Raw genomic sequence first — 57,671 nt, forward strand, 5'->3', positions numbered from 1 at the left:
GATTGCCTACAATTGAATCAAGTAATGTTTCATATGAGAATTTTTTCTTTGGCAAATACCATTGAATTTTATCTTGTTCAGCAGCATCAATTCCCTGATAAACATGTTTTGCATATAAAATGTACATGGAACTCAATAAAAGTTCAGTATCAGAATCTGAAATTTTTGATTTTGATGCTGATTCTTCGTTAAAAACTTCGTCAAGTTTCTTTTTATAAGGAATTTCAATCTGAACGCCTTCTTCGTAAGTTGAATTTAATTTATGATATAAAAGATATCCAAATTCGTTTATATCATTTCCTTCAAACCAAATCGGTTTATAGGCTTTATTTTTATACAAAGCTGCAACATCTGTTTGGTAGGCTTTTAAATCAGAATATTTTTTAAAAAATGTACCTATTGAAGCAGTAGTAATTTCTGGAGAATAGGCAGAAAAAATAATTGTTTTAGAAGCTTCAGGAAGATGAAGATCATTTTTTGAAAAAACATTTGAGGAGCTAAAAAAAGTCCCCAGTAAAAGAATTACGGCAAAAGTAAAGTTTTTCATTTTTTTTGATTTTACGTTATAAATCCTCTTATAAAATATTGGAAACAAGCAGTAAGTTGTAAAAAAAATGATTTGGGGAAATCAGTATTTCTACTCAAATTTATAAAAAATATCTTAATATTTTGAGGTTTATATTTTAAGAAAATGTTCAAAAAAAAATATAACTGTTATAACTGAAAATTACTGTCAGACGATGAATGAAAGTGCAGGATAGTTTTTCAAATTATCCTGCCTTTATTTGTTAAAGAAATTATTTTTTGAAAAAAAATGAAGTAAAAGTTTTTTTCTTCAGTAGCAATCTTATATTTTTACGCAACCGATTGCAATTGTTGTTTTATTTCGAATAATGTATTTTTTGAATTAAAATTTTATCAAATATTTTTATACGGACGAAAAACACTGATTCATTCAAATTTGAAATTTTAAAGAATAAATTAAAAACCAAAATGACTTCATTAAGATTTGTTTTCCTTTTTCTTCTGATTTCCTTTTCCACTTCGGCACAAAAGGATTATAAATTGTGGCTTCAATATAATGCAGTTGCCAATTCATCAATAGTTTCAGAATATAAAAACAATCTTAAAGGAATTGTTGTTTTAGGAAATTCCGAAACGATTAAAATTGCTGAGAAAGAACTTAAAACCGGATTTTTGGATATGTTGGGAAATGTTCCCGGAATAAAATCGGAAATAAAAGAAGAAAATAACCTGATCGTAGGCGCTGAGTCTATATTAAATCCTGAAATAAAAAAGACAGTTAGTTCTGATCTTGATAAAATAAATAATGAAGGTTTTATCATCAAATCGGTTTCCATTCAAAATAAAAAACAAATCATTATTACCGGAAAAAATGACGTTGCTGTTTTATACGGAGTTTTTAATTTCCTGAGAATATTGCAAACTAATAAATCGGTTAAAAATTTAAACATTGCCGATTCTCCAAAAACAAATATCAGAATTCTGAATCATTGGGATAATTTAGACAGAACAGTGGAAAGAGGTTACGCCGGATTTTCACTTTGGAACTGGCAAAAATTACCTGATTTTATTGATCAGCGTTATATTGATTACGCCAGAGCGAATGCTTCAATTGGAATTAACGGAACGGTTTTGACTAATGTTAATGCCAATGCCCTAATTCTGACACCCCAATATTTAGAGAAAGTTGAAGCTTTAGCCAATGTTTTTAGACCGTACGGAATAAAAGTATATTTAACCGCAAGATTTTCGGCACCAATTGAAATAGGAAACTTAAAAACTGCCGATCCAAAAGATCCTGAAGTGATCAATTGGTGGAAAAACAAGTCAGCTGAAATCTATAAACGAATTCCAGATTTTGGCGGATTTTTGGTAAAAGCCAATTCTGAAGGTCAACCAGGACCGCAAAATTACGGTAGAGATCACGTTGACGGAGCGAATATGCTTGCCGATGCTGTTGCGCCTTTTGGTGGCGTAATTATGTGGAGAGCGTTTGTGTATTCAGAGCATGATGCAAATGATCGCGCTAAACAAGCTTTCGCTGAATTTCAGCCGTATGATGGAAAATTCAAAGAAAATGTAATTGTTCAGGTAAAAAACGGAGCAATCGATTTTCAGCCGAGAGAACCTTTTCATCCGTTATTTGGAGCGATGCCGAAAACGCCATTAATGATGGAATTTCAAATCACACAGGAATATTTAGGTTTTAGCACGCATTTGGTTTTTCTGCCAAAATTGTTTCAGGAAGTTTTGGAATCAGATACGTATCAAAAAGGTAAAGGCTCAACGGTTGCCAAAGTCGTTGACGGCAGTTTGTATCAAAATAAACTAACCGGAATTGCCGGCGTAGCTAATATTGGGAACGATTTAAACTGGACCGGACATCCTTTTGCACAAGCCAATTGGTATGGTTTCGGAAGATTGGCATGGAATCCTTATTTAGATTCTGAAACGATAGCTGATGAATGGTTGAGGTGTACTTTTTCCAATGATGAAAATTTCATAAAACCGGTTAAAGAAATAATGATAGAATCACGTGAAGCAGTTGTCAATTATATGACGCCTCTCGGATTGCATCACATTATGGATACCGGACATCATTATGGGCCAGGACCTTGGGTTTCGAATTTGTCAAGACCAGAATGGAATCCGACGTATTATCATAAAGCTGACAAAAACGGAATTGGTTTCGACAGATCAAAAACGGGAACCAATGCGACTGCACAATATGCACCTGAAGTTGCAAAACTTTTTGATAATTTAGAAACTTGTCCAGAGAAAGATCTTTTATGGTTTCATCATGTTTCATGGGATTATAAACTGAAAAACGGTCAGACGCTTTGGAATGGTTTGGCGCTAAAATATCAAGAAGGCGTAAATCAGGTAAAAGAGATGCAGAATGTCTGGAATAAAACGGAAAAATATATCGACAGTGACCGTTTTAATGAAGTTCGAATGTTGTTAGAAATTCAGAATAAAGAAGCAAAATGGTGGCGCGATGCCTGTTTGTTGTATTTTCAGCAATATTCTGGTAAAGAACTTCCGGTAGGAGTAGAAAAACCAACACAAACATTAGATTATTTTAAATCATTAAAATTTCCTTTTGCACCGGGAAATGGATAATAAATTGAATAATTATAACGCGGATAAAACGGATTCGCTATCGCGAAGACACGGAAAAAAACAGATTTTTGAATAAAAATATTAATAAAAAAATCCGTGTAAATCAGCGTTTTCGCGATAGCGAATCCGTTTCATCAGCGTCTAAAGATAGATATTAAAAAATTATGAGTAAAAAATTAGCAATTGTAACCGGAGGAAATTCGGGTTTAGGATTTGCAACAGCAAAAAAACTTTGTGATAACGGAATCACAACTTACATAATAGGAAGATCAAAAGAAAAAACAGAAGATGCTTGCAAGGAAATTGGCGAAAATGCTATTCCGGTAATCTTCGATTTGAATGATTTGGCCGGAATTCCTGCCATGATTGAAAGCATCACAAAGGATAATCCGATTGATATTTTGGTAAACAATGCGGGAATCAATCTGAAAAAAGAATTTTTAGACGTTACCGATGAAGATTTCCTATCGATAATTCACACGAATCTTTTGAGTGTTTTTGCAGTAAGCAAAGCAGTTGTAAAAAACATGAAAGAAAACGGCGCAGGAAGTATTGTAAACATCAGCTCGATGGCATCGCAATATGGAATTCCGAAAGTAATTGCTTATTCAGCAAGCAAAGGTGCGATCGAATCGATGACGCGTGCTATGGCAGTAGAACTAGCGCCATTCGGAATTCGCGTAAATTGTGTTGCTCCTGGTTTTATCAAAACGAAGATGTCGGCTAAAGCTTTGGACAGTGATCCAGAAAGAAAAAATAAAGTATTAGGAAGAACACCAATGGGCTTTTTGGGAGAACCTTCGGATATTGCAGATGCGGTTTATTATTTCGCTTTAAGCGAATCAAAATACACAACCGGAACTATTTTGCCTGTTGATGGCGGGAATAGTATCGGTTTTTAATTTTTAAATATTTTAAACACATAGAAACATAGATTTATATTTAATTCAAAAAAGATTAAAGAAAGAAACTAGTTTCTCACACATAGCTATGTGTATTAATGCAAGTGAAACGCCTTTTTTAGACAAAGAAAAACTATGTTTCTATGTGTTTATAAAAAACAGTCAGTATGACAAAAATGCAACAAACAATGCGTTGGTTTGGACCTCAGGACAACGTTACTTTATTAGATATCAAACAAGCTGGAGCAACCGGAATTGTAACCGCTTTGCATCATATTCCAGTTGGAGAAATCTGGACAATTGACGAGATTAAAGAAAGACAGCAAATCATTAAAAATGCTGGATTGGAATGGTCGGTTGTAGAAAGTCTTCCGGTTCATGAAGAAATAAAACGTGCTTCTGGAAATTATCTTCAGTACATTGAAAATTATAAAATCAGTTTAAAGAATCTGGCAGATTGTGGAATCAAAATCATTACTTATAATTTCATGCCGATTCTGGATTGGGTGAGAACGAATCACAATTTTATAAACGTTGATGAAAGTAAAGCTTTACTGTATAATCAGGATGCATTTACCTATTTTGATGTTTTTCTTTTGAAAAGACCGAATTCGGAAAATGATTATTCAGATGCTGAAAAAGAAAAAGCGTTGCAATTTGGAAATCAATTATCTGAAGATGAAAAAGCATTATTGTTTAAAAATGTTTTATTAGGATTGCCAGGAAGTAAAATCAATTTTACAGCCGAACAAATTTTGGCGCTTTTAGAAAATTATGCCGATATCGACAATCAAAAACTAAGTGAAAACCTGATTTATTTTTTATCAGAAGTAACTCCGATTGCTGAGGTAAACGGACAAAAATTAGCGATTCATCCTGATGATCCGCCGTTTTCGGTTTTAGGTCTTCCGAGAATTGTTTCTACAGAAGCTGATTTAAAGGCGATTTTTGATGAGGTTCCTTCAAAAGCAAATGGATTATGTTATTGCACAGGTTCATTAAGCGCTGATCCAAAAAATAATCTGGAAAAAATAATTGATGATTACGGTGACCGAATTCACTTTTTGCATCTGAGAAATACCATCCGCGAAAGTGAAACTATTTTCAGAGAATCAGAGCATTTGTATGGCGATGCGAATATGCCTGTTATCGTCGAAAAACTTTTGTTGTTGATGAATAAAACAAAAGTGAGTCTCCCAATGCGTCCAGATCACGGTTTTTTGCATAGAGTTGATGAAACTACGGAGACTTATCCAGGTTATTCATTGACAGGACGATTAAAAGGTTTGGCGGAATTAAGAGGTTTGGAAATGGGAATTGCTTATAAATTGAATTTGTAAATATTTTTCGTGTTAGACCGACAGGTTTTAAAAACCTGTCAGGTCTTCGATGAGAAAATAAGCGTTTTGTTTGTCATTCCGAGGAACGAGGAATCTCCACAAGAAGCTCGACAAAGCTTGACGACGCTCTATGCGGAATTACTAGTGTGATTTCTCCCTTCGGTCGAAATGACAAAGCAAATGCAAAAAAAAGAAAATATGATTCTATGTGCTTAAAAATTAAAACTTCATACATAATTCTACTGCTTTTCCTAATCGGATTAAGCGCAAATTCGTATGCCATAAATCCTGAGAAATATGTAGTAAATCAAGCTTCTGCAGAAAATTTTCCTTTGGTTTCAAAAGGAAAAATTGCTTCGATTTTGGTTGACGATAAAGATTATGCAGGAGTTTTAAAAGTCACAGGACATTTAGAAAATGATATTTTCAAAGTTTCAGATTTGCATCCAAAACAGATTAAAACTATTTCTGAAGCCGAAGATTTTGTTGTCATAATTGGGACTTTAGGAAAAAGCGAAATCATTGATCAATTAGCCAAAGAAGGAAAAATTGATGCGAATCAGCTTCAGGGGAAATGGGAAAAATTTACGACCCAAATTGTTGAAAATCCGTTTAAAGGAATAAAAAAAGCCTTGGTAATTGCAGGTTCAGATAAACGAGGAACGATTTACGGAATTTATGATTTGTCTAGTCAAATTGGAATTTCGCCATGGTATTTTTGGGCGGATGTTCCAATTAAAAAACAATCAGAATTGCATGTTTTGCCCGGAATTCATTCACAAGGAGAACCAAAAGTAAAATATCGCGGTATTTTTATAAATGATGAAGCACCAGCATTAACAGGCTGGGCTTTCGAAAAATTCGGCGGATTCAATTCGAAGTTTTATGACAACGTTTTTGAATTAATTCTGCGAATGAAAGGCAATTATTTGTGGCCGGCAATGTGGGGAAGAATGTTTTATGTGGATGATCCGCAGAATGCTGTTTTGGCTGATGAATATGGAATTGTGATGGGGACTTCGCATCACGAACCCTTAACAAGAGCGCATGCGGAATGGGGAAAAGAAAAAGGGAAATGGGATTTTAATACCAATTCAGAAACCTTGATTAATTTCTGGAAAGACGGAATTAAACGAATGGGAAATAAAGAAACCATTGTGACCATTGGAATGCGAGGCGACGGTGACGAACCTATGACGCAAGGAACTGCAATTGGGCTTTTGGAAAATATCGTAAAAACACAGCGAAATATTATTCAGGAAGTTACTAAAAAACCAATTGAAGAAACGCCTCAAATGTGGGCGCTTTATAAAGAAGTTCAGGATTATTACGACAAAGGAATGACCGTGCCCGATGATGTAACGCTTTTATTGTGCGATGATAATTGGGGAAATATTAGAAAACTGCCAGAATTAAATGCTAAGCCAAGAAAAGGCGGTTACGGAATTTATTATCATTATGATTACGTAGGTGGACCGCGAAATTATAAATGGATCAACACCAATCAAATTGAGCGTACGTGGGAACAAATGGACTTGGCGTATCAACACGGCGTTGATAAAATTTGGATCGTAAATGTGGGCGATATAAAACCAATGGAATTTCCGATTGAGTTTTTCCTTGATATGGCTTGGAATCCTGAAAACTTCAACGCTGGAAATTTGCAAGATTATTATGTGAATTGGGCAAAAGAGAATTTTGGAAATCAATTTACAGGAGAAATTGCGGAGATTTTAAAATTGTATACCAAATATAATGCGCGCAGAAAACCTGAATTATTAGATGCTAAAACTTATAGTATTACCAATTATAATGAAGCAGAAAGCGTTTTAGCAGATTATCAGAAATTGGTTGAAAAAGTAAATTATATTAACGAAAAATTGAAGCCAGAATATAAAGATGCTTATTATCAGTTGGTTTTGTTTCCGGTTTTGGCAAGTGCCAATTTAAATGAATTGTATGTTGCAACGGCCAAAAATCATTTATACGCAGAGCAGGGAAGAGCTTCGGCAAATGATTATGCTGAAAAAGTAAAAATGTTATTCGAAAAAGATAGTCTGTTGACGAACTATTATCATACTAAAGTCGCGAACGGTAAATGGAATTATATGATGTCGCAGACGCATATTGGCTATACAAATTGGCAACAGCCGGATAAAAATGTAATTCCGAAAACGAAAACAGTTGAGGTTTCAAATAAAACCGAAGCAAAAATTTCTGCGAAAGCTGAAACATCCAATAATAAAAATAGAAATCTAGATCATGTTCGTGGTTTTGTTGAGGATAACGGTTACATTTCGATAGAAAGTAAAAATTATTCTAAAGCAATAAATGCCGATGGTGCAAAATGGACGACAATTCCAAATCTTGGAAAAACAGATTCTGGAGTGACGTTAAAACCTTCGAACATCAAGCCAATTGAAATTTCGGAACAATCGCCAAGACTAGAATATGATGTTCATTTTTTCAGCAAAGGAAATGTGAAAGTAAAGGCCTATTTTTCGCCGACAATTAATTTTAAAATCGGAGACGGATTGAAATATGGAATTGCTTTTGATTCGGAAAAACCACAAATCATGAACCTCAATGCAGATTCTTCAGAAAAAGCTTGGGCAGAATCGGTTGCGAATAATATTAAAATAATAACATCGGAACATCAAATTGAAAAATCTGGAAATCATATCCTTAAATTTTACGGAATTGATCCGGCTTTAGTACTTCAAAAAATTGTAATTGAAACAGAAGAAGGAAAAGTTTTGGAGTCATATTTAGGACCGCCGGAGAGTTTTAGGAAGGAATAAAATAAAGGAGATAATCCGTGCTGTTTGTCATTCCGAGGAACGAGGAATCTCCGCAAGAGACTCTACAAAGTTGATCCAGCACGCGGAGCTACTTACGGAGATTCCTCGTTCCTCGGAATGACAAGATTAAGGATGATTTCCAAGAGATAAAAAAAAACGATTAACTATTAAAACCACAAAATATGAAATTTATTAACCCTTATGTGTTTGCCGTCGCAACTTTAGTGATGGTAAGCTGTTCTTCTAAAAAAGAAGTTCTGACATTAAAAGATGCTTACAAAGACGATTTCTACATTGGAACGGCGTTAAGCGCAGATCAAATTCAAGAAAAGAATACAAAAGAAGACTCGTTGATTCGTAAAGAATTTAATGCCATTACAGCAGAAAATATCATGAAATCAATGTTCACACATCCGGAAAAGGATAAGTACGATTTTACATTAGCGGACAAATTTGTGGCATACGGCGAAAAAAACAAAATGTTTATTCATGGACATACTTTGATTTGGCACAGCCAATTAGCGCCTTGGATGGAAAAAATAAAAGATAGTACCGAGATGAAAGCGTTTATGCAAGATCATATCACGACAATTGTTTCTAAATACAAAGGAAGAGTGAAGTCGTGGGACGTTGTTAATGAAGCTTTAAACGATGATGGAACTTTAAGAAAATCGGTTTTTTTGAATACACTTGGAGAACAATATTTAGTTGACGCTTTCAAACAGGCAGCAAAAGCAGATCCAAAAGCTGATTTGTATTACAACGATTATAATATTGAAGAACCAGCAAAAAGAGCCGGTGCGATCGCTTTAATCAAAAAAATAAAAGCTGCGGGCGGAAAAGTTGATGGCGTTGGTATTCAAGGACATTGGCGTTTAGCAAGTCCGTCGATAGAAGAAATCGAAAAAAGTATTTTGGAATATTCGGCTTTAGGAATAAAAGTGGCTTTTACAGAATTGGATATTACGGTTTTACCAAATCCGTGGGATTTAAAAGGAGCCGATGTGAATCAGAAATTTGAAGGAAACGACAAAATGAATCCGTATCCAAAAGCATTGCCAGATTCTATTCAGAATAAATTGGCAGAACGTTATGCTTCTATTTTCAAGTTGTTTTTAAAGCATAAAGACAAAATAAGCAGAGTTACTTTTTGGGGCGTTCACGATGGACAATCATGGTTAAATGACTGGCCTATAAAAGGAAGAACAAATTATCCGTTGCCTTTTGATGCTCACTTAAAACACAAAAAAGTGTACGATAGTATTCTGCAGCTTAAAGAGAAAAAAGAATAGAAAAGAGTGCGAATTCTATTTATTGAGAATGCCCATAAACTGTTTTTGTGAAAATTATGCAATAAAGCAAAGTAAATTTGCATGGTATATTTTTTTTACTAAATTTACACAACCGATTGCTTAAGCAGAAACCTTTTGAAATCAGTGCAAGAGCTAACTAAAAGAATCAAGATTTTGTAAGTATTGATTTTAAAACTAACCAAAAATAACCACGAACCAATAATGAATTTTAACTCCCAAAAATTATCCATAAAAGAAAAAATTGGATACAGCTTAGGTGATCTTGCCGCAAATTTGGTCTTTCAGACTCTTATGACTTATCTGGCGTATTTTTATACTGATATTTACGGATTATCGCCAGCACATTCGTCAATAATAATGTTGGTTGTCGGTTTAATTGCGGCGTTTATTTTTAATCCAATTATTGGTGTTTTGGCCGACAGAACAACTAGTAAATGGGGAAAATTCAGACCTTGGATTTTATGGACCGCTGTACCGCTTGGCGTAATCGCATTGTTGGCTTTTACCACACCCAATTTCTCGTACCAAGGAAAAGTAATTTATGCAGTTGTAACGTATAGTTTATTGTTGCTTTTGTATGCAGGAAATAATTTGCCATATTCTGCCTTAAGCGGTGTAATTACGGGTGATATGGGCGAGCGAAACAGTATGTCTTCGTACCGTTTTGTAGCTGTTATGTTTGCGCAGTTTTTTGTTCAGGTTTTTATGCTTGGCATTATAAAAAGTGCTGGAAATGGAGATAAAGCTGTTGGTATTGAAAAAGTGATGACCGTTTTAGCAATTGTTGGAACCATTATGCTTTTGATTACTTTTTTCACTACAAAAGAACGCATTGTTCCAAAACCAGAACAAAAATCAAGTGTAAAAGAAGATTTAAGCGATTTGGTAAAAAACCGACCATGGGTAATCATGCTTTCGCTTACGACTTTGGTTTTTGTTACCTTGGCAATGAAAGGCGGATCGTATGTATATTATTTTGAAAATTATGTTGATAAGGAGCAATTAGCCATTTTTATTCAGCCTATTTTAGATACTTTGTCGAAAATCGGATTGAATCATTTTGGGAATGATCCTGTTTCAGCCGGATTCGGATTGTTTAATGCCGGCGGTATTATCTTTATGATCGTCGGAATTACGCTTTCGAAAAGCCTTGCAGATAAATACGGAAAGCGAAATGTGTTTGGTTTGTTTTTATTCATTTCGACACTTTTCATCATCGCTTTTTATTTCTTTCCGTCAACCTCAATTGGCTTTATATTTTTCTCCCAAATTCTGCACGGATTTTTCTACGGAATCACAATCCCAATTCTTTGGGCCATGATCGCCGATGTTGCCGATTATTCAGAATGGTTGAATAACCGCCGTGCAACTGCTATTATTTTCTCGGCAATGATGGTTGGTTTAAAAGCTGGTTTGAGTATTGGAGGCGCTTTAACCACTTCATTATTAGGATATTTTAATTATGTGCCAAATGCAGGACAACAAACAGATATAGCTATAAACGGAATAAAATTGCTTGTGAGTATTTTTCCGGCAATACCTTTCCTGATTGGTGTTGGATTATTGTTTTTCTACAAAATTGACAAGAAAATGGAAGTGCAGATTGAATCTGATTTAAAAGAAAGAAGAGTTTAATGTATTAAAAAAATTAAAAAAAGAGAATATGCCAGAAGATAGTATTGAAAACATTGACTTTGCAGCGTTAGATAGGCGCGCGATTTCAAATCCATTAGTAAATCATATTTATACTGCCGATCCATCAGCACACGTTTTTAACGGCAAAATTTATATCTATCCATCGCACGACATCGACGCAGGGATTCCGTTTAATGACAATGGAGACCACTTTGGGATGGAGGATTATCACGTTATTTCAATGGATAATATCAATGCAGAAGCTGTAGATCATGGAGTGGCTTTGCACGTAGATGATGTCCCTTGGGCCGTAAGACAAATGTGGGCGCCAGATGCTACATGTAAAAACGGTAAATATTATTTGTATTTTCCAGCAAAGAATGAAGACGGAATTTTTCAGATTGGTGTTGCGATAAGTGATTCTCCAACTGGTCCTTTTAAGCCTGAAGAAAAAGCGATTAAAGGCAGTTATAGTATTGATCCAGCTGTTTTTGAAGATAATGACGGCAAACACTATATTTATTTTGGAGGAATTTGGGGAGGCCAGCTTCAAAAATATAGAAATAATATATATGATAAAGGAAATGAAGAACCATCAGCAAATGAAAAAGCATTAGGCCCAATTGTGGCTAGGCTTACTGATGATATGCTGGAATTTGCAGAAGCTCCAAAAGAGATCAAGATTCTCGATGAAAACGGAAATATGCTTCTTGCAGGTGATAACGATCGCCGCTTTTTTGAAGCTTCATGGGTTCATAAATACAACGGAAAATATTATTTCTCGTATTCAACAGGCGATACACATTTCATTTGTTACGCCACTGGTGATAGTCCGTATGGGCCTTTTACATATCAGGGAAGAATTTTAAATCCTGTTGTAGGTTGGACTTCGCATCATTCGATTTGCGAAATTGAAAATGAGTGGTATTTGTTTTACCACGATTCGAGTTTGTCAAAAGGGGTAACGCATTTGCGATCTATAAAAGTGACTAAAATCAAATATAATGAAGATGGGTCAATTGTAACAATAGATCCTTATAAAGAAGATTAAACAGACGATTTTCAAAATTAATTCTGAAGATGATTGACTTAAGAACAGCTAGTTTAAAAATTACAGTATTAACCTTTTCTATGGTTAGTGTAATGGCATGTAAAAAAATTTTCCTGAAACCACAACCGGTTGTTCAAGGAAATACTGCTGTTTTTGACTGGTTTAATTATCAAGGAAAAGATGATGTGTATGCAAATATTTCCAAATCAGAAGGAGAGTATCTGAATCCGATTTTAGCGGGATTTTATCCGGATCCTACGATTTGTAGTGCAAACGGAAAATTTTATCTTGTTAATTCATCTTTTTGCTATTTTCCTGGGCTTCCTATTTTTGAAAGCGCTGATTTAGTAAACTGGAAACAAATTGGAAATATCATCAACCGTCGCGAACAGGCTGATTTTGGAAATTCGCGTTTGTCAGGCGGCATGTATGCACCAACGATTCAATACAATAAAGGCTTTTTTTATGTGATTTGTACCAATGTTAGCGGAGTCGGTAATTTTATTGTTACGACTAAAAATCCGTCTGGGCCATGGTCAAATCCGATTGCGCTTCCAGAAGTTAACGGAATTGATCCGGATATTTTCTTTGATGAAGACGGAAAAGTGTATATCACACATAATGGACCTCCACCAAATAATATTTCGCTTCATGATGGACATCGTGCCATTTATATGTTGGAATATGATTTGGAAAAACAGAAAATCATAACAGAACCGAAATTAGTTATTAACGGAGGAACCGACATGGCTAAAAAGCCAGTTTGGATCGAAGGTCCGCACGTACTTAAAAAAGACGGATTTTATTATATGATTTGCGCGCAAGGCGGAACAGGTTTTAATCATTCTGAAGTAGTTTTTAGAAGTAAAAGTGTTTACGATCCTTATGAAAGTTATGCCCATAATCCGATTTTGACGCAGAGACATTTAGATCCGAATCGTAAAAATTTAGTTTCTACTACAGGTCATGTTGATTTTGTGCAATTGCCAAATGGTGACTGGTGGTCCGTATTTTTGGGTTGTCGTCCTTATGAAGGCGATTTATACAATACAGGAAGAGAAACTTTTATGATGCCTGTAGAATGGAAAAACGGCTGGCCGGAAATTATTGGCGGTAACGAAGCAATTCCGATGAAAAATAAACGTCCGAATCTGCCTCTTTCAAAACAAAAAGTAGAACCAAATAATGGAAATTTTGTTTGGAAAGATGATTTTGATTCGAATGAATTGAACTTAAAATGGAATTTTATCAGAACGCCTTCTGAAAAATGGTACGAACTGATTAACGGAAAACTATTAATCAAACCAAGAAAAGAGTCAATTCATACTGAAACTAATTTTTCTTTTATTGGAAGAAGACAACAGCATTTAAAATTTGAAGCTTCGGTAAAGTTTGAGTTTGCACCAAAAAATAATTTACAAGTTGCGGGATTGACTGCTTTTCAGAATGAAAAACATTATTTGTTGATTGGAAAGCGATTGAATTCAGAAGGAAAGGAAGAAGTTTTTGTTGAAAGAACGGCTGGTAAAATCAATAATGGAAAATCAGAGATAATTGCTAAAAAAGAGCTTGTGAATGCTGATAAAGCATTGTTTGTAAAGATTGAAGGAAACGGAAGATTATATAGTTTTTACTTTAAAACGAAAGATAAAGAAAAGTGGGATTTGTTAATTAAAGATGTTGACGGATCAATTTTAAGTACAAAAGAAGCAGGCGGATTTGTAGGGACGTATTTGGGGATGTATGCGTCGAGTGAGCATTTTGAGCAATAGTTTTTCAGAAGTCCCAGAGGGACGGAATATTTATAGAATTTTTAGAACGCCCAATGGTAAAAAGCCCCAGCGGGGTAATATATTGTTTTGCGATAAATGTGTCGCTCCGCTGGAGCTTTTAATCTGCGTGGATATGAATTTTCTATAAATATTGCGCTCTTCCAGAGCTATACAGAGATTATAAATATTGTGGATGAATCTTTTGCGAACCTTGCGTAATCCTTTGCGGACTTTGCGGTTAAATGATTTTCAAGAAGTAAAAAAAAATAACATAATTAACATAAATAATAATTTTTTATAAAAGTTTTTTAGCTACTTTAGCATAACAGAACGGAACAGAACGGTATGCTAAAAGAAGAAGAAAAATTTGAGTTTATAATAAATCATGAAAGTGATATTCCGAAGTATCAGCAGTTGGTGGATGGAATTACAAATTCGATTGCGGAGAATATTTTGCAAAAGGGAGATTTGCTTCCATCGGTGAATGTGATCTGTAAAACGTATCAGCTTTCAAGAGATACGGTTTTTAAGGCGTATTCGATTCTGAAAGATCAAAAAGTGATTGATTCTGTGCCGAATAAAGGCTATTATGTAGCTGGGGAAACTCGAAAAGTGCTTTTGGTTTTAGATACCTTTAAGGCTTATAAAGAGGTTTTGTATCATTCGGTTGTGAATAATCTGCCAGATAATGTGATTATTGATGTGCAGTTTCACCATTATAATATTGATGTTTTTAAAACGATCATTAATAACGGGATCGGGAAGTATTATAAATATGTGGTGATGAATTTTGACCACAAAGATATTGCGCCGGCATTGTCGGCAATTGCAGGCGATAAACTGCTTTTGATTGACTGGAATATTCAGGCAGATAAAGCCCAGAATTATGTATTTCAGGATTTCGGAAAAGCATTTTATGAGTCTTTGACAGAAGCGGTGGATTTGTTTAAAAAATATAAAAAGATACAATTTGTATATCCTGATTTTACGAATCACCCGTGGGAAACGGTGGAGTTTTTTAAGAAATTCTGTGCCGATTTTGGTTTTGAATATGAAGTGATTACAGATCCAAAGAAGTTCAATATCGAAAAAGGAATTGCCTATATCAGTGTAAGCGACAGGATTTTAGGGCACTTTTTGGAGCAGTGCAAAGAGAAAGATTACGAACCGGGAAAAGATGTTGGCTTTTTGTCATACAACGAAACCCCGATGAAGAAATTTATATACAAAGGAATTTCGGTTGTTTCAACTGATTTTAAAGAAATAGGAACCAAAGCAGCGGCATTTATTACGCATGACGAAGAAACGAAGTGTTATGTGCCGACAAAATTAATAATAAGAGAATCATTGTAAGTATGTATTATATTGGATATGATATTGGAAGTTCTTCTGTGAAAGCAGCAATTGTTGAAGCAGAAACGGGTAAAAAAGTGATCGTTTTGAATGAACCTCAGAACGAAATGGAAATCCTTTCGATTCACCCAGACTGGGCGGAACAAGATCCTGAAATGTGGTGGCAGTACATTTGTACGGCGACAAAAAGAGCGATTAAAGAAGCTAATATTGACGCATCTAAAATTCAAGGAATTGGTATTTCGTACCAAATGCATGGATTGGTGATTGTAGATCAAGAAGGCGCTCCGTTACGAAATTCAATTATCTGGTGTGACAGCCGTGCGGTCGAAATTGGAAATAAGGCTTTCGCCGAAATTGGAGAAGAGAAATGCATGTCGCATTTATTGAATTCGCCAGGAAATTTTACGGCTTCGAAATTAAAATGGGTGAAAGAAAACGAGCCTGAAGTTTATAAAAAAATCTCAAAATACATGCTTCCGGGTGATTACATCGCTTTGAAATTGACAGGCGAAGTAACGACAACTAAAAACGGTTTGTCTGAAGGAATGCTTTGGGATTATAAAGAAAATAAAGTAGCCGACTGGCTTTTAGAATATTATGGAATTGATACAGTATTAACTCCAAAAATTGTAGAGAATTTTACGAATCAAGGTGTTGTTACCGAAAAAGCTTCACAAGAATCTGGTCTTCCTGCAGGAATTCCGATTGTGTATAGAGCAGGAGATCAGCCTAATAATGCTTTGTCATTAAATGTGCTTCGTCCAGGAGAAGTTGCAGCAACAGGTGGTACGTCGGGCGTTTTTTATGCTGTTACAGAAACAAACTCAGGAAAAAGTACTCGTGTAAACAACTTTGTTCATGTAAATTATACAGAATCAAATCCGAGAGTTGGAAAATTGCTGAATATAAACGGAGCGGGAATTCAATACCGATGGATGCGAAACAATATCGGAAATGAGTCGTATGAAGAAATGAACGAAAAAGCATCTCAGATAAATGTAGGCTCACAAGGATTGGTTGTAATTCCGTTTGGAAATGGAGCTGAAAGAATGTTCAATAACAAAAACATTGGGTCTCATATTTTAAACCTGAATTTTAATATTCATACCAACGCACATTTATTCAGAGCATCTTTGGAAGCTATCGCATTTTCTTTTGTTTACGGAATGGAATGCCTGAAAGATGATAATGCAACGATTAATGTGATTAGAGCTGGAAATGATAATTTATTCCGTTCCGAAATTTTTTCTAATACAGTTGCCACATTAATTGGACATGAAATAGAAATTTACAATACAACCGGAGCAGTAGGAGCAGCAAGAGCAGTAGGCTTGACAGATGGTGACTTTGAAAAATTTGGTTCAGGAATTACAACGAACGATCACGTAATGACCTTTTTGCCTCTAAAAAATAAAGAGGAATACGAAACGGCTTATCAGAAATGGAAAAAAGAATTAGAATTAATATTAACAACTAAATAAAAAGATAAAATGATAGTTTTAGGGGATAAAGAATACTACAAAGGTATTGGCCAAATTAAGTTTGAAGGAAAAGAATCTGATAATCCTTTGGCGTTTAAATATTACAATCCAGACCAAGTTGTAGCTGGAAAAACAATGCGTGAGCACTTTAAATTTGCTATCGCTTACTGGCATACTTTCTGCGGACAAGGTAGCGATCCATTCGGGCCAGGAACACAGCAATTTGCTTGGGATGCTTCATCAGATCCATATCAAGCTGCAAAAGATAAGGCAGATGCTGCTTTTGAATTTATCAGCAAAATGGGATTCGATTATTTCTGTTTCCACGATTACGATTTGATTGCTGAAGGAGCAACTTTCGCAGAATCAGAAAAGCGTTTGGCTTTCATTACAGAATATTTAAAAGGGAAAAAAGCGGAGTCTGGAATTAAATTGCTTTGGGGAACTTCAAACTGTTTCTCAAATCCAAGATTCATGAACGGAGCGGCTACAAATCCAGATTTTAATGTAGTAGCAAGAGCGGGTGGACAAGTAAAATTAGCTTTAGACGCAACAATCGCTTTAGGCGGAGAAAACTATGTATTCTGGGGAGGTAGAGAAGGTTATATGTCTTTACTAAACACAGATATGGGAAGAGAATTAGACCACATGGCGCAATTCTTAACAATGTCTAGAGATTATGCAAGAGCACAAGGTTTCAAAGGAACTTTCTTCATCGAGCCAAAACCAATGGAACCATCAAAACACCAATACGATTTTGACTCGGCTACAGCAATTGGATTCTTGAAAAATTATGGTTTAGATAAAGATTTCAAAATCAATATCGAGGTTAACCACGCTACATTGGCACAGCACACTTTCCAACACGAATTAGAAGTAGCTGCAAAAGCTGGAATGTTAGGAAGTATTGATGCTAATAGAGGTGATTACCAAAATGGATGGGATACTGACCAGTTCCCAAATAACATTCAAGAAACAACTGAAGCGATGTTGGTTTTCTTAAAAGCTGGCGGATTACAAGGCGGTGGAGTTAACTTTGATGCTAAAATCAGAAGAAATTCTACAGATTTAGAAGATGTTTTCTTAGCACACATTGGTGGAGCTGATACTTTCGCAAGAGCTTTATTGACAGCAGATAAAATCATTTCTTCTTCTCCATACGAAAAATTAAGAAAAGAAAGATACAGTTCTTTCGATTCTGGAAAAGGAAAAGATTTTGCTGAAGGAAAATTAAGCTTGAAAGATCTTTATACTATCGCTCACGAAAATGGAGAATTAAATCTTCAAAGCGGTAAACAAGAATTGTTTGAAAACATTATCAATCAATATATTTAATTGATTAACAAACTGTAAACGCAGTTTTAGCATAAAATAATTTCCGTTTTTGTCAAAATTAGAAAATCGGAATCAAGATTGTTTTTTGTAGTTTTTCTTCTCTGGTGCATATTTAAAGGTTAGTTGATGTGCCAGAGAAAAATTTATTAATTAGTAATTATGGCCGTTGGATGATTGAAGCGCCGGCGGTCATATTTAGTTTCGCATTCAAAAAGATAGTTTTCTGCTATCTTTTCAAAGCAATTTCTTTTGCTTTTTATTTCAAATTAAAACATAAAATCATTTCGTCTGTATTGAGATTCATTTCATTATGAATTGAAAATATAGCATTTCTTAATGTACTCTATTAACATAAAAACCAAAAACCAATGAAATTTTTTATTGACACAGCAAATTTAAATGATATTAAAGAAGCGCAGGCATTAGGCGTTTTAGATGGCGTAACAACGAATCCGTCATTGATGGCGAAAGAAGGAATTACAGGAAAAGCTAGTATTTTAAAACACTATCTGGATATCTGCAATATTGTAGACGGAGATGTTTCGGCAGAAGTTATTTCGACAGATTTTGACGGAATGATCAGAGAAGGTGAAGAACTTGCCGCTTTGCATCCGCAGATTGTGGTAAAATTGCCAATGATTGCTGACGGAATTAAAGCTTGTAAATATTTTTCAGATAAAGGAATTAGAACGAATGTAACTTTGGTATTCTCGGCTGGACAGGCGCTTCTCGCTGCAAAAGCGGGCGCAACTTATGTGTCTCCATTTTTAGGAAGATTAGATGATGTTTCGACTGACGGAATGCATCTTATTGCTGAAATCAGAGAAATTTATGATAATTACGCTTTCAATACTCAAATTCTTTCGGCTTCTGTGCGTCATACAATGCACATAATTAATTGTGCCAAAGTAGGTTCTGATGTTATGACTGGACCATTATCAGCAATTAAAGGATTGTTGAAACATCCTCTTACAGATATTGGTTTGAACCAATTTATAGAAGATGCGAAAAAGATGAATTTATAAGATTTTAAAATCTGAGTTGGCAACCAAAATGGAAAAATTAGAGGTAGTTACGATTAAAAATAAATCGGCATTGGAAATGACGATTTCTAACTTCGGTGCAACAGTTATTGCGTTGAAAGTTAAAAATGCAAAAGGTGAAATCTACAATGTTGCTGCGGGTTTGAAAAATGCTTCTGATTATCTTGAAGCGCCTTATTCAGATGTAAAGCTCTTTTTGGGTTCAAGTATTGGAAGATATGCAGGAAGAATTTCTGGTGGAGAATTTGAGATTGATGATATTGTTTATAAAATCGAAAATGAAGACGGAGTTCATTTGCATGGAGGCAGAAACGGATTTTTTAAAAAGTTTTGGTCGGTAAAAGAAGTGGCGGAAGATCGTGTTGTGCTTTCATACGTAAGTAAAAATCTGGAAGAAGGTTATCCCGGAAATTTAAATGTTGAAGCTATTTTTTATTTAACGCCCGAAAATGAAGTAAAAATTACTTACAAAGCAATTACAGATCAGGCGACTCCTGTAAATTTGACAAGCCATGTTTATTTTAATTTGAACGGAAAAGGTTCTGTTTTAGATCATGAATTTCAAATCAACAGTGATTTTCATTTAGATGTTGACTCGCAATTGCTTCCAACAGGAAAATTGAATAAATCTAAAGGAACTGCTTTTGACAGAAATGAAAAGGCTAAAATCAAAAGAGAAGATTTCAAAGGTTTTGATGATACTTTTGTGTTTAATGAAAAACAGCTAAAAGCATCTTTGTCTTCTGCCGAAAGCGGTATTAGTATGAATATTTTTTCGAATCAGCCGGCAATGGTCATTTATACGCCAAAGGAATTTCCGGTTTTGCCATTTTCAAATAATAATCAATATGAAAAGTTTCCAGCAATTTGCTTTGAGCCTCAAAATTTTCCAGATGCTCCAAATAAAAAACATTTCCCAAATTCAATTTTAAGGACAAATGAAACCTATTTAAATGAAATGACTTTTGCATTCAATTTTAAGTAAATAGTTTCAGTTTAGATTTTAAAGCTTCTTTTGAAAAAAAGAGGCTTTTTTTATTTTTTTATGCAAGCGATTGTGTATAAAAAGATTCTTTTTTCGGACAAAATGAAAACTTGAGCTTGGGGATTATGATAATCGGTGCAATTCTATCCGAGGCTTTTAAATTACGGTTCGTAAGTGTTTTAAATACACTTGTTTTTGTTTTGTTTTTGGAAGCTTAAAATGCTGTTTTTCTGCTATTTTATTAGGTTTTAGAGAATTGTTAGCTATTGTTTAAAAACAATAAACAAAGTCTTGATTGTTTTGCTGAAAAAGGATTTTCGTTGCGGATCATTTAATTATTTAGCTTTAAAATTATTTAGTATTTAATTTAAAAGGTAATTTTTTTTGGTATAAATAAAAAAATAATACACAACCGGTTGTGTGGTTTGAATTTTTATTTATATTTGTTAAAGAAATGCAAAAGGAGTTTTTTCTGTCTTATAAAAACAGCTGATTTTGCTTCCATATTTTCAACTAACTCAAACCATATATTAATTATCTAAATCAATTTTTATGACTGACTTTTTTACAATGAAAAGCAAAAAAAAGCTCCTGAAATGTCTGGGGTTTTTATCCCTTATGCTTCTGTTTTCTGTGAGTGCCACGGCTCAGACTACAGTTACAGGGATTGTGTCTGATGCAAATGGGCCAATTCCAGGAGCAAATGTGACGCTGAAAGGCACGAAAAATACTGCGGTTACAGGCTTTGACGGAAATTATTCTATAACTAACGTTCCTTCAAATGGAGTTTTGGTATTTAGTTTTTTAGGTTTAAAAGATAAAGAGATCCCTGTTGCGGGAAAAAATAAAATTAATGCAGTTTTGGAAGAAAACCAGAATAACCTGCAGGAAGTTGTAGTTATAGGTTATGGTACGCAACGAAAGGAAGCGGTTACGGGATCTGTTTCTTCTATAAAAGGAGATGTTGTTCGCGAAGTGCCATCGGCGAATATTACTCAGGCTTTGCAAGGACGTTTGGCCGGAGTTCAAATGAACCAAACCTCATCTAAACCGGGTGCCGAAATGCAGATTCGTATTAGAGGAACACGTTCTCTAACAGCTGATAATAATCCGCTTGTAGTATTAGATGGAATTCCATTTGCAGGGTCAATTGGCGACATCAGCCCAGATAATATTAAAAGTATTGATATCTTAAAAGATGCTTCGGCAACGGCTATCTATGGATCGCGTGGTGCTAATGGTGTTATTTTAATTTCAACAAATAAAGGACAAAAGGGGCAAAAAGCTAAATTTTCATACAACACGTACAGTGGTCTAAAAACTATTTTTGCTAAATTCCCAATGATGAACGGACCTGAATTTGTGGCTTTGCGTAAAGCAGCTACACTTCCAGGAACAACTACGCCACTTTATACAAACGGTGCAGATGAAGCTGATAATGTAAATACAGATTGGCAGGATTTAATGTATGGCGCAGGTCTGGTAACCAATCATGATGTTGGTGTTTCGGGCGGAACTGAAGGAGGAAACTATAATTTTGGTACAAGTTATTATAAAGAAGAAGCAGTAGTGCCAGGTCAAGACTATAGTCGTATAACATTAAGAGGAGCTGTAGATCAAGCAATAGGACAGTATTTTAAAGTTGGTTTTACAACTAATAATAACTATTCGATTTCAAATGGAGGAAATTTAAGTTTGTATAATACTTTAAGTACAACTTCAATCGCTAATCCCTACAATCCAGATGGATCATTGAAGAGAACGGTTAAGATGCCATTAGATGAAAACTGGGTATATACGAGAGATGTTATAGAAAATTTGGGAGATAAATGGATCGACCAAACAAAAGCATACAGTTCTTATAACACTTTATATGCAGAGGTAAAAATACCGGGTGTAGAAGGTTTGAAATTCCATGTTGATTTGGGAGGTAATTTCCGTTCGACAAATGGAGGTCAATATACTGGGGAAGGTGTATTTAGTATTAATCCAACAACAGTTTCTACAGCTACTATTACAAATACTTTAAACACGAACTGGGCGATACAAAACTTGCTTACATATGATCGTACTTTTGGGAAACATCAAGTAAATGCAGTAGCAATGTATTCTTCGGAACAAACTACATACAACAGATCACAAGTTTCTGCAAAAGACATTCCTTCAGATTCTTTCCAATTTTACAACTTAGGAAGAGCAGCTGGCGAGATTTCGATAAATCCAGACAATCAAGATTACCAACAAAGTGGATTGATTTCATACATGGCGCGTGCGATGTATTCATATGATAATCGCTACATGCTTACTGCTACTGTAAGATCAGATGCTTCTTCAAGATTAGCAAAAGGACATCAATGGCATACTTATCCTGCTGTATCTGTTGGATGGAATATGAAAAATGAATCATTTATGCAGAATGTAACTTGGTTGGAGCAATTGAAATTACGTGCAGGTTACGGAGAGACTTCTAATCAGGCAGTTGCGCCTTATTCTACTCTTGGAAGTTTAGCTTCAAGACCATACAATTTTGGAGATACTAATACAACAGGTTATTATGTGTCAACATTGCCAAATCCTGATTTAGGTTGGGAATATTCTACTACAATGAATTATGGTGTTGATTTTGGCTTCTTCAAAAACAGATTAAGCGGTACTTTTGAATACTATGTTACAGATACAAAAGATATTCTTTTAAGTGTTGGTTTGCCTCCAACGGCTGGTGTAGGAAGTTATACGGCTAATATTGGACAAACTCAAAATAAAGGTTACGAATTTACCCTTAACGGAGCAATTTTTGACAATCCGAATGGCTGGTCTTGGGATGTGGGTGTTAACTTCTATTCTAACAAAAACAAACTTGTTGCACTTTCTTCAGGACAAACGCGTGACGAAAACAACTGGTGGTTTGTTGGACACCCAATTGATGTGATTTTTGATTATGAGAAAATCGGACTTTGGCAACAAAACGATGCAAATCTTACTAAATACGAGCCAGGAGGAAACGTAGGTATGATTAAAGTAAAATATACCGGAGATTTTAATGCAGATGGTACACCAACAAGACAAATTGGGCCTGCTGATAGACAAATCATTGATGTGAATCCTGATTTCCTTGGAGGTTTCAATACTCGCGTAGCGTATAAAAATTTAGACCTTAGTGTGGTTGGTGCTTTCCAGAGTGGAGGCGTTTTGATCAGTACGCTTTATTCTTCTACAGGTTATTTGAATATGTTAAGCGGACGTAGAGGAAACGTAGATGTAGATTATTGGACTCCAGAAAATACAGATGCTAAATATCCAAGACCTGGAGGGATTTCAAGTAATGACAATCCGAAATATGGATCAACTTTAGGATACTTTGATGCCTCTTATGTTAAAATCCGTACAATTACTTTGGGGTACAACATTACTGAAAAATTCATTAAAGATTTAGGAGTTGATCGATTCCGTCTTTACTGCACCGTACAGAATCCATTTGTAATCTCTTCACCTTATTACAAAGAAACTGGTATGGATCCTGAAACCAACTCATATGGTAATGAAAATGCAGCAGTAACTGATTTTTATAAAAGACGTTTACTGACTTTAGGAACTAATACTCCTTCAACTCGTACCTTCTTGCTTGGCCTTAATTTAACATTTTAAAAAAGAAAACAATGAAACCTATACAAATAAAAACTTTTATAGCAACAGCAATAACAACGCTGTTCTTGGGAGCATGTTCTAATGTTTTAGAAGAAGAGCCTCGCAGTATATACACTCCTGAATATTTTAAAACCGAAAAAGGAGTTGTTGGAGGATTAACGTCGATGTATGCCCATTTACGCTACATCTACGGACAAGGGTATTATTATAATACAACAGAAACTGGAACTGATGAAGCAACTTACGCACAAAGTGCCGATGCCAACTTCAAAGATATGGATCTTTCTGGCGTTGGATCAATTACGCCTTCTTCAAGCCGTACAGATGCTTTATGGCAACCAGCATTTATCAATATCAATACAGCAAGTGGAATTATAGAAAATGCGACAGCAATTGGAACTGTTTCAAATGCAATGATTGCTGAAGCTAGATTCTTTCGTGCATTTGATTATTTCTTGTTAGTTCAGACTTTTGGTGGAGTGCCATTGGATTTGGGTGCAGGTGAACTTAAATTCAACACAAGTCCGTCAAGATTTTCGGTTAGAAATACTGTGCCACAGGTGTATACAAAAGCTATTTTTCCTGATTTAGTAACGGCAGTTAATGATTTGCCAGATGCAGGTAGAGTAAAAGGCGGGGTGACTAAAACTGCCGCTAGGCTTTATTTGGCAAAAGCTTATTTGACTTACGCATGGTGGTTGAAAAACCCAAATAATATACCAACTTATCCCGAAACTACTCGCGTTGATCCAGACGGACATGATGCTGCTTGGTACTTTCAAAAAGCTTATGATGTAGCTGCGGCTGGAATTGACAGCCATGGTTCATTTGCATTGCAACCAACTTACTACGATGTAAATTTAGGAAGCAATGATCGCAACAGCGAAATTTTATTGTATGCGGATCACACAGAAAAAAGCGAATTTTATAATGCGAGCAGTTTGACATTTTCGAATGGTAATGCTCCAGAAAACTTCGCAGTTTGGATGATGACACCAAACTATACGGTTATCAGAAGTTCAGGTGTAAGTTCAGTACAGCGTGAAGCAGTGCAGTCTTTAGGACGTCCATTTATTCGTATGTGTCCAACTATTGGTGCGATCGCTAATACATTTGCTGATAAAACAAACGATTCTCGTTATGATGGAACATTTACAACTGTATATCGCGGTAACTGGAATAAAGCGGGTATCACAACACCAACTTTAAATAATGCAAACGGCTTGCCTGTTGCTCCAGGAGGTGCAATTCTTTCTTTCTTAAATGCTGAAAATCCTGCTATTGTTTATGCTGCAGGAAATGGTCCAGAAGGTGGAGCTGTTGGTGCAGGAGTATTAGCAGGAAGATCTGATTTTGTTATTGCCCCAAGCGGTATCAGCAGAATTTTTTATCCAGGTTTATGGAAATTGGGTACTTACAGAACAGATAACGGAACTGGATTGGGTTCTCCAAACGGAGCTAGTACGCGTCCGTACAATATTGCAAAATTTTCAGAGCTTTATTTGATTGCGGCAGAAGCAAATGTAATGGGAGCTGCACCTCAAGGAGGTAAAAGCGCAAGAGAATTGGTAAACGTTTTGCGCGCGCGTGCAGGAAAATGGAGATTTGACAATGGTGGAAATGTTGCAAAATCGGCAGATAATAGCGCGGCAATGACTGCTGCAACTCCTGCAGTAATTGATATCAACTATATTTTGGCAGAACGTTCACGTGAATATTTTGGTGAAGGTTATCGTTGGTACGATTTGATTCGTACTCAAAAATGGACAGAACTTTCAAGCTCGTATCAAATTTGTGGCCCAGCTTACGGAAACCATACACCGCTTACTGTAGCAAGAGATATAAAAGCATATCATTATTTACGCCCAATTCCTCAAGTTCAGTTTGATGCAATGATTATGACAGCGTCTGAAAAAGCGGCATATCAGAATCCAGGCTACTAAAAAATGAAGTTTTTGTTTGTCCAAATTTATATGAATAAAACAAATTTAAGCAGCCAATTAAGTTAGTAAAGTTGTAAGTAAGTGTTTATTTTATAGAATTGGTTAAAACTGCGAATAAAATTGTTTTATAAAAAAGCCGAGAGTTGAGCCCTCTCGGCTTTTTGATGTCAAATGAAAAGAAAGAACAATTATAGCCTGATAGGTGTAATTAATTTAACTCATAGAAACAATAGATCTAGTATTCTTAAAAAGGCGTTTCACTTACATTAACAAACATAGACTATGTGTTAGAAACTAGTTTCTTTCAACTATCTTTTTCAAAAGAGAAAAATCTATGTTTCTATGTGTTGAAATATTTTTTCGAATTACACCAACGGGTTAACTATATTTAAAAAAAGATTTCAGAATACATCAGAAAATAAAATTTTGAAAATGAAAAAAATACTGATTTTTATTAGTGCACTTATTTGTGGCACTATTTATTCTCAAATAAAACTTCCGAGGCTAATTAGCGATGGTATGGTTTTGCAACGTGATATTCCTGTGAAAATCTGGGGATGGGCGGCTCCAAATGAAAAGATTGAAGTAACTTTCAATACTAAAAAATTCCAAACCGAAGCTTCTAAAGAAGGAAACTGGGAAATTACGCTGCCTTCTCAAAAAGCAGGAGGGCCTTATGAAATAATTTTAACCGCAAGCAATTCAATTCTTTTAAAGAATATTTTGTTTGGAGATGTTTGGCTATGTTCAGGGCAGTCGAATATGGAACTTCCAATGGAACGCGTAAAAGATAAATACAGCGATGTAATTGCAAAAGCTAATAATTCGGAGATCAGACAATTTTTAGTGCCTGATCAGTATGATTTTGCCAAAGAAAATACTGATTTGTCAGGTGGTGAATGGAAAGAAGTAAACCCATCAAATATTTTGAATTTTTCGGCTGTGGCTTATTTTTTTGCCAATGAAATATATTCAAAATACAAAATTCCGATTGGGTTAATCAACAGTGCTTTAGGAGGTTCTCCTGCTGAATCTTGGCTTAGTGCCGATGCAATCAAAAAATTCCCAGATTACGATGCCGAATATCAGAAATTCAAAGACGGAACTTTAGGTGCACAAATTGAGGCAAATGACAAAAAAATTAGCACCAATTGGTATGCTGAAATAAATCGTCAAGATGAAGGGTTAAAAAAGAATTGGTCAAAAGGTGATTTAGATGATGTTGACTGGCCAGTTATGAATATTCCGGGCTATTGGAGCGATTATGCTTTGGAAAAAACAAACGGGGTTGTTTGGTTCAGAAAAGAAGTTGATTTATCGAATGTAAAAGCTACTTCGGCAAAATTGATTTTAGGCCGAATTGTCGATGCAGATTCGGTTTATGTAAACGGGAATTTTGTCGGAACAACTTCGTATATGTATCCGCCAAGAAAATATGCTTTTGATCCAAAGTTCTTGAAAGAAGGAAAAAACGAAATTGCCATAAGAATTATCAATAATTCTGGGAAAGGAGGTTTTGTTGAAGACAAGCCTTATCAATTGGTTCTTGATAAAGATTCAATTGACTTGAAAGGCGAATGGAAATACAAATTAGGCGTAAAAATGGCACCCTTGCCTCCTTCAACTTTTATTAGATGGAAACCTGTTGGTTTGTATAATTCGATGATTGCGCCTTTGAAAAATTATGCGATAAAAGGTGTGCTTTGGTATCAGGGTGAATCAAGTACAAAAAAGCCTCAGGAATATGCAGCTCTTATGGAAACATTGATTACAAGCTGGAGAGCAGAGTGGAAGCAAGGTGATTTTCCGTTTTTATATGTACAGCTGACGAATTTTATGGAACCAAAAACAGAGCCAGCAGAAAGCAATTGGGCTGCGCTCCGTCAACAACAAAAAAATACTTTAACTGTTCCAAACACTGGAATGGCTGTAACAATAGATTTAGGCGAATGGAATGACATCCATCCTTTAAACAAATACGATGTTGGAAAAAGATTGGCACTACAAGCTGAAAAAAATGCTTACGGAGAAAAAAATATTGTGGCTTCGGGTCCGCTATTCAAATCGGCAGAAAAAAAAGGGAATCAATTGGTTTTATCTTTTTCAGATACTGGAAGCGGTTTGATGATTAAAAATAGTGATCGTTTGAAAGGTTTTGAAATTGCTGGAGGCGACGGCAAGTTTGTCTGGGCAAACGCTATGATCGAAGGAAATAAAGTCAAAATCTGGAATGAAAACATTGATAAGCCTGTCAAGGTTCGCTATGCTTGGGCAGACAACCCAATTGAGGCAAATTTGTATAATAAAGAAAACTTGCCAGCTTCACCTTTTGAAGGAAGTGTAAATAAATAAAAATAGAAAAGAAAAAGCAGGATTTCCAACAAAGAATTCCTGCTTTTTTTAATCATCAGATTCGAAAATAAGAATTATAGAGACCTTCTTTCTTCTTTTTTCTGCGCACTAAGGAGTAATTTTTAAATTTATATTGTTTACAAAAATAAGAGGTTGCATGTTGCTCATATTGGTAAGCGATAGCACGCCATTTTTGTTTTCATTTATTCCATTTATTTTAAAGCAGTACTCATCGCCGTCCTTATCTCTTAAGGTCACAAATTCAGAAGTATCGCTTGAATTGTTCTGACAACTGTTTGATATGGAATATTTATACATCACTTTCATTATGTTTTGATCATAGTTGTAAAGTTTTCCATCCTGAGTAAAAACCCATTTCGTAGTTCGGGTTGTGTTCGAATACCAATTTCCTATAATGCGTTTTGATGAAGGATCTTGGCTTTGTGCAAAAATTGCAGATGCAAAAAATAGCAATGGCAGTATAAAAAATAGCTTTTTCATAAAATTTTAATTAATTGGAAAAACTGACACTTTTGTAATTTTCTGTTAAAAGAAAACCTTGTTTTGAGGCTTTTGAAAATTATCTTACCGGAATATATATATCAAAAATAGCACCTTTATTCAATTTACCAGTTGCTTTTATGATTCCGTTATGATTGTCTACAATTTTTTTTACAATAGCTAAGCCAATTCCTGTTCCATTATATTCAAGTTTTCCATGCAAGCGCTGAAAAACTTCAAATATTTTGTTGCTGTATTGTTGTTCAAAACCAATTCCGTTGTCTTCAATTCTGATGTGGCAATAATTGGTTTCTGGAATTAATTTTTCATTGTTGAAAACAATACCTTTAGCAATTTGGCAATTTATTTTTATGACAATCGGGTTTTCAGGATTCGAAAATTTTAGAGAATTACTCACCAAATTATATAAAAGTTGCCTGAATTGAAACGGAATAACATTGGCTTCGCAATTTTTCAGATTTTCAATTTTGGCATTTTTCTGTTCAATTTCTTCTTTTAAATCTTCCTTGACCTCAGCTATAATTTTTCCCAAATCTACTTTTTCAAAAATTCTTTCCTGAACATTGGTTCTAGAATATGAAAGTAGGTCATTGATTAAAGTTTGCATTCGCTGTGCCGCATTTTGCATTCTTTTGAATTTATCTTTTCCATAATCAGATAAATTTTCAGATTCTTTCTCCATAATTTGCGTGGCAAAAGTTTGGATTTTTCGTAATGGTTCCTGTAAGTCGTGACTTGAAATGTAAGCAAAAGATTGAAGTTCTTGATTCATTTTTTCAAGTTCTGCATTTTTATTTTCAAGTTCTAAGGCATTCATTTTTAATTTGTCATCGGCACTCTTTTTCTCTGTAAGATCGTGCGTCATTTTTGAAAAACCAATAATCTGATTGTTTTTATTATGAATGGCAGTAAGGGTTACATTTGCCCAAAAAAGCGTTTTGTCCTTTCGAACGCGCCATCCTTCGTGGCTCGATTTCCCTTTTTCAATAGCCAGATTCAATAATTTCTGAGGAAGATTATTTTTTCGATCAGATTCGGTGTAAAATTCAGAAAAACTTTTTCCAATAATTTCTTCCGCTTTATATCCTTTTATTTTTTGTGCACCTAAATTCCAATTTTCAACAATACCTTCATGGTTAAGGTACAAAATTGCATAATCCTGAACTTCTTCAACCATCAAATGATAACGTTCTTCACTTTTTTGAAGCGATTCATTCATCAGACTTAGTTCTTTAGTTCTTGCGGTTACTTGTTGCTCAAGCTCGTTTGTGAAAGCTTTTTCTGTATGAATATCTGTGAAAGCACCAACCCATTTAATGATTTTGTTTTCGTCATTAAAAACAGGCTCGCCAATTACGGCGTGCCATCTGTAAGCGCCATCATTTCGTTTAATGCGCACATCGCAACGATAAATTTCTCCTGTTTTTAGGCAATGGCTCCAAATTCGGGCATTTTCTTGATAATCGTCAGGATGAATCATCATTTTCCAGGATTCTTCTCCTTCAGGATAAATTCCGGTGTATTCAAACCATTTTCCAGAAGCAAACAAAGAATTGCCTTTTTCATCAGTCTCCCAAATTAATTGCGGAATACTTTCTGCTAAAGAGCGAAAACGTTTCTCGCTTTCTTCTAGTACTTGCTGATGGTGTTTTTCGTCTGTAATGTCTCGAACTGTTCCAAGTAATTTTTCAGGATTTTTATTGGCATCAAAAAAAACTTTTCCTTTTGCTTCAACCCAATGAATTGATTTGTCAGCCCAAATTACTCTTAACTCATAACCAATAATTCCCGTAAGAAGCGCTTCATCATATGCGCGATTTCTTATTTCTAAATCGTCAGGATGAACATGCTTAAGAATTTGTTCGTGTGTTAAATCTACGTTTTCTTTATTTCCAGTTACAATTTCGAGATAACGTTGTGAATAATGAACTTGTTTTTCTTTAAGATTCAATTCCCAAGTTCCAAGTTCGCTGGCCTCTACTATGATTTTCAGCCTTTCTTCGTTGAGCTCGATTTTTTTTCTGACTTCAACTTTTTCGCTTACTTCGGTTACAGTAACAATAATTCCGGAGATTTCTCCATTTTCCTCTTTCAGCGGATTGTAAAGAAAATCAAAATACGAAATATCAAGTTTTCCGTAACGGTTCAGCGGAATCGGAACTTCATTTCCATAAAACGGAACTCCAGTTGTCAATACATCGCTTAAAAGTTTATTGACACTTTCTCTCACCTCAGGAAGTGAATCAAACAGCGGTTTGCCAACAAAATCACTTTCCTCTCGATCAACAATTTTTAAATAAGCTTCATTGGCCATTTCGACCATATAATCGGGCCCGCGCAAAATTGTAATTCCTATTGGAGCTTGTTTTACAGTATCACGAAAACGCTTATCTGCTTCTTCAATTTTTTTCGTAGCAAGATGTAAATCGGTAACTTCTGCGGCAGTATTCATTACACCGTAAATATTCCCGTTTATATCGTAAAGCGGTGTAAAACTGTAATTAAAGTAAAAACTTTCCAGTTTGCCGTTCATGGTAATGTCAATACGAGCATTTTTGTTATGAAACGCTTCACCTGTTTCAAATACATTTGCTACTTGCTCAAAAACCGATTGATTGTTAAGTTCAGGAAGAATCTCGGTATATAGTTTTCCAACAACATCATTTCCTTTTCCCCAAACATCCATAATCGATTGATTGGCAAGTTCAATGCGCATTTCTTTACCGGTATATACACCAATAGGAAATGGTGCGTTTTCGACTAGTTGTCTTATTTTTTGCTCGCTTTCTTGAAATTTGGCTTTATTTACAAGTTGCTCAGTCTTTTCGGTAGTTTCAACAACAGTTACTAATATGCCGCCTACATTTCCATTTTCAGTTTTAATTGGCGTATAGGAAAAGTTAAAATAACAATCTTCATCAAATCCATTTCGATTCAAGACAAGTTTTAGATCAGAATAACTAACGGCATTGCCATTCATGACATCTTCAAACATTGGCCCGATAGTATCCCAAATTTCAGAAAATGTTTCTTTTGAAGTAATTCCTAAAGCGTCAGGATGTTTTGTTGAACCCAAAATTGGGCGAAAGGCATCATTATAAAGTTGAGTATATTCATTTCCCCAAGCAATATACATTCCAATAGGATTATTGAGCATTACCGAAACCATTGTCTGCAGGCTCTTCGGCCATAAATGAGGAGTATCTAAAGCAGTTTTGCTCCAATCTTTGGAACGGGTCAATTTGCCCATTTCGCCACCGTCAGCTAGAAAATAATATTCCTCGTGGTTCATCCCTGAAAAAAAATTACGGCTGAAGAACGAATTGTTCTCTCGCAGGCTGTTTTAAATTATTTTCGACTGTGGTTGACAAAGCATTGTTGATTACAGCTTTTAGTTTAGAAAATTCGCCAGGTTTGCGTATATAATGCGTAGCACCTTTTTCGTACATCAAATCAACGATTTCAATATCTAGAGAAGTAGAAAAAATAATTACAGGAAGTCTATCAAATTCTGGAATTTCCTTAATTTCTTTCAGGCATTCGTGGCCATTTTTGCGAGGCATATTCAAATCGAGAAAAAGAATATCTGGTAAGTTGTTAGGTGAATGCGCTTTTAAATAATCCATTAATTGTACACCATCATGCACTGTTACAAGAGTTACTGGTAGGTTTAATTCGTCAAGTGCTTCTTTAAAAAAAGAGCAATCGTCGTCGTCGTCGTCTGCTAGTAAAATATTATAATGGGTTTTATTCATTTTTAATTGGGGTAAAATTAAATATAAAGCATTTTTTTTAATCGAACTTTTGATTGATTCTTAGTAATAAGCTTTTCTCCTGCTAATATATCTATTTTTTTGACAAAGAGTCAATATGACCTGAATAACTTACTATAATTCTGGCAAAAACATTCGGACAAGGGCGCGTATTGCTTTAATATATTCAGATTCATATAAATTATATTGAAATGTTTTCGTAATCTTCATCAAAACCTAATAATATTTTTGACAGAAATAACGTGATATTTTAATTTTTATAAGTACTTTTAAGGTATAGTTTTAAATCCTTAAATATATGAAAAACAATCTTTTAAAAGAAATTTTATTGTTAGGTGTTTTAACTTCTGTCTTTGCCTGCAATACGAAAAAAGAAGAACCTGTAGTGGTTGATAAAGAAGCGATAAAAAAGGAAATCCAAAGTAAAGAAAATGACTTTGCTAGAGTGTATAATTCAGGAGAACTTACAAGTGTCGGCTATTATGCAGATGATGCAATTAGTTACTACCAAAATCATATTCCTTTGGTTGGAAAAGCTAATATTGTAGAGTTTTTGAAAGATAATGTTGGCTCAAACTCCAATCAGATTGCATTTAAAACTGGAGAAATTTTTGTGTCAGATGATGGAAATCAGGTTGTAGAAACAGGCGCTTTTGAAGTTACAGATTCTACAAAAGCCATTATTAATACTGGAAACTATATGAGTTTGTTTGTAAAAAGAGATGGAAAATATGTCTGCGTAAGAGACATGAGCGTTTCAGATCAATAAATAAATGATGACATAAAAAAAGATCGGATTATGATATCCGATCTTTTTTTATGCATTTGTATTTTGATTAGCGTCTGCGTCCACCGCCTCCGCCAAAGCCTCCGCCGCCACTGAAACCACCGCCTCCAGATCTCGTTCTTCCGCCTCCTGAATTAAAATTAGAAGAACTGCGATTTGATGGTGATGAAAAGCTTCGATCCGATGTTCCTGCCGAAGGGCGATTTGCTGACGAACCTCTGTTTGAACCTCTATCTGATGTTCCTGCAGAAGGACGATTTGCAGCTGAACCCCTGTCAGAAGTTCCCGCAGAAGGGCGATTTGCTCCAGCTCCAGCTCTATTCGAAACACCTGTATTTGTAGCACGATTTGAAACACTATTGCCATAACGGCCGCCTTGATTGTTTCGGGCTACAGTATTTGATCGTGACCTGTTGCTGTTGTAATGATTAATACTGTTTCTATTGTTGTTATTGATTACGATGTTATTGTGTCCACCATAATGGCCTCCGTGGTATCCATAATGTCCTCCGTGATACCAGTGATTGTGACGATAAATTCCTACTGCTAATACTGTGAAAGCAGCAAAATATGGTGGGTAATATCCATAATAGTACGGAGGGTAATAAGGGACATAGGCCGGTGAATATACATATTGAACAATTGGTGCCTGCTCTACAATTACAGTCGTTGCGGGGGTACTTGTGGTTACAGGATTCTCGCCTTTGTAAGCAGGATTAGCCGTTACTGCAGGTACATCTTTTTTAGGCTCAATGACATAATTCTTACCATAAAGATCTTCATCTCCAACCATTTGAAGCGACACTTTTCCGTTTTTATCTTTGGATACTAAGATTATCGCAACATCCTGAGTTTCGTTTTTACTTACATTGACTTGAAGAATAAAAGTAAAAGAATTGCCATCCTTTTTTGTGACTACTTTTATAAAATCTACTTTTTTGTCCAGATTAAGATCCAAATTATTGATTCCCGTTTCTTTTAGGTTTAATTTTTTTTCAAACTCTTCGATTGTTTTTGATTTTTGAAAAAGAGCTAGAACAGCATAAAGATCTAAATTATCACCAGGAAGTCCTAAAGCTGGCTCGGTATCCTCGGTTTGCGAAAAAATCGGTTGGTACATTATACTAATCGCAACTACTAAGATAGAAAATAGAATTTTTTTCATAATGTGTAGATTTTTTATTTGCTATATGCAAGTTATATAATATTAAGCATATAAAAAAGCATTAATCTTAAAATTCTTATTATAATGTGTTTTAAATCAGTTCATTAGTTTTGAATGGGATATGTAGAAGAAATGAATCTGAATTGAAATCGAAAAACAGCACGTATCTGTCTATTTTAAAGGAATTCGTTCCAAAAATCTTCAAAAAAACGGATCGTATTAAAGGCTTATTGTGTTGTTTTTAAGTCTTTTATATCCTTATTTGTGGTGGATCAACATGGTAAATTTGCATCATAAAAAAACAACTTTTCTGAAAAAAATGTTTTGTGTAAATTTTTAATACCACTTTTATGAAAATTTTCAATTTAATCCTATTCCTTTCGTTATCTATTTTTGTAAATCCGAAGATAAAATCCAACATAGAAAATTGGACCGCAACTGATATTGAAAGATTCAACAGCCAACTGACAGAAGTAAAGGAGAAGATCAAAACCAGCAGTTCTTATAATACAAAAATTGCCTTTTTTATTGATATGAAAATAAAATCGGGGAAAAACAGATTCTTTGTTTATGATTTAGAAAACGACAAAATTTTAGATGAAGGACTTGTTGCTAACGGATGTGGATCAGAAACCGGAATTCCGGGAGAACTTAAATTCAGCAATGAACCAAATTCAAATGCCACATCTTTAGGTCGATATGCAATTGGAAAATCATATATAGGGAAGTTCGGAAAATCATATAAATTAACTGGATTGGATGAAACCAATTGCAATGCTTTGAAAAGAGCTGTCGTTTTACATTCTTATTCTGCAGTTCCCGAAGAAGAGCAGGATTATTATATTTCCCGTAGCCACGGATGTCCAATGGTGAGCGAGACTTTTTTTAAACGACTTGAAAAGATTATCGAGAATTCAAAATCTGTAATAATCTTAAATATCTATTACTAAACAGGATAGTGCATGACAGAAACTTTATAGCTATTCAATAATTTTATTACGAACTAACTAACCGTAATAAATATGAAAATTCAAAAATGGTATTTCTTGAGCGTTATTCTTTCAATGCTTTGTCTCGGAACACCAGATAAAACTATAGCCCAAAATAGGACAATTAAAAATGATGTTTTTTGGAATACTGTTGATGGAAAACCTTTAAACAGTCAAGGAGGAGGGATCTTTAAATTTCCTGATCCCGCTACAGGAAAACAAAAATACTTTTGGTATGGCGTGCACTATGCGGAAGCAGATCAATATCGTGCTGACCCTTCTGTAACGCATGAAAAAAATAATTTTGAAGCTGTAACCTGCTACAGTTCTACTGATTTAGTGAATTGGACTTTTGAGAAAAATGTTTTATCAAAAGAAGAAGCAAACAAAACCGGAAAAACTTGGGTGGGGCGTTTAGGCGTTTGCTACATTAAAGAAATAAAGAAATACGCCATGTTTGTACAGCATGGAAGCGAGGTTCTAATTACGCTTTCTGATTCTCCAACAGGTGAATTTTTGTGGGATAAAAAGATAAACATGGAAAAAATGATTGGAACCAGCAATACTGGAGATCAGACTGTGTTTACGGATGAAGATACGGGAAAATCTTATTTGATTTATTCTTACGGAAAAGGTCGTAACAAAATTTACGTTTCGGAAATTGGAATGAAAGAGGGAAAAGTAAATCTGTTGGATTGTACCGAAATTTTTAAAGGCGAAAGCAGAGAAGGAAACTGCATGTTTAAATACAAAGGCAAATATTATATGTATGCTTCAAACATATACGGCTGGGATTCCTCTTTTGCTTATTATTTGGTTGCCGATGATATTCGCGGTCCGTATCGTCCAACAAATGAAATGTTGGTTACAAAAGGCGCCGAAGAAGATTTTGCCCATGTTTCGCAAACTGGATTTTTCTTTTCTGTAAAAGGAAGTAAACAGGAAACCATTGTTTATTGCGGCGATCGGTGGGCCGATTTTGCCGGAAATGGTTTAGGATATAATCAATGGTGTCCAATGTCATTTGATGGAAGTGAACCCTATTTTAATTCGCTCAGCGCTTGGGATTTGGATGCAAAAACAGGAACTTGGAAAGTGAATAAAGAAAATAATTACATAAAAAATGGCAGTTTTGAAGCTGACCGACGCCATATTCCGAGTCCGGTTAAACCCGTACAGCTTCAATTGACTGGCTGGGCAACTGAGATAATTGAAGGAAATGCTATTAGCCAAGATACTGCTACTTCGCCAGTTTTAAATCATTTTAATACGCAAATTGAAAGAAAAACGGTTATTGGAGAAAAGAGTTTGAATATTAGTGACAAGATTGATTTCAATCGAAAAATTTTCCAAAAAATTGAATCATCGCCATATGTAAAATTAGAAGATGGACTTTATACTTTGACGGCGAAAGTAAAAAATAGCAAAGGTTTTGCTAATCTCGAAATCTACGCAGAAACTGGTGGAAAGAAATTTCAGTTTGCGATAAAAGAGGAAAATCTCGATTGGAAAACAATTGTCATAAAAGATATAAAAGTAAAAGGAGGAAAGGCCGAAGTTGGTTTTCTAGCAGATGGAAAAGCAAAATCTTTTTGTTTTATAGATGATGTTGCTTTAGTGAGAAGTGGAAAGTAAAATTTAGATAAAAAAAGCAAGAAGCAAGATTTATATAGAAGATAATTTAATTTTATTTGTTTAGTGTTTTAAGTCTGTAAGCGTTTGTTTGCAGACTTTTTTTATACGTTTTTATTTCGAAGAAATTAGAGTTTTGCATTTTCCAAATCTTGCTTCTTGCTTCTTTTTTCTAAAAAAAAATTAAAAAAACAAAAATAAAAAAGCGTTCATTCATTTATTGTTTTATCTTTGTCAAAAAAATACAGCTATGAGAATTAGAGATATTGACAAAGAAAAACTGGTTATTGAAATGGCGATTGACCAGATTGTACAGGAAGGGTTTCAGGGTTTCAGTATGAATAAATTGGCGAAAGCCTGTTCAATCTCTGTTGGTACGCTCTATATTTATTATGCTGACAAAGATGATTTGATTCAAAAGATAGGAGCCAAGATCGGGCTGAAGTTTTTTAAAAGCACTATTAAAGACTTTTCGCCAGACATGCCATTTGAAGAAGGTTTGTGGAAACAATGGGAAAATCGCGCCAACTTTGCAATGAAATATCCTAAAGAAGTTGCATTTTTTGAAATCATCAAACACTCGCCACATGGAGAAATCATTTTGGACTCAATTAGTGAGTTTGCCGATTTTAGAGCCATTATGAACCAATTTACTGAAAATGCACTTCAAAATAAAGAACTTCTCCCAATGAGTTTTGAAGCGTTTTGGTGTGTGGCGTACGGACCTCTTTATACATTATTGAACATGCATGCTGAACGCAAAAGTATGGGAGGAAAACCATTTGTGCTTACAAAAGAGATTATGAAAGAAGCCTTTCAAGCAGCTGTCAAAGGCTTAAAACCTTGAAAATTATGGAAACAGATTTAAACGCAATACATATTTTTAAAACCAATATCAGTGCAATTAACGCAGAATGCCCAGCGCATTACGCACTTAATAATAATCAAAACATCGAACAATGGAGTATAGACTGTGAAGATGTTGACTGCGTTCTCCGAGTGGTTTCAGAAACTTTGAAACCTCATGAAATTATTACAATAATCACCAATTTAGGCTTTGAATGCCAAGAATTGTCTTAAAAAATATTAATAAAAATAATGGAAAAAACTACCATAGAAAGCCCCACTTTCACTTCTCATCAAAAAATTATTATTGCCATACTAGCGCTTTTGCAATTCACTGTAATAGTAGACTTTGTTGTAATTTCTCCGCTTGGAGATATATTAATGAAAAAGCTGAGCATGACGACTTCAGATTTTGGTTTTGCCGTTTCTGCTTATGCTTTCAGCGCAGGAATTTCTGGACTTTTGGCAGCAGGTTTTGCGGATAAATTCGACCGAAAAAAAATGCTTATCTTCTTCTACATCGGATTTATTATCGGAACTCTTTTTTGCGCATTTTCTTCAAATTATCATATGTTGCTTATGGCACGCATTTTTACAGGATTATTTGGAGGCGTAATCGGCTCGATTTCATTAGCCATTGTAACCGATTTATTTGTGATTCACCAACGCGGACGCGTGATGGGATTTATTCAAATGGCCTACGCATCAAGTCAAATCCTTGGAATACCAGCCGGATTATTTTTCGCTAATCACTGGGGTTGGCATTCAACTTTTATCATGATTGCGGTTTTGGCTTTGTTAATTCTTGTAGCAGTTTTTACGCAATTGCCGGCAATTACAAAACATTTAGAAATCCAATCAGACAAAAGCCCATTTTTGCATTTGTGGCATACATTAAGCAATAGACAGTACCAAATTGGGTTTATGGCGATCGCTTTTCTTTCAATAGGAGGTTTTATGCTACAACCTTTTGGAAGTGCTTATTTAGTAAATAATATTCATATCAGTCAGGAAGAATTGCCAATGGTGTTTTTCTTCACAGGTCTTTCAGTATTAGTTATTATGCCATTAATTGGAAAATTAAGCGATAAAATAAGCAAGTTTAAATTATTTGCTGCTGGATCTGTTTTGTCCATAATTATGATTTTGATTTATACTAATTTAAGTCCAATTCCACTTTGGCAGATTGTTGTCCTAAACATGATTTTATTTATGGGAATTATGAGCCGAATGATTCCAGCGACTACATTAAACACAGCAATTCCTGATATGAAAGATCGTGGCGCTTATATGTCGATCACTTCATCATTACAGCAAATTGCTGGTGGAATAGGAGCTGTTTCTGCCGGATTTATCGTGCATCAGCAAACAAAAACTTCGCCTTTGGAGCATTATGATACTTTAGGATTTGTGGTTGCAGGCGTTACTTTACTGAGCATATTGCTGATTTATAGAGTAAGCCAATTGGCGAAAGCAAAAGTGAAAGACGCTAATCTTTAATTTCAATTTTAATATAAACCAAGGAGGCTGTCCGAAGAATAAGGACAGCCTCTTTGCTTTTTATATTTCTGTTTATTTTTAAGCCCCAGCGGGGCAGAATATTTATAGAAATCCAAAAACGCGAATGCAAAGGAGCTCCGGCGGAGCGAAATACGCTACAATTTATGAAAAAAAGATTTCGCTCCGCCGGAGCTTTTCTTCGATAATAAATACAATTTCTATAAATATTTCGCTTCTCCAAAGCTGATCTTTGTTCATCCGATACTTTTTAGACTTGGTTTTTCTAATGTTTAGAGATTCACTTTTTTTCTCCAATAAAAATAAACGGAAAGAGCATTTATAGTGGCCAAAAGCCATAAAACCGGACTCGTGAAAAAGCTGTAATAACTTCGTCCATTCGGTATTTCTACAAAAGGAACCGTTATCAAAACATCCAAAATCAAAGCTGTTGCCGACATTGTAATTCCGAGCAACAAACCATTTGTTTGAGGAGTTTTTCTAAAATAGATTTTAGCTCCAAAAATTCCAAAAAAGATTATTCCAAACATCACAATCGCCGATTGAATCCAAAAGAAATCTTTTATAAACGGAGTTTGATCCAAAATATAAAACGAAATGCTAACCAAAATCCAAACTAGAAAACCCGAAAAGATTGCTCTAAAATAATTCATCATTTTAGTTTTAAGAATTCCAGATTCCAGTTTTGGCTGTTTCTTTTGCATAAGCGGAAAAATCTTTTGCTTTTCGGCCTAAAACTTTTTCAATGTCAGAAGTTATATGGGAATTTCGTCCGTCAAGAACTTGTTCAAAAAGATAATTTGCCAGCCAGATATGATCTTCGGGAACTTGAAAATCTCGAAGCATTTTTGAATATTCTTCCAACGATAAACTTTGAAACGCAATATTTCGGCTACTTGCTTCGGCAATTGTATTTATGGCTTCTTTAAAAGTCAGTAATCTTGGGCCGGTTAATTCATAAGTCTTTCCGTTGTGTTTTTCATCTAAAAGTGATTCCAAAACAACATCGGCAATATCATCGGCATCGGTAAAAGGTTCTAATGCTTCGGCTCTTGGCAAAGCCACAATTCCGGCTAAAATAGGTTCTAAAAAAATGCTTTCGCTAAAGTTTTGATTGAACCAGCTGGCGCGTACAATCGTCCAGTTTTTCGCATTTTCTTTTACGATTTCTTCGCAGAGTTGTGCTTCTTTTTCGCCTCTTCCAGATAATAAAACTATTTTTTGAACACCTGATTTTGTTGCCAAAATTGTAAAATTCCTAATAGTTTCTACTGCTGAAGGAATTGCTAAATCGGGTTGAAATGTTACATAAACAATTTCAATATCTCTCAGAACATTTTCCCATGTTTCTGAATTTTCCCAATCAAAAGGAATTTTCTCAGATCGAGAACCTAAACGAACTTCAACCTCTGAGTTATTTTTCAATCTTTCGATTACTCTGCGTCCCGTTTTCCCATTGGAACCCAAAACTAAAATTTTCTTTTTGCTCATATCAATATTCTTTAAATGATTACTGATACAAAGTTGATTAGATTAAAAATCAATCATTTGTCGCAAAAGAATTATGATTTGTTTGAAAGGAACTGAAACCGAACTTCATTTGGGCGCATCCCGAATTTTTTGTGGAAAGCATTTGAAAACGAACTCAAACTTTCGTAACCCACTTCCCAAGCTGCTTCTTGAACTGTTTTTTCGTTTTCGCGCAGTAATTCATATGCTTTATGAAGGCGTTCTTCCTGTACATATTTAAAAACAGGAATGCCAAAAAGTTCTTTAAAATTCTTTTTGAGTTTGTTGCTGTTCAAGCCTACCATTTGCGATAATTGTGTAATTGATGGTGGTTTGGAATAATGCGTGGTTACAATTTCTTTGGCTTTGTATAATTTGTTTTTATCGATTTCAGAAAAATCAATTTTAGCACCCGTTGTTAAAAGAGCAAAGAAATGTGCCAAAAGTTCGTTGACTTGGCTTCTCAAAAATAATAATCGCGTATTTCCGGTGTAAGTTGTGTTGAATATTTTTTGAACTGCCAATTGCATGTCGAGCGTCATATAATATGATGGTCCTTCTACAAAATGGGCTGCAGGATGTAATAGTTCTGGAAGGTATTTTTCAAAAATTTCTTTTTCGGCTTCAGGAAGTGTATTCAGATGTTTCGGTTTGGTAAAAATACTAATGGATTGCAAAGGTTTGTCGGGTTCAATTTTATGTGAGAATTCGACTTTCTGATTTCCGAAAAAGCAAATCGCCAATCCCGTTGTATTAGTCAAATATTTTGTCTGATTATTGTGTTTAATTTCGAGTTCAACATTGCCAGATCCGTAAAAAGCAAATCCAACTGCGTCGCCATCAATTTCGCATCTTTGAATTATAGTTTTTGTTGTATTCGACTGCTCGATTAAAACAATAAAGTCATTCAATTCTATTATATCTGTTGTCATTTGATCTAGCTTTTTTTGAGAATTGTTTAAGAGAAAAAAATCATTTTTATTTCTTTCCTCAGATTTAGAAATTAGACTTTAAACAATTCTTAATTTTTGTAAATTATTTAAAATTAAACAATTAGTTTTATTTTTCAATTTGATTTTTTTAAACTCCGACCTTTTTGAATTTTAAAATGAGACTTCAAATGCCACTTTTTGTAACACTTTTACAGATGAAATTTTGCTCATTTTCGAGTTTGCTGTTGATAACTGTTTTTTTTAATCGAAGAATAAAAGTGGTTTTTCCTGTTGACAACTTTATTTAGATTCTTTTTAAATAACTGGTTTGTTGGGCATTATGAATTTAAAAAGCACTGTTGATAAATACTTTTTTACCCCATAAAAAAACACAATTTCTCCTGTTGATAATTGCCTCTATTTTTAACATCAAAACGAAAGTAAAACAAAAATTCGTGGCTTAAATTTGTAAGTAACGAGGTGTAAAAATGCCTCCCAAATCTGCATTTCGTTTACTCGCATATTCACCATTAAATACAATTTTATTATGTCTATTTTCGATAAAAGAATCAATTATAAGCCTTTTGAATACCCGGAGGTACTACAATTTACTGAAGCTATAAACAAAGCATACTGGGTCCATACAGAGGTCGATTTTACTGCAGATACGCAGGATTTTCATTCGCATTTGTCACCAGCTGAAAAAACGGCTATCAAAAACAGTTTATTAGCAATTGCGCAGATTGAAGTTGCCGTAAAAAGTTTTTGGGGCAACATTTATGAGCATTTCCCAAAACCAGAATTTAATGGCTTGGGAACTACTTTTGCTGAGTGTGAATTCAGACATTCTGAAGCTTATTCGCGTTTGCTTGAAGTATTAGGCTATAATGACGAATTCGAGAAATTATTAGACGTTCCAGTAATCCGCAAGCGTGTCGATTATCTTTCCAATGTTTTAAAAGATACGCGTTCGCAGGATAACAAAAAATATATGGTTTCACTGATTTTGTTCAGTATTTTGATTGAAAATGTTTCGCTTTTCAGCCAATTTGCCATTTTGCTTTCTTTTACCAGATTCAAAGGTTATATGAAAAATGTAAGCAACATTATTGCCTGGACTTCAATTGATGAGCAAATTCACGCAAATGGAGGAATTTTCATTATCAATAAAATCCGCGAGGAATTCCCAGATTATTTTGATGATGCTACTTTGCTTGCAATTAGAGATACAGTTAAGCATTCGATCGATGTAGAATCAGATATTTTAGATTGGATTTTTGAAGATGGCGAAATCGAAAGTATCAAGAAAACGGATTTAGTTAATTTCATGAAATTCCGTTTAGACGAAAGTTTAAAACAAATTGGAATTCCAACGGTATTTGATGTTTCTGCAGAAGATTATAAAGCGATGTTGTGGTTTGAAGAAGAAGTTTTTGCAAACAGTCTGGATGATTTCTTCGCAAAAAGACCAGTAGAATATACAAAACATGATAAGAGTATAACGGCAAATGATTTGTTCTAAAAGCATAAAATGATGAATATAATTGATATAAATGAAGCCAGTGCACCAATGAGCGAAGCTGGAAATAAAATGTGGTGGAAAAATTCTGAAAGTGAACAAATCCTGAATCGCGGTTATCTTTTAAAAGGTGAAACGGTTGAAGGCGCCATAGATAGAATTTGTACGGCAGCAGCAAAAAGACTTTATAAACCTGAACTGAAAGAATCTTTTGTCGAAATGATTGAGCGTGGCTGGATGAGTATTAGTTCGCCAGTCTGGGCCAATATGGGAACAGAACGCGGTTTGCCAATTTCATGCTTTAATGTTCATATTCCAGATAAAATTGAAGGAATTACGCATAAGCTTGGTGAGGTCATTATGCAGACGAAAATTGGTGGTGGAACTTCAGGTTATTTTGGTGAAATGCGTGGAAGAGGAAGTGCCGTAACCGATAACGGAAAAAGTAGTGGAGCGGTAAGTTTCATGAAACTTTTTGACACTGCAATGGATACAATTTCACAAGGCGGTGTGCGTCGTGGTGCATTTGCAGCATATCTTGATGTCGATCACCCGGATATTGAAGAATTTTTGAAAATAAAAAGTATTGGAAATCCAATCCAGAATTTATTTACCGGAATTTGCGTTCCCGATTATTGGATGCAGGAAATGATTGACGGTGACATCGAAAAACGCCAAATTTGGGCGAAAGTACTAGAAAGCCGTCAGCAAAAAGGACTGCCTTATATTTTTTTCAGCGACAATGTAAACAAAAATAAGCCTCAGGTTTATAAGGATAAAAACTTGCGTATCAACGCGAGTAATTTGTGCAGCGAAATTATGCTTCCTTCTGATTTTGATGAATCGTTTATTTGCTGTCTTTCGTCAATGAATTTGGAACTTTACGACGAATGGAAAGATACTGAAGCAGTTAAATTGGCGATATTTTTCTTAGATGCCGTTTTGCAGGAATTCATCGAAAAAACAGAAGGCAATTATTATCTTTCTGCAGCGAATAAATTTGCAAAAAGGCACCGTGCTTTAGGTTTAGGCGTTTTAGGATGGCATTCGTATTTGCAAAAAAATATGATTCCGTTTGAAGGTTTGGAAGCCAAAATGAAAACTACAGAAATTTTCAAACACATTAGCGACAAAGCCGATAAAGCTACGCAGGACTTAGCCCGAATTTACGGCGAGCCTGAATTGCTAAAGGGCTATGGAAGAAGAAATACGACAACAATGGCAATTGCGCCAACAACATCTTCATCGGCAATTTTAGGACAAACTTCACCTGGAATTGAGCCTTTCAGCAGTAATTATTATAAAGCGGGTTTGAGCAAAGGGAATTTCATGCGCAAGAATAAGTATTTGAAAAAATTGCTTGAAGAAAAAGGTCTTGATAACGAAGAAGTTTGGAGAGGAATTATGCTAAATGGAGGAAGCGTGCAACATATGGAACAACTTACTCAAACTGAAAAAGATGTTTTTAAAACCTTTAAAGAAATCAGTCAGCTTGAAATTGTGCAGCAAGCAGCAATTCGTCAAAAGTTTGTAGATCAAGGACAAAGCTTAAATCTAAATATTCCTGCAGAATTGCCAATTAAAGAAGTAAATAGATTAATGATAGAATCTTGGCAACTCGGAATCAAAAGTTTGTATTATCAACGAAGCCAAAGCGTTTCAAAAGAATTGGTTACAAGTTTGGTTACCTGCAGTAGTTGTGAATCTTAAAAATCTAAAATCGGAAGTTTCTTCCGATTTTTTTTGCTCCAAACATTTTAAAAATAAGTGCCAAAAAATATAGTAAAGCTTTTTTTATTAATTTCTAAAAGGCACTTTCGCTCAAATTTGCGATTTAAGAAATTGGCTACGGTATTTTAGCTATTATTAATAAAAAAATGATTTTATCTTAACAAAGGGCTCTTTGAAAAATCCGTTTTTAAAATCTAAAAAAATAGATAAAGTCAAATTTTTTAGATTTTTCAGTTTATGAAATTGTCAAATTTATAGCGATTTGAGTCTTTCATGAAATTATTTGAATAATGTCAACCACATATTGTGTGATCGAGCAAATTAGGATTATTGGATAATATTATTAAGTTTGTTGCGAATTATTCAATTTCTCTAAAGCCAAAAATTGCCGTTGTTATCCTCAAATCAAGATAAAATTTTAATTGATCGTCTTCGCTCCGGAGATGAATCGGCATTGACGGAATTGTATAATACATTTTGGCAGGCACTTTTTATTTCGGCTTATAATATTATAAAAGATAAAGAACTGTGCGAAGATATTATTCAAGATATCTTCATGAACATTTGGCACAATCGCGAAAAATTAGAAATCCACATTTCTTTAAAAGGCTATATGTATGCCTGCGCGCGTTATCAAGTTTTTAATCATTTAAAAAAGAATAAAGACAAAATCAAGGTCGAGCTTTTTGATGATTTAGAAAAACGTTTTCAATATACAACACCGGAAACACAGTTGATGCACGAAGAATTGGTGCAACAACTTAATTTGATTATTGAAGCACTCCCAGAAAAATGTCAGGCTGTTTATAAATTGAGTCGTGAAGAACAGCTTAGTCATAAAGAAATTGCTGAGCGTTTGAATATTTCAACCAAGACAGTCGAAAATCATATTACAAAAGCACTTCAAACAATCCGTTTGTCAATGGGAAGCTCATTGGGCACGGCGATGATTTTATGGCTTTCTGAAAATCTTTAAAAGAAAACAAAAAATGATTGCCGATTATAAGCCTGAAGCATTGAATTTTCTACTTTCTGGCGAGGCTTTTCTTAAAAGATTAAAAAAAATCAAAAAAAAATACAATTTGGACTAGGGGGTAAATGTCTTTTTAGATACTTACCTAATATACTCCTGCATTAATAATAAAAAAAATGAAAAAAGAAGAATTCTTAACGTTATTAAACAGATATCTTTCTGGCGATACGAATCGGGAGGAGAATAAGCAATTGTTGCATTTTTATGAAAGTTTTCAAACTTCAGAAGAATGGGATGAAAGCTTAGGATCAAAAGAAGAAATTCAAAATAAAATGTTGCGTCGGATTCAGACGTCTATAAAATCTGAAGAAACAAAAGTTATTCCGCTAAGGCCATTCTATTCCAGAACCAGCTTTAAAGTTGCAGTTGCAGCATCAGTGGCGATGTTGATTTCAATTTCGTTATTATTCAACACAGGGAAAAATACGAGACAAAATATTCCAGTTGTAGCTAATAAAAATATTTTGATAGGAAGCGATAAAGCAACCTTGACATTAGAAGACGGTTCTGTTATTGAATTGAAAAAAGGGGAATCCTACAATCAAGGAAATGTTTCGAGTAATGGAGAGAAATTAATATACAATTCAAAAGATGGCAGATCTGCCGCAATCGCAAATAACTTTTTAACGATTCCGAGAGGAGGACAGTTTTTTGTTCAGTTGGCCGATAGTACAAAAGTTTGGTTGAACTCAGAATCACAATTAAAATACCCGGTTGCTTTTGTTGATGGCGAAATCAGACAAGTTGAATTGGTTTACGGAGAAGCTTATTTTGAAGTGTCACCAAGCACAAAACACAAAGGCTCAAGATTTAAAGTCAAAACGCAAGGACAGAATGTTGAAGTTATTGGTACCGAGTTTAATATTAAAGCTTACAAAGACGAAACAACAATTTATACCACATTGGTAAAAGGAAAAGTTGCTGTGAGTAATTTAAGCAATAAAGAAATTTTGGCGCCAGACCAACAATCTAGAATTAGCAGCTCTAACGGAAGTATTTCGATTTCTGAAGTTGATGTTTACAACGAAATTTCATGGAGAAAAGGATTGTTTGTTTTTAAAGGAATGCCTCTTAGAGATATTGCAAAAGTATTGTCAAGATGGTATGATGTTGACATTGAATTTGCAGACCCAGCACTTGGAAATGTAAGATTTAATGGTGTCTTGAATAAAAATCAAAAATTAGAAGACATATTGACCACGATCAAGAATATTAATTTCATTAATGCCTATGAGAAAAAAGACAATAAGATTATTATAAAATAAAAAGAAAAGGGATTAAAGTTCAGACCTCTCACCGTACCGCACTTCATCCCTTTCTGTGTATTAATCAATTAATCATTTTTTAACAACCAACCAATTAACATGTAAATTTATGAAATTTAAATTAACCAGCGCTTGTTTCTATATTAGAAATAGGCTAATTATTAACATTATGAGAACTTTTATCTTCTTGTTTTGTACAACAATTTTTGGTTTTTCTCCAGCAAATTTATTTTCACAAAACACAAAAGTTGTAATTGCAGCTGATAAAACAGTAACTGTTGATGAAGTTTTTGATATTATCAAACAACAAACAGATTACACTTTTATTTATCAGGAAGATTTATTTAAAAAATTGCCGAAAGTACATTTAAAAAAGGGCAAAATTAAAGTAAATGACTTATTAGAAGCCAGTTTCCCTAATAAAGATTTCGATTTTAGTTTGTCCAGTGGAAATACAATTTTAGTTAGAAAACTTCCCAAAGAAAATGTAGTCGTTTTTCAGTCTAAATATATTGAAATTAAAGGTATAGTTACCAATGAGAAAAATGAGCCTCTGCCGGGGGTAAACATAAAAGTGAAGAACAGTACTGTAGCTACTCAAACTGATTTTGACGGAAAGTATACGATCAAAGCTCCAGAAGATGGTTATCTTTTGTTTACCTACATTGGACATCTCGCACAGATAATTCCGGTTGATAAGAGAAAAGTTATTAATATTGTTTTGCAGCAACAAACCAAAGAACTTGGCGGAGTGGTGATTAATACGGGTGTTACAGTTCGTAAAAAAGAATTAATTACTGGGGCAGTTACTACATATAGAGGTGAAGAATTAAGACAAGTTTCGACTCAAAACGTTGTGCAGGCTTTAAAAACTTTAGATCCTTCTTTTATGGTTTTGAACAACAATATTGCGGGTTCAAACCCAAATGTTTTGCCGGTTATCGAAGTGAGAGGACAAACTAGTTTGTCTGTAAATCAGGTAAATGATCGTTTTAAAGAAGACCCGAACCAACCATTATTTATTTTGGACGGATTCCCGACAACACTGCAACAGGTTGTTGATTTAGATATAAACAGAATTGCAAACATTACGCTTCTTAAAGATGCAGCTTCTACAGCATTATACGGTTCACGTTCTGCAAATGGAGTTGTTGTTATCGAAACAAATAAGCCGGTTGCAGGTAAATTGCAAATTTCTTATGTCTATAATTCGTCTTATGAATTGGCAGATTTGAGTGTTTATAATTTAATGAATGCCGAGCAGAAATTAGAATTCGAAAGACTTTCTAAAGCTTATGTAGTACCACGTCTTGGCGATTATGCACAACAATTTAAGTGGGACGAGGTTTACAACAAACGTTTGGCTGACGTACGTCGTGGTGTTGATACCTATTGGCTGAGCGAACCAATCCAAATGGGAATTACTTCTGGACACAGTTTAGCAATTGGCGGAGGATCAGACGAATTTAGATTTAATCTAGCTGGAAATTATAAATCCTTGTCAGGAACCATGAAAGGTTCTGAACACAATACTTGGGGATATAATGCGAATTTGATTTATAGAAAGAAAAAAGTAAGTTTTAATAATAACTTCTTTATTTCAGGAGGAAATAATCAGGAATCACCTTATGGTTCTTTTTCTACTTGGGCAAAAGCAAGTCCGTATTATGAAAAATATAATGAAAACGGAGTTCCAACACGTTACTTAGACGGAAGTAATATACCAGTAGGAAATCCTCTTGTAAATGATTACGTAAATCAGGAAGAAAACCCTTTATATAATGTTCGTTTAAACAGCTTCGACAAAGGCGTAGATTTTAATTTTACAAACAACTTTGCTGTAAATTATGATGTTAATCCTCATATCAAAACAACTGCAGCAATTTCAGTTTCAAGATTGCAGAGTACATCGACTAAATTTATTTCGCCAGATGACACACAATTCATTTCAGATATTCCAACAGAAAAAGGAAGTTATAAAAGAACAGATTATCTGACCAATAAATGGAACGGAAATATTGGAGGAACATATTCAAATGTTTTCAATAATGTTCACTCGGTTAATTATACTTTGAGAGCTTCTGCATTAGAAACAAGATATGGTTATTATGGCTCAACTTTAAGAGGATTTCCGTTGGGAGTTCCGGGTAACCCTAATTTTGCTTTTGGATTTGAAGTCAATTCAAAACCAGTAAATTATAGCGAAATGGTGCGAAGCGTTGATTTAACCAATCAGCTGAACTATGCTTACAACAGAAAATATTTACTTGATTTAACTCACACGATTTCTGGAGCAACTAATTTTGGAACAAATAAAAAATATTCACCTTACTATGGTATTGGTATTGGCTGGAATATGAACTATGACTTTAACATGAATGAAGATATCGTAAATATCTTGAAGCTTCGTGCAAATTATGGTCAGACCGGAAATCAGAACCTTGTGGGATTTGCTTCTCATGATATTTATACTTACGATGATAATACAAATATTTTTGGTGCTGGATTAAATGTTTCGCAATTGGCTAATATCGATTTAGAGCCTCAAAAAACAAAAGATCTGTCTTTAGGACTTGATTTGGCAATGTTTAGAAACAGACTTACTGCAACTTTTGGAGCATACAGACGTAGAACTTCTCCACAAATTGTTGCAATCGATCTTGCCGCTTCAACCGGAGTTACTGCTTACCCGTTAAACATTGGTTATATTACAACTCAAGGTCTGGAGCTTAAAGCAAATTATACGATTATAAGCAACCCTAAAGCTAATTTTTATTGGGCCCTTGGCTTGACAGCAACTACAAATGAAAATGAATTAGGTGGTTTCAACAATGCTTTGGCTTCATTAAATGATGCAGCTAAAAAAACGACTAGCCTTACAAGATTTTACGACGGAGCAAGTACAAACGATCTTTGGGCAGTACCTTCATTAGGAATCGATCCTGCTACAGGAAGAGAGGTTTTCTTAAAGAAAAACGGAGAAACTACATTTATCTTAGATAAAAATGATGAACGAATCATGGGAAACTCAAGAGAAATTGCAACTGGTGTTTTCTCTACAAGTGTTAATTACGGAAACTTCAGTTTAGGCGTATTTATCCGCTATAGTTTTGGAGCCGATCAATTTAATACTGCTTTATATGATAAAGTTGAAAACATCAGCTCAAGCAATATTTTTGATAATCAAGATGCAAGAGCCTTTACAGATCGATGGACTACTCCAGGACAAATGGCACAATTTAAAGCAATCAGCTTGACAAATAATACTCCAATTTCTTCTCGATTTATTCAAAAAGCAGATTATATCTCAGGAGAATCACTTCGTCTTGGATATCGTGTAACCAATAGAGCGTGGCTTAATAAATCAGGATTGGCTGGTTTAGGCTTCAATGCTTATGCAAATGAGTTTTTTAGAGTTTCTACTATAAAAGCAGAGCGAGGTATTGAGTATCCTTTTTCAAGAATTTATTCTTTAAGTCTAAACGTATCATTTTAATACAGCAATTATGAAACAGTATTTAAATAAAATAGTATGCATTATTTTGATTTCATTGACGGCGACAAGCTGTAGTGATTTCTTGGATGTAACGCCTCAGGATAAAATTTTAGAAAGTCAAATATTTGAAAATGAAGCCGGAATGCAAAATGTGCACAACGGACTTTATTTGAGCCTCGTGTCTGATAATCTTTACGGTCGTCAGCTTACCATGGATGCAGTCGAAATTTTAGGACAGCAGTACAATATGACAAGCAATGTTTCTAAAGGTAAAATTGCATCTTATGCCTATACAGAAAGTCACCCTAAAGCTGTGTTTTCTGATATTTGGGAAACAGGATATAAAACTATTTTATATGCCAATAAATTTTTGGAAAGCATGGATGAGCATACCGGAATTGTTTCCAAAGAAAAAGCCGATCTTTTAAAAGGAGAAGCTATCGGAATTAGAGCAATGATACATTTCGATATGTTGCGTTTGTACGGGCCAATTTATAAAGTTGATCCTTCTCTTCAGTCAATACCTTATTATGATTCTCCTGTTACAGCAAACCAGCCTTTGATTTCAGCCAAAGATGTTGTTGCTAAGATTCTGGTAGATTTGGACAAAGCTTTAGAGTTGCTTCAAAAAGATCCAATTCTTACTTCAGGAAAATACAATGCTACAACAGATTTTGATGCTAATCCGTATTATTCGGCAAACAGAGGTCTGCGTATGAATTATTTGGCTGTAAAATGTCTTAAAGCCCGTGTGTTATTATATTCTGGAGATAAAACAGGCGCATCTGCAGTTGCAAATGAAGTTATTAATTTTACAAAAACGACGACATTTTTTCCTTGGACTCCATTTTTAGAAGCTACAAATGCGGCAAATCCTGACCGAATTTTTTCATCTGAAAACTTTTTCGCTTTAAGTGATTACAGATTATATGTAAAACAAAAAGCTTTATTTGATTATAATTTGGCAGATGGAGCTATTTATGCTCCGTTATTAAGTAGATTAACAGCTGTTTTTGAATCAAATGATAATGACTACAGAAGTCTGCCAAGCTGGAAAGTTCCTGTTGTTGGAGGAAAAACGCAAAAGACATTTTATAAATATGAAGACGTAGTAAATAAAGATAAACTTTTCCGCCTGCAGATTCCTATGTTTAGACTTTCAGAGATGTATCTGATTGCTGCAGAAACAGCACCAGTACCGGCAGATGGAATTGCTTTTTTGAATACACTTCGTTTCAATCGTGGTTTAGCAAATTTAGCGGCTACTGCAAATGTTACTACAGAAGTTACAAAAGAGTATAAAAAAGAATTTATAGGTGAGGGACAGTTGTTCTTTTATTACAAAAGAATCAACAGCGCTACTATTCCTAACGGTTCAGCAACTTCTGGAAATCTGACTATGGGAGCGCTTCAATATGTTGTGCCATTACCAGAGATTGAAGTTAATTTCCAATAATTTAAAACAAAGTAACATGAAAAAAATATTCATTTTAAGCATATTGTTTTTATCGATTTTAGGTTTTGCTTCATGCGATCATGAAGAAATTGCGACATATTCAGGGACTGACAGTGTTTATTTTGCACCATCTGTTTTCGGAATTTCTGACGGTGCGACCACAACCATAACTGATAGTATAGGATTTACTTTTGCTTTAGAAAAACCTGAAATTGTTGGTAAAACTTATAATATTCCAGTTCGTGTACAAGGAGATATCAGCGATATTGACCGAAAAGTAAAATTAGTTGTCGATCCAAAAAGTACTGCTATCGCAGGAACTCACTTTGAAATTCCACAAGATTTTGTTATTCCTGCTGGGAAAGTAGTAACCGATTTGCCTGTTAAGGTTTTCAGAACTGCAGATATGAAGAAAAACGGCTTTTTGCTGATTTTGAATCTCGAAGAAAACGAATCATTTAAGACTGAAATGAAAAGCAAAGAAATTAATGTGCTGACGCATAAAAGAATCAGCTTTATTACTTTCAAACTTTCTTTTGATGATAAATTAACGCAGCCTATTGGCTGGTATGCATCGTCTTTAGGTGTTTTTTCAGCAAAGAAATTTTTCTTAATGTGCGATTTGATTCATTTAGACCCAGTAATTTTCAACCAAAAATTGGGTGGCCCTGGACTTGCTATTGCAGATTTCATGTATTACCAAGCTTTTATGAAACGTTATTTGGCTGACCAAAAAGCATCGGGTAATACGATCTATGAAGAGGATGGAAAAGAAATGATCTTTCCTTAAAAATCATTTTGCAAATTTTAAAAATAGAACATTATGTTAAAAAATATAAAGATTCAATTTATTCTTTCACTGATGCTGGTTTTAACGTATAGTTGCGCAGAAGATGAAGGGAATTATGATTATAAAGCGATAAATGAAGTACATGCAACTGGTATCGAAGAATCCTATACGGTGTATACGGGCGATTACTTTAAAATTGCGCCCGATTTGAATGAAACTTTAATTGATGTCAACAATATAGATCGTTACAGCTACGAATGGGTAGCGCTTAATCCTACTAAGCTTTTATTAGAATCAAGAACCCTGATCTCAACGACCAAAAACCTTGATGGAGTTATAAAGTTAGCTCCAGGAAGTTACAATGTCTATTATTTTGTTAAAGATAACGTTACAGGCGTTACTTGGCAACAGGAACCTTTTAAGCTAAATGTGGTTTCGGCTATTTATGAAGGTTGGTTAGTAATTGGAAACGTACAAGATAAGGCACGCTTGGATATGATTTCAATTTTACCAGGTATTCCACAACCAAAAATTATTACAGATGTTTTGGATGCTTCAGGTTCTGCATTAAAATTAACAGGTAAAGCTGTTGATGTTTCCTGTTTTGCAAGTGCAGTTTCTGTTGGTTCGGCTTACGGAGTTTACGTTACCACTACAGAAAACGGAACTGCAAGACTTGATCCAGATTCTTTTGGATGGACTCAGACACAAAATTTAGCTTATGAAACTTTAGGAGGTGCATTTCCAACTAATTTTGGAATTGATTTTATGGAGACACCTGGAGGTGGAGGTGAAAATTTTATTTACAGTAAAGGAGATATTTACTATTATTATCGTGCTTTCAATATAAAATACGGTCTTCCACAAAATATATTAGAGACTGCAACAAAAACTTTTTATGCTGCACCTTTTATTGCCTCTAATAGAGGGTCAATTGCAACACCTGTTTTCTTTAATAATGATACTCGCAGTTTTGTTCGTTTTAGTTATTCAAAAGGAAATTGTTCGGCAATGCCTCCAGTAACGGGATCTTCAACAGTTTTAGATTGGAATAATACTGATTCAGATCTCGTTTATATGACTACATCGGCTTTTAATGGCAATGAAAATTTTGCGGTTCTAAAAAATCGCACGACAGGGAAATACAATTTATTGCGTTTTTCTACTGGTTTGATTCAGAGTTATTACAAAGAGATTTTGAATGCGCCCGAATTTGATAAAGCAACAAAATTTGCAGTAAGTCCAGACTCAGGATATTTATTTTATGCCGTTGGAGGCAAAGTTTATGAGTATGACAACGGAACCCAATCAGCTAAATTAATGATCAATAAAGGTACTGATGAAATAACGTATATCGCTTTTAATCCTTTGGCAAAAAATGCAGACAAGAAATTAATTGTTGGCAGTTATGGAACTACAGGTAAATTAGAACTTTATACTGTTCCTCCTGTAAATGGAGATTTAATACTAACAGATACATTTAGCGGTTTATGTAAAATCGTTGATGTTGCGTATCGACGCAGATAATTTTAAACTAAGCAAAAAGCCGGATGAAGCATGAAATACATTCTTCATTCGGTTTCTTAAAAACCACATTTTATGAAACGTTTTTTTAAAATCGCAAGTGCAGTTTTGCTGCTTGCCAGCTCTTCTATTGCCTTAAATGCACAGACAAATCCAGCCGATGAAAGCTGGGAATTGGCTAAAAAACAAGCTCAAACGGAGAAAAAATTAATTTTTGTCGATTTGTATTTTACAGGTTGTATGCCGTGTGCACAAATGGACAAAGAGGTGTTTCCTGATCCCAAAGTAGCTGCCGTTTTAAGCAAAGATTTTGTCACTTTCAAATCGGATATTTTGAAAGAAGAAATTGGAAAAAAAATATGCATGAAATACGGCGTAACCGGATTTCCAACTTTTTTATTGATGAATTCTGATGGAAAAATTATTGATATAGAAACTGGATTTCAAAGTGTAGAACAGTTAACGGCACTTTTGCAAAAGTCAAAAGAAAACGCAAAAAAAGGAATATTTAAAAAATACAGCCCTCAAATTCAGGAAAAAGAGTATCCGGAGTTTTATGCACAGGCATATTTAGCAAACAAAAGAAACGTTTCTTTTGAAACAGCCGATGCTTATTTAAAAACACAGCCTTCTTTATCGGCCGAAGTTCCTTTTGTAATTATTACAGGCTTAAGAATTGGCCGTCAATACGATGATTTTTTTCTGAAAAATGCAAAAGAACTTTATAAAGATTATGGAACTGCAAGTGTTACAAATCATGTGTTTACCATTTTGCAGCGCAAGAAAAAAGAGTTTGAAAAAACGAATGATGTAGCTGGTTTCAAAAAACTTTTAGAAGAAGCAAAACCGCTTTTTTCTGCAGAAGATTGGACAAAGTTTGAAGGCATTTTACTGAAAGATTTTGGAGTAGAAAAGAAAACCGATAATCCATATACTTTACAAAAGTAAGCCGAAATGAAAAAGATATTCTTGTTTTCAATAATGATTTTTGGATACTCCGTTTACGCTCAAAACAGCGTCCAAAAATCTATTGATTCTTTCGAAAAAGCTTTCCAAAATAAAAGTTACAACGAAATGAAAAATCTTCTTGCGCCCGAATTTTCTGTTGGCGCTGGAGATTCTTCTTCAAATGAATTTTATTTGAATACTATTTTCAAAGCATTTCCGGTTTTAGATTCTATTCAGGTTGGAAAATCGGTAAAAATTAAAAACGAGACTTTTGTTTTGGCCGATTTTTGTTTCAACGGAAAAGAAAAGAAACCAACTCAAATTGTTTTCAATTCAGATAATAAAATCTTGTATGTGACATTTTTTGATGGTTTGTACAAAGTCAATCGAAATGCTGAAGTAAAAGAAGTTGCAAGTATTCCGTTTCAAATTATTGAAAACGGAATTGCCATCAAAATAAAACTAAACAAAGCTGATCGCGAGTTTTTAATGCTTTTTGATACCGGCGCAGATGGAATGGCATTGAATCCTGATAGTGCGTACAAAGCTGGCGTTGTGGTTACTAAAAGCAAATCGGCTTCGGTAGTTGGCGGAAGCCAGCAAGTGCAGTATTCGGCAGATAATACGATTTATATTGGCGATCAGATTTTGAAGAATCAAGGCTTGGTTATTTTTCCAAAACATGGCGTTTATGACGGATTATTTGGTGCTAATTTGCTTCGGAATTACATCACGTCGGTCAATTTTGATACGATGACAATTGATTTATACAATTTTGGAGATTTTAAGTATTGGGGAAAAGCAAAACCTATGGTTTTTGATTATAAATCGGGTCTTCCAGTAGTAAAAATGAATCTGACTTTTGAAGATAAAAAAACAGTCGAAGGCAATTTCACTTTTGATACTGGTGCAGGTTATGATTTAATTGGTTACGGACCTTTCAATCATAAAAATAATCTTGAAGCAAGTTTAAAAACAGAATATACTTCGGTGAATTACAGTTTAGGAAAACAAACCAAAATTGTGGGCGGTGCAATTCCGAATATTGCCATCAACGGAAATAATTTTCAAAACGTAACCATAGCACTTCAAGAATATGACGAAGCCAATAAAAGTTGGGCTTTCGCCGATGGATCTTTGGGAATCGATTTAATAAAACGCTTCAATTTTACCATCGATGTGCTTCACAAAACCATGTATTTAGAACCGAATAAAAATTTCAAAAAAATGTCTTCATTTTATTTGGCGGGACTTGACCTGGATTTTGACGAAAACCAAAATCTTCTGGTAAAACGAATTATCGACCAACAAAACGAAGATTTGAAGAAAATAAAAATTGGAGCAAAAGTCACTCAAATCAACGATTTTGAAGCCAAAGATTTATTGAAACCAGAAAATCTTAAAAATCTGAAGGAGAGCAAGGAAAGCAAAGATTTGATTATCGAACAAGATGATCAGTCGTTGCGAATTTCAATTTAAACATCAAACAAAAAACAAATAAATATCATGAAAAAACACATTTTTTATTTCATTTTGATCGTGTTTACGACTCAAATGAATTTTGCTTCGAGCATTTCAGAATATGCAGTAATTAAAGGAACAATCTCTATTCCGGATTTTATTGCAAAAGAAGTTACGCTTTACAATGTTGAAGAAGGAAAGCCAGCCGTTGCCGCTACCGCTAAAGTTAACTCATTGGGGGAGTTTGGCTTTATGACACCAGTTTCAGCTGCTGGCTTTTATTATGTTGATTACGGACAATTTAAATCTAGAAATCAATTAATTCGTTTGTATTTAGAACCAAAATTGGACATTAATTTGGTAATCAGTAAAGAGAATTATGTTTTGAGTGGAAAAAACGTTGGGCAGAATGTTTTGGTTCAAAAAGCGAATGAAATCTATAATGAATTTGCGCCATTTTCAAGACTTGGAACTAATATTACGTATGTAGATTTTTATCCTTGGATTGATAAAGGTGTCGCAAAAGCCAATGAATTTTCAAAATCAATCAAAACTAAAGATGCAGCATTTGATAAATTATTAAAATTAGCTGTAGCAACTGATGTTGAAGAATTGACCTATACTTTTTTTAGAATGCCAAGAAGTGCTTTTCCTGATAAAGATGATCGTCCTGC

The 57,671-nt window shown here is 34.6% G+C and carries 41 protein-coding genes (2 of these 41 only partly in view); 33 read left to right on the plus strand and 8 right to left on the minus strand.

Annotated elements, in window-relative coordinates:
- Nucleotides 1-547: the 5' portion of a L,D-transpeptidase family protein gene (locus EYY60_RS13485; protein WP_132989838.1), read on the minus strand. Its footprint begins 1,070 nt before the window's first position; only the first 547 of its 1,617 coding nucleotides appear in the window; the start codon lies at nucleotides 545-547; the stop codon falls past the left edge of the window.
- Between the two features lie 446 nt (nucleotides 548-993).
- On the opposite strand from EYY60_RS13485, the gene EYY60_RS13490 reads away from it, so the two are divergent.
- The 16 genes from EYY60_RS13490 to EYY60_RS13565 all read left to right on the plus strand — a co-directional run bounded on the left by EYY60_RS13490 (nucleotide 994) and on the right by EYY60_RS13565 (nucleotide 28,101).
- On the plus strand, nucleotides 994-3,147 hold the full coding sequence (locus EYY60_RS13490; RefSeq protein WP_132989839.1) for an alpha-glucuronidase family glycosyl hydrolase: 2,154 nt from the start codon (nucleotides 994-996) through the stop codon (nucleotides 3,145-3,147).
- A gap of 164 nt (nucleotides 3,148-3,311) precedes the next feature.
- Complete coding sequence (locus tag EYY60_RS13495; RefSeq protein ID WP_132989840.1) at nucleotides 3,312-4,049, plus strand: SDR family NAD(P)-dependent oxidoreductase; 738 nt, start codon at nucleotides 3,312-3,314, stop codon at nucleotides 4,047-4,049.
- Nucleotides 4,050-4,225: 176 nt separating this feature from the next.
- On the plus strand, nucleotides 4,226-5,389 hold the full coding sequence (gene uxuA / locus EYY60_RS13500) for a mannonate dehydratase (RefSeq protein WP_132990009.1): 1,164 nt from the start codon (nucleotides 4,226-4,228) through the stop codon (nucleotides 5,387-5,389).
- Between the two features lie 206 nt (nucleotides 5,390-5,595).
- A complete protein-coding gene (locus EYY60_RS13505; RefSeq protein ID WP_132989841.1) occupies nucleotides 5,596-8,190 on the plus strand; it encodes a glycosyl hydrolase 115 family protein in 2,595 nt (864 codons plus the stop codon).
- A gap of 182 nt (nucleotides 8,191-8,372) precedes the next feature.
- Complete coding sequence (locus tag EYY60_RS13510) at nucleotides 8,373-9,482, plus strand: endo-1,4-beta-xylanase (protein ID WP_132989842.1); 1,110 nt, start codon at nucleotides 8,373-8,375, stop codon at nucleotides 9,480-9,482.
- Nucleotides 9,483-9,704: 222 nt separating this feature from the next.
- Complete coding sequence (locus EYY60_RS13515) at nucleotides 9,705-11,138, plus strand: MFS transporter (RefSeq protein WP_132989843.1); 1,434 nt, start codon at nucleotides 9,705-9,707, stop codon at nucleotides 11,136-11,138.
- Between the two features lie 28 nt (nucleotides 11,139-11,166).
- Nucleotides 11,167-12,189: a glycoside hydrolase family 43 protein gene (locus EYY60_RS13520; protein ID WP_132989844.1), complete on the plus strand. Its 1,023-nt coding sequence runs from the start codon at nucleotides 11,167-11,169 to the stop codon at nucleotides 12,187-12,189.
- Nucleotides 12,190-12,218: 29 nt separating this feature from the next.
- On the plus strand, nucleotides 12,219-13,961 hold the full coding sequence (locus tag EYY60_RS13525) for a glycoside hydrolase family 43 protein (RefSeq protein WP_132989845.1): 1,743 nt from the start codon (nucleotides 12,219-12,221) through the stop codon (nucleotides 13,959-13,961).
- Nucleotides 13,962-14,306: 345 nt separating this feature from the next.
- On the plus strand, nucleotides 14,307-15,314 hold the full coding sequence (locus tag EYY60_RS13530) for a GntR family transcriptional regulator (protein WP_132989846.1): 1,008 nt from the start codon (nucleotides 14,307-14,309) through the stop codon (nucleotides 15,312-15,314).
- A gap of 2 nt (nucleotides 15,315-15,316) precedes the next feature.
- Complete coding sequence (locus tag EYY60_RS13535; protein WP_132989847.1) at nucleotides 15,317-16,798, plus strand: xylulokinase; 1,482 nt, start codon at nucleotides 15,317-15,319, stop codon at nucleotides 16,796-16,798.
- 9 nt (nucleotides 16,799-16,807) lie between these two features.
- Nucleotides 16,808-18,133 (plus strand): xylose isomerase, encoded by a 1,326-nt coding sequence (gene xylA, locus EYY60_RS13540; RefSeq protein WP_132989848.1) that lies wholly within the window; start codon nucleotides 16,808-16,810, stop codon nucleotides 18,131-18,133.
- Nucleotides 18,134-18,501: 368 nt separating this feature from the next.
- Nucleotides 18,502-19,158 (plus strand): fructose-6-phosphate aldolase, encoded by a 657-nt coding sequence (gene fsa, locus EYY60_RS13545; protein ID WP_132989849.1) that lies wholly within the window; start codon nucleotides 18,502-18,504, stop codon nucleotides 19,156-19,158.
- Nucleotides 19,159-19,174: 16 nt separating this feature from the next.
- Entirely contained in the window at nucleotides 19,175-20,161 is a 987-nt protein-coding gene (locus tag EYY60_RS13550) for an aldose epimerase family protein (RefSeq protein ID WP_262711209.1), read from the plus strand.
- Nucleotides 20,162-20,713: 552 nt separating this feature from the next.
- The gene (locus EYY60_RS13555) at nucleotides 20,714-23,806 is read left to right on the plus strand and encodes a SusC/RagA family TonB-linked outer membrane protein (protein WP_132989851.1); all 3,093 of its coding nucleotides are present in this window, start codon (nucleotides 20,714-20,716) and stop codon (nucleotides 23,804-23,806) included.
- Nucleotides 23,807-23,817: 11 nt separating this feature from the next.
- The gene (locus tag EYY60_RS13560) at nucleotides 23,818-25,749 is read left to right on the plus strand and encodes a RagB/SusD family nutrient uptake outer membrane protein (protein ID WP_132989852.1); all 1,932 of its coding nucleotides are present in this window, start codon (nucleotides 23,818-23,820) and stop codon (nucleotides 25,747-25,749) included.
- A 432-nt stretch (nucleotides 25,750-26,181) separates the two neighbouring features.
- On the plus strand, nucleotides 26,182-28,101 hold the full coding sequence (locus EYY60_RS13565) for a sialate O-acetylesterase (RefSeq protein WP_132989853.1): 1,920 nt from the start codon (nucleotides 26,182-26,184) through the stop codon (nucleotides 28,099-28,101).
- Between the two features lie 108 nt (nucleotides 28,102-28,209).
- Here EYY60_RS13565 and EYY60_RS13570 read toward each other — a convergent pair whose 3' ends face one another.
- The 3 genes from EYY60_RS13570 to EYY60_RS13580 form a co-directional block, all read right to left on the minus strand.
- Nucleotides 28,210-28,602 (minus strand): hypothetical protein, encoded by a 393-nt coding sequence (locus EYY60_RS13570; protein WP_132989854.1) that lies wholly within the window; start codon nucleotides 28,600-28,602, stop codon nucleotides 28,210-28,212.
- A 79-nt stretch (nucleotides 28,603-28,681) separates the two neighbouring features.
- Nucleotides 28,682-31,915 (minus strand): PAS domain S-box protein, encoded by a 3,234-nt coding sequence (locus EYY60_RS13575; protein ID WP_132989855.1) that lies wholly within the window; start codon nucleotides 31,913-31,915, stop codon nucleotides 28,682-28,684.
- 13 nt (nucleotides 31,916-31,928) lie between these two features.
- Entirely contained in the window at nucleotides 31,929-32,378 is a 450-nt protein-coding gene (locus EYY60_RS13580) for a response regulator (RefSeq protein WP_132989856.1), read from the minus strand.
- Between the two features lie 316 nt (nucleotides 32,379-32,694).
- On the opposite strand from EYY60_RS13580, the gene EYY60_RS13585 reads away from it, so the two are divergent.
- Nucleotides 32,695-33,165, plus strand: a complete 471-nt coding sequence (locus EYY60_RS13585) for a YybH family protein (protein WP_132989857.1) — start codon at nucleotides 32,695-32,697, stop codon at nucleotides 33,163-33,165.
- 67 nt (nucleotides 33,166-33,232) lie between these two features.
- On the opposite strand, the gene EYY60_RS13590 is transcribed toward EYY60_RS13585, so the two are convergent.
- Nucleotides 33,233-34,348 carry a hypothetical protein gene (locus EYY60_RS13590; RefSeq protein ID WP_132989858.1) on the minus strand — a complete coding sequence of 372 codons (1,116 nt, stop codon included), beginning with the start codon at nucleotides 34,346-34,348 and terminating at the stop codon, nucleotides 33,233-33,235.
- Between the two features lie 350 nt (nucleotides 34,349-34,698).
- On the opposite strand from EYY60_RS13590, the gene EYY60_RS13595 reads away from it, so the two are divergent.
- From EYY60_RS13595 to EYY60_RS13615, 5 genes are all read left to right on the plus strand, one after another.
- A complete protein-coding gene (locus EYY60_RS13595) occupies nucleotides 34,699-35,298 on the plus strand; it encodes a murein L,D-transpeptidase catalytic domain-containing protein (protein ID WP_132989859.1) in 600 nt (199 codons plus the stop codon).
- Between the two features lie 72 nt (nucleotides 35,299-35,370).
- The gene (locus EYY60_RS13600) at nucleotides 35,371-36,972 is read left to right on the plus strand and encodes a family 43 glycosylhydrolase (RefSeq protein ID WP_132989860.1); all 1,602 of its coding nucleotides are present in this window, start codon (nucleotides 35,371-35,373) and stop codon (nucleotides 36,970-36,972) included.
- Nucleotides 36,973-37,219: 247 nt separating this feature from the next.
- Complete coding sequence (locus tag EYY60_RS13605; protein WP_132989861.1) at nucleotides 37,220-37,816, plus strand: TetR/AcrR family transcriptional regulator; 597 nt, start codon at nucleotides 37,220-37,222, stop codon at nucleotides 37,814-37,816.
- A 5-nt stretch (nucleotides 37,817-37,821) separates the two neighbouring features.
- Nucleotides 37,822-38,049 carry a hypothetical protein gene (locus EYY60_RS13610; protein ID WP_132989862.1) on the plus strand — a complete coding sequence of 76 codons (228 nt, stop codon included), beginning with the start codon at nucleotides 37,822-37,824 and terminating at the stop codon, nucleotides 38,047-38,049.
- An 18-nt stretch (nucleotides 38,050-38,067) separates the two neighbouring features.
- Nucleotides 38,068-39,315: an MFS transporter gene (locus EYY60_RS13615; RefSeq protein ID WP_132989863.1), complete on the plus strand. Its 1,248-nt coding sequence runs from the start codon at nucleotides 38,068-38,070 to the stop codon at nucleotides 39,313-39,315.
- Nucleotides 39,316-39,605: 290 nt separating this feature from the next.
- Here EYY60_RS13615 and EYY60_RS13620 read toward each other — a convergent pair whose 3' ends face one another.
- From EYY60_RS13620 to EYY60_RS13630, 3 genes are all read right to left on the minus strand, one after another.
- Nucleotides 39,606-40,037, minus strand: coding sequence for a DUF5367 family protein (locus EYY60_RS13620; protein WP_132989864.1), 432 nt, complete (start codon nucleotides 40,035-40,037; stop codon nucleotides 39,606-39,608).
- Nucleotides 39,997-40,824, minus strand: a complete 828-nt coding sequence (locus tag EYY60_RS13625) for an SDR family oxidoreductase (protein ID WP_132989865.1) — start codon at nucleotides 40,822-40,824, stop codon at nucleotides 39,997-39,999. Before EYY60_RS13625 ends, EYY60_RS13620 begins: the two co-directional genes overlap by 41 nt.
- Nucleotides 40,825-40,895: 71 nt before the next feature.
- Complete coding sequence (locus EYY60_RS13630) at nucleotides 40,896-41,774, minus strand: helix-turn-helix domain-containing protein (RefSeq protein ID WP_132989866.1); 879 nt, start codon at nucleotides 41,772-41,774, stop codon at nucleotides 40,896-40,898.
- A 547-nt stretch (nucleotides 41,775-42,321) separates the two neighbouring features.
- Between EYY60_RS13630 and EYY60_RS13635 the strand changes: the two genes are divergently transcribed.
- The 11 genes from EYY60_RS13635 to EYY60_RS22450 form a co-directional block, all read left to right on the plus strand.
- Nucleotides 42,322-43,296: a ribonucleotide-diphosphate reductase subunit beta gene (locus EYY60_RS13635; RefSeq protein WP_132989867.1), complete on the plus strand. Its 975-nt coding sequence runs from the start codon at nucleotides 42,322-42,324 to the stop codon at nucleotides 43,294-43,296.
- A gap of 12 nt (nucleotides 43,297-43,308) precedes the next feature.
- Nucleotides 43,309-45,003 (plus strand): ribonucleoside-diphosphate reductase subunit alpha, encoded by a 1,695-nt coding sequence (locus EYY60_RS13640; RefSeq protein WP_132990010.1) that lies wholly within the window; start codon nucleotides 43,309-43,311, stop codon nucleotides 45,001-45,003.
- A gap of 406 nt (nucleotides 45,004-45,409) precedes the next feature.
- On the plus strand, nucleotides 45,410-46,000 hold the full coding sequence (locus tag EYY60_RS13645) for an RNA polymerase sigma-70 factor (RefSeq protein ID WP_132989868.1): 591 nt from the start codon (nucleotides 45,410-45,412) through the stop codon (nucleotides 45,998-46,000).
- A 173-nt stretch (nucleotides 46,001-46,173) separates the two neighbouring features.
- The gene (locus EYY60_RS13650; RefSeq protein ID WP_132989869.1) at nucleotides 46,174-47,322 is read left to right on the plus strand and encodes a FecR domain-containing protein; all 1,149 of its coding nucleotides are present in this window, start codon (nucleotides 46,174-46,176) and stop codon (nucleotides 47,320-47,322) included.
- Between the two features lie 169 nt (nucleotides 47,323-47,491).
- Nucleotides 47,492-50,818, plus strand: a complete 3,327-nt coding sequence (locus tag EYY60_RS13655; protein ID WP_162847885.1) for a SusC/RagA family TonB-linked outer membrane protein — start codon at nucleotides 47,492-47,494, stop codon at nucleotides 50,816-50,818.
- Nucleotides 50,819-50,828: 10 nt separating this feature from the next.
- Nucleotides 50,829-52,274 (plus strand): RagB/SusD family nutrient uptake outer membrane protein, encoded by a 1,446-nt coding sequence (locus EYY60_RS13660; RefSeq protein WP_132989871.1) that lies wholly within the window; start codon nucleotides 50,829-50,831, stop codon nucleotides 52,272-52,274.
- Between the two features lie 16 nt (nucleotides 52,275-52,290).
- The gene (locus EYY60_RS13665; protein ID WP_162847886.1) at nucleotides 52,291-53,064 is read left to right on the plus strand and encodes a DUF4843 domain-containing protein; all 774 of its coding nucleotides are present in this window, start codon (nucleotides 52,291-52,293) and stop codon (nucleotides 53,062-53,064) included.
- Between the two features lie 33 nt (nucleotides 53,065-53,097).
- Nucleotides 53,098-54,591 (plus strand): PKD-like family lipoprotein, encoded by a 1,494-nt coding sequence (locus EYY60_RS13670; RefSeq protein WP_132989873.1) that lies wholly within the window; start codon nucleotides 53,098-53,100, stop codon nucleotides 54,589-54,591.
- 72 nt (nucleotides 54,592-54,663) lie between these two features.
- Nucleotides 54,664-55,536 (plus strand): thioredoxin family protein, encoded by an 873-nt coding sequence (locus tag EYY60_RS13675; protein ID WP_132989874.1) that lies wholly within the window; start codon nucleotides 54,664-54,666, stop codon nucleotides 55,534-55,536.
- A gap of 6 nt (nucleotides 55,537-55,542) precedes the next feature.
- A complete protein-coding gene (locus tag EYY60_RS13680; protein ID WP_132989875.1) occupies nucleotides 55,543-57,015 on the plus strand; it encodes a retropepsin-like aspartic protease in 1,473 nt (490 codons plus the stop codon).
- Between the two features lie 27 nt (nucleotides 57,016-57,042).
- Nucleotides 57,043-57,671, plus strand: partial view of a TlpA family protein disulfide reductase gene (locus tag EYY60_RS22450; RefSeq protein WP_235832331.1) — the beginning only. Its footprint extends 754 nt past the window's final position; 629 of the gene's 1,383 nt are visible here — the first part of the coding sequence; the start codon lies at nucleotides 57,043-57,045; its stop codon lies off the right edge, out of view.

Source organism: Flavobacterium zhairuonense (assembly GCF_004352915.1).
GTDB lineage: Bacteria > Bacteroidota > Bacteroidia > Flavobacteriales > Flavobacteriaceae > Flavobacterium > Flavobacterium zhairuonense.

Coding starts and splice junctions, on each gene's coding strand:
- EYY60_RS13490 (WP_132989839.1), top strand. CDS start 994: ATGACTTCATTAAGATTTGTTTTCCTTTTTCTTCTGATTTCCTTTTCC.
- EYY60_RS13495 (WP_132989840.1), top strand. CDS start 3,312: ATGAGTAAAAAATTAGCAATTGTAACCGGAGGAAATTCGGGTTTAGGA.
- uxuA (WP_132990009.1), top strand. CDS start 4,226: ATGCAACAAACAATGCGTTGGTTTGGACCTCAGGACAACGTTACTTTA.
- EYY60_RS13505 (WP_132989841.1), top strand. CDS start 5,596: ATGTGCTTAAAAATTAAAACTTCATACATAATTCTACTGCTTTTCCTA.
- EYY60_RS13510 (WP_132989842.1), top strand. CDS start 8,373: ATGAAATTTATTAACCCTTATGTGTTTGCCGTCGCAACTTTAGTGATG.
- EYY60_RS13515 (WP_132989843.1), top strand. CDS start 9,705: ATGAATTTTAACTCCCAAAAATTATCCATAAAAGAAAAAATTGGATAC.
- EYY60_RS13520 (WP_132989844.1), top strand. CDS start 11,167: ATGCCAGAAGATAGTATTGAAAACATTGACTTTGCAGCGTTAGATAGG.
- EYY60_RS13525 (WP_132989845.1), top strand. CDS start 12,219: ATGATTGACTTAAGAACAGCTAGTTTAAAAATTACAGTATTAACCTTT.
- EYY60_RS13530 (WP_132989846.1), top strand. CDS start 14,307: ATGCTAAAAGAAGAAGAAAAATTTGAGTTTATAATAAATCATGAAAGT.
- EYY60_RS13535 (WP_132989847.1), top strand. CDS start 15,317: ATGTATTATATTGGATATGATATTGGAAGTTCTTCTGTGAAAGCAGCA.
- xylA (WP_132989848.1), top strand. CDS start 16,808: ATGATAGTTTTAGGGGATAAAGAATACTACAAAGGTATTGGCCAAATT.
- fsa (WP_132989849.1), top strand. CDS start 18,502: ATGAAATTTTTTATTGACACAGCAAATTTAAATGATATTAAAGAAGCG.
- EYY60_RS13555 (WP_132989851.1), top strand. CDS start 20,714: ATGACTGACTTTTTTACAATGAAAAGCAAAAAAAAGCTCCTGAAATGT.
- EYY60_RS13560 (WP_132989852.1), top strand. CDS start 23,818: ATGAAACCTATACAAATAAAAACTTTTATAGCAACAGCAATAACAACG.
- EYY60_RS13565 (WP_132989853.1), top strand. CDS start 26,182: ATGAAAAAAATACTGATTTTTATTAGTGCACTTATTTGTGGCACTATT.
- EYY60_RS13570 (WP_132989854.1), bottom strand. CDS start 28,602: ATGAAAAAGCTATTTTTTATACTGCCATTGCTATTTTTTGCATCTGCA.
- EYY60_RS13575 (WP_132989855.1), bottom strand. CDS start 31,915: ATGAACCACGAGGAATATTATTTTCTAGCTGACGGTGGCGAAATGGGC.
- EYY60_RS13580 (WP_132989856.1), bottom strand. CDS start 32,378: ATGAATAAAACCCATTATAATATTTTACTAGCAGACGACGACGACGAC.
- EYY60_RS13585 (WP_132989857.1), top strand. CDS start 32,695: ATGAAAAACAATCTTTTAAAAGAAATTTTATTGTTAGGTGTTTTAACT.
- EYY60_RS13590 (WP_132989858.1), bottom strand. CDS start 34,348: ATGAAAAAAATTCTATTTTCTATCTTAGTAGTTGCGATTAGTATAATG.
- EYY60_RS13595 (WP_132989859.1), top strand. CDS start 34,699: ATGAAAATTTTCAATTTAATCCTATTCCTTTCGTTATCTATTTTTGTA.
- EYY60_RS13600 (WP_132989860.1), top strand. CDS start 35,371: ATGAAAATTCAAAAATGGTATTTCTTGAGCGTTATTCTTTCAATGCTT.
- EYY60_RS13605 (WP_132989861.1), top strand. CDS start 37,220: ATGAGAATTAGAGATATTGACAAAGAAAAACTGGTTATTGAAATGGCG.
- EYY60_RS13610 (WP_132989862.1), top strand. CDS start 37,822: ATGGAAACAGATTTAAACGCAATACATATTTTTAAAACCAATATCAGT.
- EYY60_RS13615 (WP_132989863.1), top strand. CDS start 38,068: ATGGAAAAAACTACCATAGAAAGCCCCACTTTCACTTCTCATCAAAAA.
- EYY60_RS13620 (WP_132989864.1), bottom strand. CDS start 40,037: ATGCAAAAGAAACAGCCAAAACTGGAATCTGGAATTCTTAAAACTAAA.
- EYY60_RS13625 (WP_132989865.1), bottom strand. CDS start 40,824: ATGAGCAAAAAGAAAATTTTAGTTTTGGGTTCCAATGGGAAAACGGGA.
- EYY60_RS13630 (WP_132989866.1), bottom strand. CDS start 41,774: ATGACAACAGATATAATAGAATTGAATGACTTTATTGTTTTAATCGAG.
- EYY60_RS13635 (WP_132989867.1), top strand. CDS start 42,322: ATGTCTATTTTCGATAAAAGAATCAATTATAAGCCTTTTGAATACCCG.
- EYY60_RS13640 (WP_132990010.1), top strand. CDS start 43,309: ATGAATATAATTGATATAAATGAAGCCAGTGCACCAATGAGCGAAGCT.
- EYY60_RS13650 (WP_132989869.1), top strand. CDS start 46,174: ATGAAAAAAGAAGAATTCTTAACGTTATTAAACAGATATCTTTCTGGC.
- EYY60_RS13655 (WP_162847885.1), top strand. CDS start 47,492: ATGAGAACTTTTATCTTCTTGTTTTGTACAACAATTTTTGGTTTTTCT.
- EYY60_RS13660 (WP_132989871.1), top strand. CDS start 50,829: ATGAAACAGTATTTAAATAAAATAGTATGCATTATTTTGATTTCATTG.
- EYY60_RS13665 (WP_162847886.1), top strand. CDS start 52,291: ATGAAAAAAATATTCATTTTAAGCATATTGTTTTTATCGATTTTAGGT.
- EYY60_RS13670 (WP_132989873.1), top strand. CDS start 53,098: ATGTTAAAAAATATAAAGATTCAATTTATTCTTTCACTGATGCTGGTT.
- EYY60_RS13675 (WP_132989874.1), top strand. CDS start 54,664: ATGAAACGTTTTTTTAAAATCGCAAGTGCAGTTTTGCTGCTTGCCAGC.
- EYY60_RS13680 (WP_132989875.1), top strand. CDS start 55,543: ATGAAAAAGATATTCTTGTTTTCAATAATGATTTTTGGATACTCCGTT.